Annotated in this window: 58 protein-coding genes and 2 pseudogenes (1 of these 60 running past the window's edge); 28 read left to right on the top strand and 32 right to left on the bottom strand. The window is 70.2% G+C overall.

What is annotated here, in order from left to right:
* Nucleotides 1-107: 107 nt before the first annotated feature.
* From AB0D34_RS07355 to AB0D34_RS07365, 3 genes are all read right to left on the bottom strand, one after another.
* A complete protein-coding gene (locus AB0D34_RS07355) occupies nt 108-1175 on the bottom strand; it encodes a LacI family DNA-binding transcriptional regulator (RefSeq protein ID WP_362657879.1) in 1068 nt (355 codons plus the stop codon).
* A 229-nt stretch (nt 1176-1404) separates the two neighbouring features.
* The gene (locus AB0D34_RS07360; protein WP_123987810.1) at nt 1405-1602 is read right to left on the bottom strand and encodes a DUF5999 family protein; all 198 of its coding nucleotides are present in this window, start codon (nt 1600-1602) and stop codon (nt 1405-1407) included.
* A gap of 376 nt (nt 1603-1978) precedes the next feature.
* Nucleotides 1979-2545, bottom strand: a complete 567-nt coding sequence (locus AB0D34_RS07365; protein WP_362657882.1) for a hypothetical protein — start codon at nt 2543-2545, stop codon at nt 1979-1981.
* Between the two features lie 524 nt (nt 2546-3069).
* Here AB0D34_RS07365 and AB0D34_RS07370 point away from each other — a divergent pair.
* Nucleotides 3070-4587: a glutamate-cysteine ligase family protein gene (locus AB0D34_RS07370; protein ID WP_362657885.1), complete on the top strand. Its 1518-nt coding sequence runs from the start codon at nt 3070-3072 to the stop codon at nt 4585-4587.
* Between the two features lie 914 nt (nt 4588-5501).
* On the opposite strand, the gene AB0D34_RS07375 is transcribed toward AB0D34_RS07370, so the two are convergent.
* On the bottom strand, nt 5502-7295 hold the full coding sequence (locus tag AB0D34_RS07375) for a substrate-binding and VWA domain-containing protein (protein ID WP_362657888.1): 1794 nt from the start codon (nt 7293-7295) through the stop codon (nt 5502-5504).
* A 209-nt stretch (nt 7296-7504) separates the two neighbouring features.
* Between AB0D34_RS07375 and AB0D34_RS07380 the strand changes: the two genes are divergently transcribed.
* Nucleotides 7505-8305, top strand: a complete 801-nt coding sequence (locus AB0D34_RS07380) for a type II CAAX endopeptidase family protein (protein WP_362657890.1) — start codon at nt 7505-7507, stop codon at nt 8303-8305.
* 9 nt (nt 8306-8314) lie between these two features.
* Here the strand turns inward: AB0D34_RS07380 and AB0D34_RS07385 are convergent, their stop codons facing one another.
* Nucleotides 8315-9127 carry a PhzF family phenazine biosynthesis protein gene (locus tag AB0D34_RS07385; protein ID WP_362657893.1) on the bottom strand — a complete coding sequence of 271 codons (813 nt, stop codon included), beginning with the start codon at nt 9125-9127 and terminating at the stop codon, nt 8315-8317.
* A gap of 194 nt (nt 9128-9321) precedes the next feature.
* On the opposite strand from AB0D34_RS07385, the gene AB0D34_RS07390 reads away from it, so the two are divergent.
* The 3 genes from AB0D34_RS07390 (at nt 9322) to AB0D34_RS07400 (ending at nt 12422) form a co-directional block, all read left to right on the top strand.
* Nucleotides 9322-10503 carry an FAD-dependent oxidoreductase gene (locus AB0D34_RS07390; protein ID WP_362657896.1) on the top strand — a complete coding sequence of 394 codons (1182 nt, stop codon included), beginning with the start codon at nt 9322-9324 and terminating at the stop codon, nt 10501-10503.
* 31 nt (nt 10504-10534) lie between these two features.
* A complete protein-coding gene (locus AB0D34_RS07395; protein ID WP_362657899.1) occupies nt 10535-11449 on the top strand; it encodes an RNA polymerase sigma-70 factor in 915 nt (304 codons plus the stop codon).
* A 79-nt stretch (nt 11450-11528) separates the two neighbouring features.
* Nucleotides 11529-12422, top strand: a complete 894-nt coding sequence (locus AB0D34_RS07400) for an alpha/beta hydrolase (RefSeq protein ID WP_362657902.1) — start codon at nt 11529-11531, stop codon at nt 12420-12422.
* A gap of 13 nt (nt 12423-12435) precedes the next feature.
* Here AB0D34_RS07400 and AB0D34_RS07405 read toward each other — a convergent pair whose 3' ends face one another.
* Nucleotides 12436-12759, bottom strand: a complete 324-nt coding sequence (locus tag AB0D34_RS07405) for an antibiotic biosynthesis monooxygenase (protein ID WP_362657905.1) — start codon at nt 12757-12759, stop codon at nt 12436-12438.
* Nucleotides 12737-13139 (bottom strand): annotated as a pseudogene (locus AB0D34_RS07410) (phosphotransferase); the annotation flags it as partial. The gene AB0D34_RS07405 and the pseudogene AB0D34_RS07410, both read right to left, overlap by 23 nt.
* A gap of 56 nt (nt 13140-13195) precedes the next feature.
* On the opposite strand from AB0D34_RS07410, the gene AB0D34_RS07415 reads away from it, so the two are divergent.
* A complete protein-coding gene (locus AB0D34_RS07415; RefSeq protein WP_362657908.1) occupies nt 13196-13819 on the top strand; it encodes a PadR family transcriptional regulator in 624 nt (207 codons plus the stop codon).
* An 80-nt stretch (nt 13820-13899) separates the two neighbouring features.
* On the opposite strand, the gene AB0D34_RS07420 is transcribed toward AB0D34_RS07415, so the two are convergent.
* Nucleotides 13900-14328, bottom strand: coding sequence for an SRPBCC family protein (locus tag AB0D34_RS07420; RefSeq protein ID WP_362657911.1), 429 nt, complete (start codon nt 14326-14328; stop codon nt 13900-13902).
* Between the two features lie 61 nt (nt 14329-14389).
* Nucleotides 14390-14596 (bottom strand): hypothetical protein, encoded by a 207-nt coding sequence (locus AB0D34_RS07425; protein WP_362659029.1) that lies wholly within the window; start codon nt 14594-14596, stop codon nt 14390-14392.
* Nucleotides 14597-14816: 220 nt separating this feature from the next.
* On the opposite strand from AB0D34_RS07425, the gene AB0D34_RS07430 reads away from it, so the two are divergent.
* From AB0D34_RS07430 to AB0D34_RS07440, 3 genes are all read left to right on the top strand, one after another.
* A complete protein-coding gene (locus AB0D34_RS07430; protein WP_362659032.1) occupies nt 14817-15371 on the top strand; it encodes a Clp protease N-terminal domain-containing protein in 555 nt (184 codons plus the stop codon).
* Between the two features lie 87 nt (nt 15372-15458).
* On the top strand, nt 15459-16457 hold the full coding sequence (locus AB0D34_RS07435) for a DMT family transporter (protein WP_362657914.1): 999 nt from the start codon (nt 15459-15461) through the stop codon (nt 16455-16457).
* Between the two features lie 204 nt (nt 16458-16661).
* Nucleotides 16662-17573, top strand: coding sequence for a DMT family transporter (locus AB0D34_RS07440; protein ID WP_362657917.1), 912 nt, complete (start codon nt 16662-16664; stop codon nt 17571-17573).
* A gap of 38 nt (nt 17574-17611) precedes the next feature.
* Here AB0D34_RS07440 and AB0D34_RS07445 read toward each other — a convergent pair whose 3' ends face one another.
* Both AB0D34_RS07445 and AB0D34_RS07450 read right to left on the bottom strand, forming a co-directional pair.
* A complete protein-coding gene (locus tag AB0D34_RS07445; protein WP_362657920.1) occupies nt 17612-18244 on the bottom strand; it encodes an FMN-binding negative transcriptional regulator in 633 nt (210 codons plus the stop codon).
* On the bottom strand, nt 18244-18927 hold the full coding sequence (locus AB0D34_RS07450) for a pyridoxamine 5'-phosphate oxidase family protein (protein WP_362657923.1): 684 nt from the start codon (nt 18925-18927) through the stop codon (nt 18244-18246). Before AB0D34_RS07450 ends, AB0D34_RS07445 begins: the two co-directional genes overlap by 1 nt.
* 35 nt (nt 18928-18962) lie before the next feature.
* Here AB0D34_RS07450 and AB0D34_RS07455 point away from each other — a divergent pair, with 35 nt between their 5' ends.
* Complete coding sequence (locus AB0D34_RS07455) at nt 18963-20294, top strand: aminotransferase class I/II-fold pyridoxal phosphate-dependent enzyme (RefSeq protein WP_362657925.1); 1332 nt, start codon at nt 18963-18965, stop codon at nt 20292-20294.
* A gap of 18 nt (nt 20295-20312) precedes the next feature.
* Here AB0D34_RS07455 and AB0D34_RS07460 read toward each other — a convergent pair whose 3' ends face one another.
* The gene (locus AB0D34_RS07460; RefSeq protein WP_362657928.1) at nt 20313-21344 is read right to left on the bottom strand and encodes a DMT family transporter; all 1032 of its coding nucleotides are present in this window, start codon (nt 21342-21344) and stop codon (nt 20313-20315) included.
* A 38-nt stretch (nt 21345-21382) separates the two neighbouring features.
* Between AB0D34_RS07460 and AB0D34_RS07465 the strand changes: the two genes are divergently transcribed.
* On the top strand, nt 21383-22285 hold the full coding sequence (locus AB0D34_RS07465) for a LysR family transcriptional regulator (protein WP_362657931.1): 903 nt from the start codon (nt 21383-21385) through the stop codon (nt 22283-22285).
* 1 nt (nt 22286) lies between these two features.
* Here the strand turns inward: AB0D34_RS07465 and AB0D34_RS07470 are convergent, their stop codons facing one another.
* Nucleotides 22287-22754, bottom strand: a complete 468-nt coding sequence (locus AB0D34_RS07470) for a pyridoxamine 5'-phosphate oxidase family protein (protein WP_362657934.1) — start codon at nt 22752-22754, stop codon at nt 22287-22289.
* A 136-nt stretch (nt 22755-22890) separates the two neighbouring features.
* On the opposite strand from AB0D34_RS07470, the gene AB0D34_RS07475 reads away from it, so the two are divergent.
* On the top strand, nt 22891-23547 hold the full coding sequence (locus tag AB0D34_RS07475) for a cysteine hydrolase (protein ID WP_362657937.1): 657 nt from the start codon (nt 22891-22893) through the stop codon (nt 23545-23547).
* Here AB0D34_RS07475 and AB0D34_RS07480 read toward each other — a convergent pair.
* A complete protein-coding gene (locus AB0D34_RS07480) occupies nt 23534-24019 on the bottom strand; it encodes a Rieske (2Fe-2S) protein (protein ID WP_362657940.1) in 486 nt (161 codons plus the stop codon). The two genes, AB0D34_RS07475 and AB0D34_RS07480, sit on opposite strands and share 14 nt — an antisense overlap.
* 167 nt (nt 24020-24186) lie before the next feature.
* Here AB0D34_RS07480 and AB0D34_RS07485 point away from each other — a divergent pair, with 167 nt between their 5' ends.
* From AB0D34_RS07485 to AB0D34_RS07515, 7 genes are all read left to right on the top strand, one after another.
* On the top strand, nt 24187-24951 hold the full coding sequence (locus AB0D34_RS07485; RefSeq protein ID WP_362657943.1) for a HipA family kinase: 765 nt from the start codon (nt 24187-24189) through the stop codon (nt 24949-24951).
* Nucleotides 24948-25397, top strand: coding sequence for a DUF3037 domain-containing protein (locus tag AB0D34_RS07490; protein ID WP_362657946.1), 450 nt, complete (start codon nt 24948-24950; stop codon nt 25395-25397). The genes AB0D34_RS07485 and AB0D34_RS07490 overlap by 4 nt, the downstream gene beginning before the upstream one ends.
* A gap of 168 nt (nt 25398-25565) precedes the next feature.
* Nucleotides 25566-26327, top strand: coding sequence for a 3-oxoacyl-ACP reductase FabG (fabG, locus tag AB0D34_RS07495; RefSeq protein WP_362657949.1), 762 nt, complete (start codon nt 25566-25568; stop codon nt 26325-26327).
* Between the two features lie 21 nt (nt 26328-26348).
* The gene (locus AB0D34_RS07500) at nt 26349-27101 is read left to right on the top strand and encodes an SDR family oxidoreductase (protein ID WP_362657952.1); all 753 of its coding nucleotides are present in this window, start codon (nt 26349-26351) and stop codon (nt 27099-27101) included.
* A gap of 190 nt (nt 27102-27291) precedes the next feature.
* Entirely contained in the window at nt 27292-28872 is a 1581-nt protein-coding gene (locus tag AB0D34_RS07505) for an ABC transporter substrate-binding protein (RefSeq protein ID WP_362657954.1), read from the top strand.
* Between the two features lie 68 nt (nt 28873-28940).
* The gene (locus AB0D34_RS07510; protein WP_362657957.1) at nt 28941-29624 is read left to right on the top strand and encodes a uracil-DNA glycosylase; all 684 of its coding nucleotides are present in this window, start codon (nt 28941-28943) and stop codon (nt 29622-29624) included.
* A gap of 202 nt (nt 29625-29826) precedes the next feature.
* Nucleotides 29827-30345 carry a hypothetical protein gene (locus AB0D34_RS07515; RefSeq protein WP_362657960.1) on the top strand — a complete coding sequence of 173 codons (519 nt, stop codon included), beginning with the start codon at nt 29827-29829 and terminating at the stop codon, nt 30343-30345.
* Between the two features lie 12 nt (nt 30346-30357).
* On the opposite strand, the gene AB0D34_RS07520 is transcribed toward AB0D34_RS07515, so the two are convergent.
* Nucleotides 30358-30900 (bottom strand): hypothetical protein, encoded by a 543-nt coding sequence (locus AB0D34_RS07520; protein WP_362657963.1) that lies wholly within the window; start codon nt 30898-30900, stop codon nt 30358-30360.
* A gap of 112 nt (nt 30901-31012) precedes the next feature.
* Nucleotides 31013-31525, bottom strand: coding sequence for a DinB family protein (locus tag AB0D34_RS07525; RefSeq protein WP_362657966.1), 513 nt, complete (start codon nt 31523-31525; stop codon nt 31013-31015).
* A gap of 120 nt (nt 31526-31645) precedes the next feature.
* Between AB0D34_RS07525 and AB0D34_RS07530 the strand changes: the two genes are divergently transcribed.
* Complete coding sequence (locus AB0D34_RS07530; RefSeq protein WP_362657969.1) at nt 31646-32551, top strand: Gfo/Idh/MocA family oxidoreductase; 906 nt, start codon at nt 31646-31648, stop codon at nt 32549-32551.
* On the opposite strand, the gene lnt is transcribed toward AB0D34_RS07530, so the two are convergent.
* The 10 genes and pseudogenes from lnt to AB0D34_RS07580 all read right to left on the bottom strand — a co-directional run bounded on the left by lnt (nt 32475) and on the right by AB0D34_RS07580 (nt 40351).
* Complete coding sequence (gene lnt / locus AB0D34_RS07535) at nt 32475-34040, bottom strand: apolipoprotein N-acyltransferase (RefSeq protein ID WP_362657971.1); 1566 nt, start codon at nt 34038-34040, stop codon at nt 32475-32477. The two genes, AB0D34_RS07530 and lnt, sit on opposite strands and share 77 nt — an antisense overlap.
* 65 nt (nt 34041-34105) lie before the next feature.
* On the bottom strand, nt 34106-34591 hold the full coding sequence (locus AB0D34_RS07540; RefSeq protein ID WP_362657974.1) for a nuclear transport factor 2 family protein: 486 nt from the start codon (nt 34589-34591) through the stop codon (nt 34106-34108).
* Between the two features lie 65 nt (nt 34592-34656).
* Nucleotides 34657-35829, bottom strand: a complete 1173-nt coding sequence (locus tag AB0D34_RS07545; RefSeq protein WP_362657977.1) for an FAD-dependent monooxygenase — start codon at nt 35827-35829, stop codon at nt 34657-34659.
* A 36-nt stretch (nt 35830-35865) separates the two neighbouring features.
* Nucleotides 35866-36045: a hypothetical protein gene (locus AB0D34_RS07550; RefSeq protein ID WP_362657980.1), complete on the bottom strand. Its 180-nt coding sequence runs from the start codon at nt 36043-36045 to the stop codon at nt 35866-35868.
* A 108-nt stretch (nt 36046-36153) separates the two neighbouring features.
* Complete coding sequence (locus AB0D34_RS07555) at nt 36154-36414, bottom strand: hypothetical protein (RefSeq protein ID WP_362657983.1); 261 nt, start codon at nt 36412-36414, stop codon at nt 36154-36156.
* Nucleotides 36415-36420: 6 nt separating this feature from the next.
* Nucleotides 36421-36558, bottom strand: a pseudogene (locus tag AB0D34_RS07560) (undecaprenyl-diphosphatase); the annotation flags it as partial.
* A complete protein-coding gene (locus tag AB0D34_RS07565) occupies nt 36555-37922 on the bottom strand; it encodes an integrase (protein WP_362657986.1) in 1368 nt (455 codons plus the stop codon). The pseudogene AB0D34_RS07560 and the gene AB0D34_RS07565, both read right to left, overlap by 4 nt.
* Before the next feature lie 315 nt (nt 37923-38237).
* Entirely contained in the window at nt 38238-38594 is a 357-nt protein-coding gene (locus tag AB0D34_RS07570; RefSeq protein ID WP_362657989.1) for a hypothetical protein, read from the bottom strand.
* 853 nt (nt 38595-39447) lie between these two features.
* Nucleotides 39448-39627: a hypothetical protein gene (locus AB0D34_RS07575; RefSeq protein WP_362657992.1), complete on the bottom strand. Its 180-nt coding sequence runs from the start codon at nt 39625-39627 to the stop codon at nt 39448-39450.
* Nucleotides 39628-40123: 496 nt separating this feature from the next.
* Nucleotides 40124-40351, bottom strand: coding sequence for a hypothetical protein (locus AB0D34_RS07580; RefSeq protein ID WP_362657995.1), 228 nt, complete (start codon nt 40349-40351; stop codon nt 40124-40126).
* Between the two features lie 410 nt (nt 40352-40761).
* Between AB0D34_RS07580 and AB0D34_RS07585 the strand changes: the two genes are divergently transcribed.
* Nucleotides 40762-41385: a hypothetical protein gene (locus tag AB0D34_RS07585; RefSeq protein WP_362657997.1), complete on the top strand. Its 624-nt coding sequence runs from the start codon at nt 40762-40764 to the stop codon at nt 41383-41385.
* Between the two features lie 7 nt (nt 41386-41392).
* Here the strand turns inward: AB0D34_RS07585 and AB0D34_RS07590 are convergent, their stop codons facing one another.
* From AB0D34_RS07590 to AB0D34_RS07600, 3 genes are all read right to left on the bottom strand, one after another.
* On the bottom strand, nt 41393-41686 hold the full coding sequence (locus tag AB0D34_RS07590; protein ID WP_362658000.1) for a hypothetical protein: 294 nt from the start codon (nt 41684-41686) through the stop codon (nt 41393-41395).
* Between the two features lie 342 nt (nt 41687-42028).
* Nucleotides 42029-42193 (bottom strand): hypothetical protein, encoded by a 165-nt coding sequence (locus AB0D34_RS07595; protein WP_362658003.1) that lies wholly within the window; start codon nt 42191-42193, stop codon nt 42029-42031.
* Nucleotides 42194-42225: 32 nt separating this feature from the next.
* Nucleotides 42226-43560, bottom strand: coding sequence for a hypothetical protein (locus AB0D34_RS07600; protein ID WP_362658006.1), 1335 nt, complete (start codon nt 43558-43560; stop codon nt 42226-42228).
* Between the two features lie 191 nt (nt 43561-43751).
* Between AB0D34_RS07600 and AB0D34_RS07605 the strand changes: the two genes are divergently transcribed.
* The 6 genes from AB0D34_RS07605 (at nt 43752) to AB0D34_RS07630 (ending at nt 48536) form a co-directional block, all read left to right on the top strand.
* A complete protein-coding gene (locus AB0D34_RS07605) occupies nt 43752-44666 on the top strand; it encodes a DUF6415 family natural product biosynthesis protein (RefSeq protein WP_362658009.1) in 915 nt (304 codons plus the stop codon).
* 68 nt (nt 44667-44734) lie between these two features.
* A complete protein-coding gene (locus tag AB0D34_RS07610) occupies nt 44735-45559 on the top strand; it encodes an aminoglycoside phosphotransferase (protein WP_362658011.1) in 825 nt (274 codons plus the stop codon).
* A gap of 61 nt (nt 45560-45620) precedes the next feature.
* A complete protein-coding gene (gene tgmA, locus AB0D34_RS07615; RefSeq protein ID WP_362658014.1) occupies nt 45621-45914 on the top strand; it encodes a putative ATP-grasp-modified RiPP in 294 nt (97 codons plus the stop codon).
* Complete coding sequence (gene tgmB / locus AB0D34_RS07620; protein ID WP_362658017.1) at nt 45911-46864, top strand: ATP-grasp ribosomal peptide maturase; 954 nt, start codon at nt 45911-45913, stop codon at nt 46862-46864. Before tgmA ends, tgmB begins: the two co-directional genes overlap by 4 nt.
* Entirely contained in the window at nt 46861-47988 is a 1128-nt protein-coding gene (gene tgmC / locus AB0D34_RS07625; protein ID WP_362658020.1) for an ATP-grasp peptide maturase system methyltransferase, read from the top strand. The genes tgmB and tgmC overlap by 4 nt, the downstream gene beginning before the upstream one ends.
* Nucleotides 47989-48152: 164 nt before the next feature.
* Entirely contained in the window at nt 48153-48536 is a 384-nt protein-coding gene (locus AB0D34_RS07630) for a hypothetical protein (RefSeq protein WP_362658023.1), read from the top strand.
* A 258-nt stretch (nt 48537-48794) separates the two neighbouring features.
* Here the strand turns inward: AB0D34_RS07630 and AB0D34_RS07635 are convergent, their stop codons facing one another.
* Nucleotides 48795-52535: a hypothetical protein gene (locus tag AB0D34_RS07635; protein ID WP_362658025.1), complete on the bottom strand. Its 3741-nt coding sequence runs from the start codon at nt 52533-52535 to the stop codon at nt 48795-48797.
* 194 nt (nt 52536-52729) lie between these two features.
* Between AB0D34_RS07635 and AB0D34_RS07640 the strand changes: the two genes are divergently transcribed.
* The gene (locus tag AB0D34_RS07640; RefSeq protein ID WP_358943042.1) at nt 52730-52852 is read left to right on the top strand and encodes a hypothetical protein; all 123 of its coding nucleotides are present in this window, start codon (nt 52730-52732) and stop codon (nt 52850-52852) included.
* 67 nt (nt 52853-52919) lie between these two features.
* On the opposite strand, the gene AB0D34_RS07645 is transcribed toward AB0D34_RS07640, so the two are convergent.
* Both AB0D34_RS07645 and AB0D34_RS07650 read right to left on the bottom strand, forming a co-directional pair.
* Complete coding sequence (locus AB0D34_RS07645) at nt 52920-54869, bottom strand: ABC transporter ATP-binding protein (RefSeq protein ID WP_362658028.1); 1950 nt, start codon at nt 54867-54869, stop codon at nt 52920-52922.
* Nucleotides 54866-54896 carry the 3' end of an aminoglycoside phosphotransferase family protein gene (locus AB0D34_RS07650; RefSeq protein ID WP_362658031.1) on the bottom strand. 860 nt of this gene lie beyond the right edge of the window, so 31 of the gene's 891 nt are visible here — the last part of the coding sequence; its start codon lies off the right edge, out of view; its stop codon occupies nt 54866-54868. Before AB0D34_RS07650 ends, AB0D34_RS07645 begins: the two co-directional genes overlap by 4 nt.

Raw genomic sequence — 54896 nt, forward strand, 5'->3', positions numbered from 1 at the left:
GACGGTGGCGTGGCCCGTCAGTGGCGCGGCGACGGTGGCGTGGCCCGTCAGTGGCGCGGCGACGGTGGCGTGGCCCGTCAGTGGCGCGGCGACGGTGGCGTGGCCCGTCAGTGGCGCGGCGACGGTGCCGGGGTCTCCCGGTGGGAGGTGGGTGGGGCGGTGCTCGAGCGCACCACCAGTTCTGTGCCCAGCTCCACGCGCGGGGCGTCCGGGCGTTCGTCGCGGGCCAGTTTGAGGACCGTGCGGACGGCGAGCTTGCCCATGTCGGCGAGGGGCTGGCGGATGGTGGTCAACGGGGGTGCCGACCAGCGGACTTCCGGAAGGTCGTCGAAACCCACCAGGCTCATGTCCTCCGGCACCCGCAGGCCGCGCCGTCTGAGTGCCTCGATCGCTCCCAGCGCCATCTGGTCGCTGGCCGCGAACACGGCGGTCGGCGGCTCGGGCAGGTCGAGGAGTTTATCGCAGCCGGCGAAGCCGGACTCCGGATGGAAGTCGCCGGGTACGACCAGCGATTCGTCGAGGGTGAGTCCGGCGCCCTCCAAGGCGGCTCGGTAGCCGTCGAACCGGGCCCGTGAGCACAGCAGCCGGGGCGGCCCGGCGATCAGCCCGATCCTGCGGTGGCCCAGCGACAGCAGGTGCTCGGTGGCCGCGAGCCCTCCCGACCAGTTGGCGGCGCCGATGGTGGGGGCGTCCAGCGCGGGCGAGCCGGCCGGGTCGACCACCACCAGCGGGACACCGAGGGCGCGCAGTTCGTCGTGGAGGACCGGGTCGAGCCCCGAGGTGACCAGGATGACCCCGTCGGAGGCGCGGGCGCGCAGGTTGCGCATCCACTCCCGGGCGTCGCCGGAGCGGCCGTGGATCGCGGAGACCACGGTGCCGACGCCCTCCGCGTGGGCGACCTCCTCGACCCCCCGGATGATCTCCACGGCCCAGGGGCTGTCGAGGTCGTTGAAGACCAGGTCGAGCAGGGCGGCGCGGGTGCCGGGGGCCGCGGGGCGCTTGCGGTAGCCGTACTGCTGGAGCAGTCCCTCGACCCGGGCGCGGGTGCGCGGGGAGACGTCGGAGCGGCCGTTGACCACCCGGGACACCGTCGGAACCGAGACTCCGGCCTGCCGTGCGATCTCCGTGATGGTGACCCGGCCCCGCGGCCCGGCGTCGGCCTCGCCTGCTGTCATGTGCCCACCTCCGCGTCGGAGCTTCGAAGAGTCGCGGTTTTCGAGACGTCATGGATGCGAAAAAGTCGCGGCTTCGAAACTTCCAGAAGTCTTCCGGAAGAGTGGCTCCATACACAAGGCATTACAGGGAGTGATCGCCGTCGGACATGCGTCGGGGCCGGTGCGCAGACAGGCGCTGCGAGCCGGCCCCTCAAGGTCTCCGGGCGGTTCGGCGGCCGCCCGGTCGTGCTCAGGCGGCCGTGGCCCCCGCGAGCGGGCGGTGCGGGGCGATGACCCGGCCGTCGGGCAGGAGCTCACCGGTGTCCTCGAAGAGCAGAACGCCGTTGCACAGCAGGCTCCAGCCCTGCTCCGGGTGGTGCGCCATGAGGCGGGCGCATTCCCGGTCGGTGGAGTCGGCGGTGGGACACGGTGGCTGGTGCTGGCACATGGGTGGGATCTTTCGCTGTGTTGTGGTCATGACGTCCCCCGTCGTGATTACTCAGTCCGAACCCAGTGTTGCCCCACGGGCGTCAATCCGCAGGTATTTCGCATCACCACTTCTTCACAGGTTGATGACGCTTCACCCGGCCGGATGGTTCATCCCAACTGCACTGTCCCTTCGGGTGGTTAACGGTGGTCGGATGGGGCTAGTCCACCTGGAGTCAGACCCTCGTTCGGCTCGTACGAGCAATTGTGCGCTCGTACGAGCAAATGGTTTTCTGGCGGTCCCTGCGGATTGTGTACGACGCTAATGGCGCCGGAAACGGAGTCGTACCCCGCTACCCGGAAATCGGGGCGGGGTACGAGGGCCGTCGGAGGAGAGGTCAGGCGGGCGAGCCGAGCAGGGGCGCCGGGGTCACCCGATGCGTCAGCACCGGGAGGAGTTCGGTGGCGCGGTGCGGGCGGTGGGCGGCGATGCCGAGCGGGGCGGGAGCCAGCGGGACGAGCAGATCGGTCGCGGCGAGCCGGCCTGTGGCGGCGTCCGCCGCGCAGTCGCCGTGCAGCCAGAGCGCGAGCATGTACAGGGCGGGGATCGACAGCAGACGCGGCTGGTACGGCTGCTGCATCACCTCCGCCTGCCGCAGTGCCCGCTCGGTGGACGCGAGGTAGGGGCCCTCGAAGAAGTGCGAGAACGCCCAGCCGTCCGGGGTCAGCATGGTCTCGGCGGCGGCCACCGAGCGATCGCCGCTGCGGATCAGGAAACGCCACCCGGTCAGCCGGGTGGCGTTGCCGTCCAGGACATGTACGGGCAGTGGAAGCTCGGCCGTGACGGGTCCCTGTGCGCGCAACAGGGAAGGGGTCCGGGCCTCGCGTACCGCGGTGGGCGAACCGAGTGCGGTGAGGACGGAGCGAAGTGCGGGGGCGGGTGCCGGGGGGGCATGCAGCGGCATGGTGGGTCGCCTCTCATTCGACAGGCACGGTGGCGCGAGGGCGGGGGCGGACGGCGCTGTCAGCTCACGGGGTCAGAGAGGCCGGGGCCGGGGTCCGGTGACGCGGGTGCGGATGAGGCTGTCGTACGTCACCTGACGGCAGGATCCAGGACCGCGGGTGCCAACCCTCTGCCTTGTTCGCGGAGTTTATACGACATATGTTCAGACGGTGTTTCGTCTAGCCGCTTTCGGCGGCTGGGGCAAGGGACCATTCGGTCGGTGATACGCGGGAATCATCCCGGTTCCGTATCGACTTCGCGGCGGTGACCTCGGGAAATGTCCGAGGAGCGGTCGGCCCGTTCTCGTCGGCGTTTTTCACGAGTTCTTCAGGGCACTCGAAACTGCTGAGAGCTCCATGCCGAGGGAATGTGCCACCGGTCACGTTCAACAGGGTAGCGGTCCCGGCGCCGTCCGGGGACGTTATCGATCGTTCCGGCTGGGCATCATCCCACCTGACTCATGACGCATCGAGGAGGGACCCTTCGATGGGGGAGAAGGTCGCGGCAGGTCGGTTCGATCTGTCAGATCGCCAGCACTACCGCGACAAGCTCCGCAGGTGCCTGACGGGGCTCGAGCGGCTCCTGGCGGAGCAGCGGTTCGATCGGCCCAAGAACCTCATGGGGCTGGAGATCGAGCTGAATCTGGTCGGCAGTGACGGTATGCCGAAAATGTTGAACGGAGAAGTGCTCGAACGTATCGCAAGCCGAGATTTCCAAACAGAACTCGCCATGTTCAATCTGGAAGTCAACATAGCCCCACACCGGTTGGGTGGCCGGGTATTCGACCGCCTTGCTGAGGAACTCCGTACATCGCTGGCATATGCCGACCGTAAAGCGGGCGAGGTCGACTCGGGGATCGTGATGATCGGCATTCTGCCGACCCTCGACCGGGACGACCTGGTCTCCTCGAACCTTTCCGACGTCGACCGCTACACGCTGCTCAACGACCAGATCGTGGCCGCGCGCGGGGAGGATTTCGTCCTCGACATCGACGGGGTGGAACGGCTCACCTGCACCTCGAAGTCCATCGCCCCGGAGGCCGCCTGCACCTCCGTGCAGCTGCACCTCCAGGTCACGCCGGGCCGCTTCGCCGACGTGTGGAACGCCGCGCAGGCGGTGGCCGGCGTACAGATAGCCGTCGGTGCCAACTCTCCCTTCCTGTTCGGGCGTGAGCTGTGGCGCGAGTCCCGGCCACCGCTCTTCCAGCAGTCCACGGACACCCGCCCACCGGAGCTGCAGGCGCAGGGGGTACGGCCGCGGACCTGGTTCGGGGAGCGGTGGATCTCCTCGGCGTACGACCTGTTCGAGGAGAATCTGCGCTACTACCCGGCCCTGCTGCCGATCTGCGACGAGGAGGACCCGTTGGAGGTCCTCGACGAGGGCGGGGTGCCCTCGCTCGCCGAACTCGTCCTGCACAACGGCACGGTGTACCGCTGGAACCGGCCCGTCTACGGCATCGCCGACGGCGTCCCGCATCTGCGCGTCGAGAACCGGGTGCTGCCCGCCGGGCCCACCATCACCGACGTCATCGCCAACGCGGCTTTCTACTACGGCCTCGTCCGTGCCCTCGCCGAGGAGCCGCGGCCGGTGTGGACCCGGATGCCCTTCGAGGCGGCCGCGGCCAACTTCGACGCGGCCTGCCGCCACGGCATCGATGCGCGCCTCACCTGGCCCCGGCGGGGGCGGTACGGCGGCACGGTCGAGGTCGACGCGGTGAGCCTCGTACGCGACGAACTGCTGCCGCTGGCCGAGGCGGGGCTCGCGGGGTGGGGCGTCGAGTCCGCCGACCGGGATCTGTATCTCGGGGTGATCGAGGAGCGGTGCCGCAGGCGGGCCAACGGGGCGTCCTGGCAGGCGGCGACGTTCCACCGGGCCCTTGAGGCGGGGCTGTCCCGGGACGCGGCACTGGCGGCCACGACCCGGCGGTACGGCGAGCTGATGCGCAAGGGAGAGCCGGTGCACACGTGGCCGGTGGGGTTGCCGGAGCCGGTGCCGCTGGGGTGAGCGGCGGGGGCGACGGGGTGAGGCCGCGGTGGCGGAGGCCGTTGCGGCGAGGGAAGAGTTCGGCGGCGGACCTGGGGCGGCGGAGGCTCGGAGCGGCGGGAAGAGGGTCCGGGATGGCGGGAGAGGAAGCGCGCTCTCGGTCGGCTCGAACACGCCGACCATGTGCTTGTGCCGCCGTCTCGCGGGGTAGCCGACGCGGTCGCGGATGCCTCGCGGTCACCGTGGCGGTGTCCGTCTGAGGCCCGCCGTCCGACCGTGGGGCAGCGGTGGCGCGGGGCGGCGGAATGAAGTGCGCGGAGGATCTGGAGCGGCGGGAGACGACCGGGGGCGGGTCCGGGGCGGCGGTTCGGGGCGGCGGCTAGAGAGTCCGCAAAGGATTTGGGACAGCGGGAGGGGGACCGTCGGCGGTTCGAGGCGGCGGGAGGGGGACCGTTGGCGGTTCGAGGCGGCGGGAGGGGGACCGTTGGCGGTTCGAGGCGGCGGGAGGGGGACCGTTGGCGGTTCGAGGCGGCGGGAGGGGGACCGTCGGCGGTTCGAGGCGGCGGGAGGGGGACCGTTGGCGGTTCGAGGCGGCGGTGGGAGGGTTCGTCGGCGGTTCGGTGAATGTGGGAGGAGACCGTCGACGGTTCGAGGCGGCGGTAGGAGGGTTCGTCGGCGGTTCGGGACAGCGGGAGAGGACCGTCGGCGGTTCGGGGGGCGGCAGTAGGAGGGTTCGGCGGCGGTTCGGTGACGGCGGGAGAAGGACCGGCGGCGGATCGGGAGACAGCGGGAGGAGGGCTGGCGGCGGTTCGGGGCGGCGGGAAAAGGACCGGTGGCAGGTCTGGAACCGTCGGAAGGGGACCGTGGCAGATCTGGTGCGGAGGGAAGAGCGCGCGGCCTGAGGGTGGGCGTGGCGAGTGGGCGGCTGTGGTCGGTCAGTTGTCGTCGGTGCCCTGGGCGCCAGCTGCCACGATGGCCTTCAGGATCACCGCGTGGATCTGGGACGGGTCGTTGACCTGTTGGCCGGAGCCGCCGGTGGCCTCGGCCAGTTGGGAGGCTTCGGCGCGGTCCGCGTCGGGGCCCACCGCGATCACGATCAGAGGGACCGGGCGTTGCCGGTTGGAGAGCTTCTCCAGTTCGGAGAGCAGCGTCCCGCGCGTGATGCTGCCCGGGTCCTGGTTGACGCCGTCGGTCAGGACCACCAGCGCGTTGAACTTGCCCTCGGCGTAGGTGGAGGTCGCCGACCGGTACGCGGCGAGCGTGGTGTCGTACAGTCCCGTCGCCCCGCCGGGCACCGGCTCAAGACCGCCGAACGCCGCCGACAGCCGCTCCCGTTGCGTGCCGCCCCCGTCCGCACCGGCGCCGAGGCGTTCCGTCGGCACCAGGACCTTGTAGTCCTTGTCGCCGTCGAGCTTGGTGGAGAACTCCCACAGCCCGATCTCGTCCTCCTGGGTGAAGGTGGACAAGGCCTGGAGGAGGGACTCCTTGGTCACGTCCATCCGGGAGCGGCCGGTGTCCGGCACGGTCTCCGACATGGACGAGGACGCGTCCACCACCGTCGTGATCCGCGCGCTCTGCACCGTGATCGTCCACGTCCCGAGGGCCTCCTGGAGGGCCGTCGCGGACGCCGCCTCACCGGCCGCCGCCGTGTACGGCTGCGGCACCTTGCCCCCGGCCTTCGCGACGAGTGAGGCCGACACCTGGTCGTCGGACGTCCTGAACCCCCGGTCCGTCAGCAGCTGCGCCTGCTCGGGCTTGCGCAGATACGTCATGAACCGGATCGCCGCCCGGCTCTCGTCCGTGGTCAGCCGGGTCTCGTCGACGAGCGCGTAGGGGTAGTCGAGCCGCGGTGAACCGTCCTTGGGATAGAAGAAGTCCAGTCCGGTCCCCGCGTCGGCCGAGGAGTTGTAGGCGAAGGCCGCCTGCTCGGACAGAACCAGCGCCTGGTTGCGCTTCGGATTGCCCTGCTCGGTGCCGGAGGAGTCCCGCGGCAGCGTCTCGACCAGCTGCCCGTCGCTGTCGGAGATGCGCTGCGAGAGCGACTTCATCATGGCCGCGGCCTGCGTCTCACCGCCCTTGACCTTACCGGCGGCCCCGCTGAGCTGGGTGAGGGCGAGCAGTCCGGTCGCGCTGCGCGCAGGATCGGCGGCGCCGAGCTTGAGGGAGTCGTCCTGCTGGGTGGCGCCCGTCAGTTCGAGCCAGTCGTACGTCTTCTGCGGCCAGCCCAGCGACTTCGCGGCGGTCGGCACCATCGCCATTCCGACCGGGCTGGAGGCCACGTTGCCGACGCGGGCGACCTCCTTCGCGCCGCCGTCCCCGGTGATCTGTTCCACCCACACGTCCGAGTCCGGCACCCACACCTGCACACCGGGGTCCTTGCCGGCCACGAGGCTGTCCCTGACCTTGTAGGACTCCCGGGCGGTGATCGTGATGTCGACGCAGCGCCCGTCGGAGGTGAGGTTCTCGTCGCGGGCACGATCGGCGGCGGTGCGCAGCGCGGGGGCCACGTCCGGGGAGGCGGCCACCTTGAGCCGTACCGCCTCGTCCTGGCAGGAGGAGCCGAAGGAGAGCAGACCGCCCTGGACGGCAGCGGCCGTACCGCCTGCGACGGTCAGCACGAGCACCGTCGCGATGGCCACGGTGCGGCGGCGGGCGCGGGGGCGGGGGGCGCGTGGGCGGGGGTCGCTGCCGCCCGCCCCATACTGATCGGGCAAGCTGTGACGTCCCATGACGGTGGTGCCCCTCCCTGTCGACTCCCTGTGCCGGACAGCCGTTTCTGGCAGGAAAAGGGAGGGAGGCACGCCCCGTACGGCGTCCGTCCCCCGACGGCCTGTCGCGCACGATCTTCGTAAGAACTCGCGATCTCCGTAAGTTCTTTCGAAGGACCCTAGCGGGGCGGCGATGGGGATGAGGCGGGATTACTCAACTGGAGGCAGGTGTGCAGGCGGAGGAAGGGGCAGTGGCCGATTCTTTTCCGCAGAGGGCGCTCTCACGGAGATTCTTCCGTGATGAGACGCTGCTCGTTCTGGGGCTTTCGCTCGGTGCGAGCGGTGTGTCCGCGCTGATCAGTTTTGTCGGATCGGTCACCAAACCAGGGGGTCTCAAGGACCAGGCGGCGACCCTCAACGCCTCGGCCGCGCCCGGCCGTCCCTGGCTCGATCTCGCCTGGCAGCTCTTCGGGATCGCGTCGGCGCTGGTGCCCGTCGCGCTCGTCGCGCACTTCCTGCTGCGGGAGGGCGGGAGCCTCAGAACCCTCGGCTTCGACCGCACCCGGCCGGGACCCGACCTCGCGCGCGGGGCCGGGATCGCGGCCGTGATCGGCAGCACCGGAATCGCCTTCTACCTGGCCGCCCGCGGTCTGGGCTTCAACCTCACCGTGGTGCCCGAGGCGTTGCCCGACGTGTGGTGGAAGTACCCGGTGCTGATCCTCTCGGCGATGCAGAACGCGATCCTCGAAGAGGTGATCGTCGTCGGCTATCTGCTGCGCCGGCTCCACCAGCTGGGCTGGACCCCGGGCACCGCGCTGGTGGCCAGTTCCGTGCTGCGCGGCAGTTACCACCTCTACCAGGGGATCGGCGGCTTCATCGGCAACATGGTGATGGGCGTGGTGTTCGTCTACCTGTACCGACGCTGGGGCCGGGTGGGTCCCCTGGTGGTGGCGCATTCCCTGCTCGACATCGGGGCGTTCGTGGGTTACGCGCTGCTCGCCGGGAAGGTGGGCTGGCTGCCCACCGCGTAGGGGGCTTTCCTATGCCAGCAGCTCGCCCTCGATCACGGTGACCGCGCGGCCGGTCAGCAGTGTCCGCTCGCCCCGCAGCTCGGTGCGGACCCGGCCGGAGCGGGGCGAGGCCTGCAGGCCGGTGAGGTCGCTGCGGCCGAGGCGCTCGGACCAGTAGGGCGCCAGAGCCGTGTGCGCGCTGCCGGTGACCGGGTCCTCGTCGATGCCGACGTTCGGGAAGAAGCAGCGGGAGACGAAGTCGTAGCCCAGTGCCGGGTCGTCGGCGCGGGCGGTGGCGATGATGCCGCGCTCGGAGTGGGCGGCCAGGGCCTTCAGGTCGGGGCGCAGGGCGTGGACGGTCTTCTCGTCGGCGAGTTCGAGCAGCAGGTCCCTGATGTTCGGGCCGGTGTCGAAGGCGGTGAGGGGTTCGGCGCCGAGCGCCTCGGCTACCCCTTCGGGAAGTTCGACCTCGGTCAGCGGCGCGGTCGGGAAGTCCAGGGTGATGGAGCCGTCCGCGTCCGGCGTGGCGATGAGGACGCCACTGCGGGTGGCGAACCGCACCGGGCCCTCATGCGCGCCCGTGCTGTGCAGGACATGGGCCGTGGCGAGCGTCGCGTGCCCGCACATGGCCACCTCGGTGGCGGGCGTGAACCAGCGCAGCGCCCAGTCCGCCTCGCCGCCCCCGGGAAGCCGGTGCGCGAAGGCCGTCTCGGCGTGGTTGACCTCCAGGGCGATGTCCTGGAGCCGGTCGTCGTCCGGGAAGGAGTCGTCGAGGAGCAGGACTCCGGCCGGGTTCCCGGCGAAGGGCCGGTCGGTGAAGGCGTCGACTATTCGGATACGCATGGCCCGACGGTAAGGGGCCAACTGGCTGAGGGAACAAGGCCAATCCGTGGTCACTGGACTGATTTTCTCCCCTCAGTAAGTGATCCAGGCCACATCCTGTCACGCAGGCTCGCCGCCCGGTGTCTTGAGGCCGAACCCCTTGAGGCTGAACTCCTCAAGGCGGACCTGACGGACCTTGCGACGGAGGAGACACCATGAACACCGAAGTCCTCGTCATCGGCGGCGGCTACGCGGGCGTCATGGCGGCCAACCGGCTGACCCAGCGCGACGACGTGACGGTGACCCTGATCAACCCGCGTGCGGACTTCGTCGAGCGGATCCGGCTGCACCAGCTGGTGGGCGGCAACCACGAGGCGGTCGCCCCCTACAAGAAGGTCCTGGCCCCGGGTGTCCAGCTCGTCGTCGACACCGTGACCCGCATCGACGCGGCCGGGCGCAGTGTGACGCTGGCGGCCGGCGGCACCGTCGGCTACGACTACCTGGTCTACGCCGTGGGCAGCGGCAGCGCCGACCCGAGCGTGCCCGGAGCAGCCCGGTTCGCCCACCCCATCGGCACCCTTGAGGAGGCCCGGCGACTGAGGCCGGTCCTCGACGCCGCGCCCGCGACGGCCCCGGTGACCGTCGTCGGAGCCGGTCCGGCCGGCATCGAGACCGCCGCCGAACTGGCGGAGCAGGGGCGCGCCGTGACCCTGGTCTGCGGCGGTGTGCTCGGCCCCTATCTGCACCCCAAGGGTCGGCGCGCGGTCGCGAAGCGCCTGGCTCGACTCGGCGTGACCGTCCTCGACGGCCCCGGCACCAGGGTGACGGCGGTGACCGCCCACGCCGTACGGCTGGACGACGGCCGTGAGCTCCCCAGCGGGGTGACCGTCTGGACCGCCGGCTTCGGCGTGCCGGACCTGGCCGCGCGCAGCGGTCTGAGCGCCGACCCCATGGGCCGCCTGATCACCGACGAGACCCTGACCAGCGTGGACGATGAGCACATCGTCGCGGCCGGCGACTCGGCGGCGCCATCGGACCTGCCGTACCGGATGGGCTGCCAGTCCGCCGTACAGCTGGGCCCGCAGGCCGCCCAGACGGTGCTCAGCCGGATCGCGGGTGAGCCGCCCGTCAGAGTCGACGTGGGCTTCGCCGGGCAGTGCATCAGCCTGGGGCGCCGGACCGGGGTTTTCCAGTTCTCCCGCAAGGACGACACCGCGATCAGCCTCTATGTCGGCGGCTTCCTGGGTGCGAAGCTCAAGGAGATCATCTGCCGCAGCACGGTCTGGCAACTGGGCCAGGAGGCACGCAAGCCCGGTGTGCGCACCTGGTGGTCCAAGGACGCCACGCGCCGTCAGCGGCTCGACGAGGTGCCGGCCACCGCCGACCAGGCGGCCTAGGCCGAGCACGACCACGGGGGAGGGACCCAGCATGAGCGAGCGCACCACCGACCCGGCGACCGAGACGTTCGTCGCCCACCGCAACCTGCTCTTCACCGTCGCCTACGAGATGCTCGGATCGGCGGCCGACGCGGAGGACGTGCTCCAGGAGACCTGGCTGCGGTGGGTCAAGGCCGACCTGGAGCAGGTGCAGGACCCGCGTGCCTACCTGGTCCGCATCACCACCCGCCAGGCCCTCAACCGGCTGCGCACCATGACCCGCCGCAAGGAGGCGTACGTAGGGCCCTGGCTGCCCGAGCCGTTGCTCACCGCGCCGGACGTCGCCGAGGACGTGGAGTTGTCGGAGAGCCTGTCGATGGCGCTGATGTGCGTCCTGGAGACGCTCGCGCCGACGGAACGCGCCGTGTTCGTGCTGCGCGAGGTCTTCGACGTCGACTACGACGAGATCGCGGCCGCCGTCGGCAAGAGCCCCGACGCGGTGCGCCAGATCGCGCACCGCGCTCGGCGGCACGTCGACGCCCGCCGACCGCGCAGGACGGCCTCCGCGAGCGAGACCCGGGCGGCGGTGGAGTCGTTCCGGCGCGCGCTCGAGACCGGGGACCTGCAAGGGCTGCTCGATGTGCTCGCCCCCGACGTCGTCCTGGTCAGCGACGGCGGCGGCGTCAAGCAGGCCGCGCTCCGACCGATCGTCAGCGCCGACAAGGTGGCCCGCTTCATCATCGGCGGAATCGCCAAGCGGACCGTCGCGCTCACCGGTGACACCACCCAGGTCAACGGCAGCCCGGCCCTCGTGCTGCGTATGGACGGCGAGATGGACGGCGTCCTGGCGGTCCGCGTCGAGGGCGCCCGCATCACGGGCATGTACTACGTCCGCAACCCGGAGAAGCTGACCCGCGTCGGGTCAGAGACTCCGCTGACCCTGCGGTCGGTGCCGTCGACGGAGTAGGGCTCTTGCGCGAACGGTTGGCCAGCATCCATTATCAGGAATCCTGTTACTTTAACCTTGTACTGATGGGTGCCAAGCCATGCCGTTCAGCCCCGCGATCCAGGCCAGAGGAGTCCAGCTGCTGCTGGGCAGGGTGATGTCCCGCGTGCACAAGGATCTGCGCTTCACCGACATCCCGGCGAACACCGAGACCCTGCGTGTGGAGACCGGTGCCGGGCCGGTGACGTGCACCGTCTACCGCCCGTCGGCCGGCACCGACGCCCCCGCCCCCGTGTACCTCAACTTCCACGGCGGCGGGTTCGTCATCGCCCGCCACGAGCAGGACGACCACATCTGCCGTTACATCGCCGCCAAGGCCGGCTGTGTCGTGATCAACGTGGACTACGCCGTCGCCCCGCAGCGGCCGTTCCCGGTGCCCGTCACACAGGCCTACGACGTCGCCGAGTGGGTCGCCGAGAACGGCACCGCGGGCGGCTGGGACGGTTCGCGCCTCGCCGTGGGCGGACACAGCGCGGGGGCCAACCTGACCGCCGCGGTGTGCCGCCTGGCCAGGGAGCGCGGTACCTTCACGCCCCGGCTCCAGATCCTCGACTCGGCCCCGCTCGACCAGCAGGCCGATCCGGCGACCAAGCAGTCCCTCGTCGCCAAGCCGCTGCTCACTCCCGGCCTCATGCGGATCTTCACCGCCGCGTACGTCCCGGACCCCGCGGACCGCGCCCAGCCCCTCGTCTCGCCCGCCCTCGCCGACGACCTCGCGGGGCTTCCGCCCGCCCTGGTCATCACCGCGGAGAACGACCGCCTGCGCAACGAGGGAGACGCCTACGCCAAGGCCCTGGAGGCGGCCGGCGTGCCGGTCACCCACCGTGTCTTCGAGGGCGTCGACCACTACTTCACCCACACGGGCCCGGTGCCGGCAGGAAAGGAGGCCATCGACCTGATGGCCACCACCCTGCGCACCGCGCTGAACGACTGACGCCGTAACGGAGCTACGCCCGTGTGAACCCGTGGCTCCGTTCCACCTTCGCGATGTGCAGTGTGTAGCTCTCGTACCACTCGGCCCGCCCGCGCTTCTGTGCCGCGCGGTGCTCGATGTCGGTCCGCCAGGCGGTGACGGCGTCGGCGTCGCGGAAGTACCCGACGGTGATGGCCAGTCCGCCGGGAATCTGCGCGTAGTCCGTCCCCAGGTACCCGGGGACGTCCTTCACGAGGTCTTCCCTGCGCGCGACGGTCTCGCTGTAGCCGCTCTGTTCCCGGGTCCGTACCGCGGTGAAGACGGCCACGTAGTAGTGGCCGCAAAACGTGCCAGGCACTGACCAGGTCCAGCGCGGGGTCGGCCGGCCCTGAGCCGTGGGCGCCCAGGGCGCCGCCGAGCCGGTCTCCCGGCGGGCCGATGAAGGCTGCGAGGTCCTCGGCGAAAGCGTCCGACCCCCTCGGGTCGGTCTCCGAGGCGACCGTTCCCGCAGCCATGTCTGGACCGACCACGGCATGGGATAACCCGCTCCGGGCTCGCCCAGGGCGACGGGTTCCGGGGCGGGGAACCGGAGCACCCGCGCCAACTCCGCGCTCGCCCGGGCTTCCTTTTCCAGAAACGCCAACGTCTCGGCGGCAACTGTTCCTTCACCAAGGACGCAACGGTTTCGGTGGTCACGTCCACTTGGTCGTCGTGCGAGGGGCCTTGCTCTACGAACAGTTCCGATATATCGTTGAAGCATCGCGACAGATCAACGATGGAATGGAGTGATTGCGATGCGTTCCCATGGATTCGAGCGTGGACACGGTGGAGCGGGTCACAGGGGCCGTGGTGGCCCCGAGAGCCTGCGTGGCGCCTTCGGGCCTTTCGGTCCGGGCGGTCCCGGTGGCCCCGGTTTCGGGGGCCCGGGATTCGGTCCCGGGCCCTGGGGGCCGAGGGGGAGGGGCGGGCCCAGGGGGAGGGCGCGGCGCGGCGACGTGCGCGCCTCGATCCTGGCGCTGCTCAAGGACCGGCCGATGCACGGCTACGAGATGATCCAGGAGATCGCCGAGCGCAGCGGCGGGGCGTGGAAGCCCAGCCCCGGCTCGGTGTACCCCACCCTCCAGCTGCTGGAGGACGAGGGGCTGATCACCAGTGAGTCCGAGGGCGGCAAGAAGCTGTTCTCGCTCACCGAGCCCGGCCGTACCGCGGCCGACGAGGGCCCCGACGCGCCCTGGGAGGAAGCCTCCCGCGGCATCGACTTCGAGGCGCTCGGCGAGATCCGGCAGGCCGGCTTCGGTCTGATGGAGGCCTTCGGGCAGGTCTGGAAGACCGGCAACAAGGAGCAGCGCGACAAGGCGGTGGCCGTCATCAACGAGGCCCGCAAGAAGCTGTACCTCATCCTCGCCGACGAGGACTGACAGACGAGGACTGCCTGTCGTACGGCGATCAGAGGGCGCCCCGTGGAGCGATCCGCGGGGCGCCCTCCTGCGTGCCGGAGTCACTCCACAAGCCCGGCCAGCTTCCGCAGCGACTCGTTCAGCGCGGCCGTACCGGAGTCCTTGAGCTTGCCCGCCATCAGGGAGACGGCGGCGCCCGTGAACTCGCCGTCGATGCGGACCGTGGTGGCGTCGCCGTCGGGGCCCAGGGTGTAGCGCGTCGCGACGCTCACCGCCATCGGGCCCTTGCCCTGGATGGCGAACAGCCGGGCCGGCTCCACCTGGTCGATGGTCCACTCGACCTCGGCGGGGAACCCCATCAGCTTCATGTTCTCCTGGAAGGTCCCGCCCACTTCGAGAACCGTCGGGCCGCCCTGGGGAAAGCTGGTGTGGGTCGCGTTCCACTCGCCGTAGGCGGACCAGTCCGTGAGCTGTGCCCAGACCTTCTCCGCGGGCGCCTGGATGCGTGCTTCCGCGCTGATTTCGGCCATGCGACCACCTCTTCGTAGCGGGCTGTGGTGTCGCGGAACGTAGCCGTAGCAAGGACAACATTCAATACTGACGAACCGTCAGGAAGTGTGGAGCTCCGCTCAGCCGACCCGGCCGTATCACCGCCGCGTCTAACAGGTCCCACGCGCGCGGGAACGCGCTCTCGTCGTGGCAGTGCCACGCCTCCCAGAACAGGTCGGCGAGCAGCGCGTCCTCCGGGGCGTACACCCGGTACACGTACTGCCTGCCGTCCACGGCCGGCAGGGCCACCAGCCAGCTCCTGCTCTCCACGCTTGTGTGGGACGGGCCGCGGTCGCACCGCGGTTGCGCGAGGGGCGCGCGACAAGAGGGCGCGCGCCCACCAGTTCAGAAAGGCGTGATCTCATCCGTAAGGAGGAGATTCCGGCTCTCCGGGTCCGCTCTGCGTGGGACGCGAAAATGCTTCCCCTCGGGGATGACCCGACTGTGTGAGGCTGATGGGGTGGGGGATGTGCACCCCCGTATCCCCCGGCAGTCCGCCCGCGAACAGGGCGGTCGGCCGCCGGCCGACCCGGACAACGATGCCAGGTTCAGCGCGGAACTGGCAGCGGTGGTGTCCGGTGCCCGCAGACGCGCGCTCCGTGACGGGGACCGGCAGATCGACACCGCCCATCTGCTGCACTCGCTGCTGGACGCCGACGCCGAGGCGTACGCCGTCTTCGAGGCGGAACCGCAGTTGCCCCGGCTGCTCGGCTATCTCGTGCAGCGCAGCATCGGCTACGGACTGCGCTGGCAGGGCACGGTCGAGGACTCCGGTGCCGTCCCCGTCGTGACGACGGCCGAGGGCTTCTCGCCGCTCGCCGGGGGCGCGATGGAGTACGCCTGCGCCCGCGCCGGCCGACGCGACGGCGGACCCGCCCGCGGGACCGACCTGCTCGCGGCGATCCTGGTCGACCCCGACTCCCGCGCCGTCGAGGTGCTGACCCGCGCGGGGATCGACGCCCGGGCGGTGTTCGCGCGGGTCGACGACAGCCTGCGGAGCGGCCCGCAGTACCCCGGGGTCTGACAAAGGCCCCGCCCAAGGTGCGGTCCAGCCGCTGAGACAGGAGTCAACGGGGGTGACGCTCATGTCGTGCCCTGTCATCATGGGCCGGTGCATACGTCTGAGAGCAGCAGGGCCGTCGGCGGCAAGGGTGCCGGACTCGGTCTCGCGCTGGTGTCCGCGCTCGCCTTCGGCGGATCCGGGGTCGCGGCCAAGCCGTTGATCGAGGCGGGGCTGGACCCGCTCCACGTGGTGTGGCTGCGGGTGGCGGGCGCCGCTCTCGTGATGCTGCCGCTCGCCGTGCGCCACCGAGGACTGTTGCGCCGGCGCCCCGCCCTGCTCGCCGGGTTCGGTCTGCTCGGCGTGGCCGGAGTGCAGGCCTTCTACTTCGCCTCGATCTCGCGCATCCCCGTCGGTGTCGCCCTGCTCGTCGAGTACCTCGCCCCCGCCCTGGTGCTCGGCTGGGTCCGGTTCGTGCAGCGCCGGCCGGTCACCCGGGCCGCCGCGCTCGGTGTGGTCCTCGCGGTCGGCGGACTCGCCTGTGTCGTCGAGGTGTGGTCGGGCCTGAGCTTCGACGCCGTCGGACTGCTTCTCGCGCTCGGCGCCGCCTGCTGTCAGGTCGGCTACTTCATCCTGTCCGACCAAGGCAGCGACTCCGGCGAGGAGCCCCCGGACCCGCTCGGCGTGATCGCGTACGGTCTGCTCGTCGGCACCGCCGTCCTGACCGTCGTGGCCCACCCCTGGACCATGGACTTCTCCGTCCTCACGCACCGGGCCGACATGAACGGCACCCCGGTCGCGGCGGGGCTCCTGCTCGGCTGGATCGTGCTCGCCGCCACCGTCGTCGCCTACGTCACCGGCGTGGTCTCGGTGCGCAGGCTCTCCCCGGCGGTGGCCGGAGTCGTGGCCTGCCTCGAAGCCGTCGTCGCGACCGTCCTCGCCTGGGTGCTGCTCGGCGAACACCTCTCGGCCCCCCAGATCGTGGGCGGTGCGGTGGTGCTCCTCGGGGCCTTCATCGCGCAGTCCTCGACCCCGGCCAAGGGCTCGGTGGAGCCGGTCGCGACCGGGGGCGCCGAAAGTCGGTTGTCGGCCCGGGAGACCGCCGCCTAGGCTCCCGGACCATGCATACGCGCACGCTCATCGTCTCTCCGCCGGCCGCCTGAGGCGGGCCCTCCGGAGACCAGGCCCGGCGCCCTGCCGGGCCGAACGGTGCTGCCCGCAGACGAAGTCCGCGGACCCCGCCACGCCGCCTTCGAAACGAGCGGGCGTCCTCTTCCGAACTTCCGCGCCTCGGCGCGACTGCGGAGAGAACACGTGTCGCATGCTTCTTCAGGCCTGCCCGTAGGGCGAGGCCTCGTCTACCTGATCGTCGCCGGCACCACCTGGGGCACCGCCGGAGCGGTCGCCTCCCTCACCTACCGGACCAGTGACCTGGGCCCGGTGTCCCTGTCCTTCTGGCGCTGCGCCGCCGGCCTCCTGGTGCTGCTGGCCGTCCGCCCCGCCCGGCCACGCGCGCGTACGGCCGTCTCGGAGCCCCTCGGCCGAAGGGCGCTGAGATTCGGCGCCTCGGGCGTCGGCCTCGCGGTGTTCCAGACCGCCTACTTCGCCGCCGTACGCTCCACCGGCCTCGCCGTGGCCACGGTCGTCACCCTCGGCGCCGGACCCGTCCTGATCGCGCTCGGGGCCCGCCTGACGCTGGGGGAGCGGCTCGGGCGGAGCGGAGTCGTCGCCGTCGCCGGGGCGCTCGCCGGACTCGGCGTGCTGATGCTCGGCGGTGCGGAGGCGTCCGTACGACCGCTGGGCGTGCTCCTCGGGCTGCTCTCGGCGGCCGGATGCTGTGTGATGACCCTGATCACCCGTGCCGCCCGGGCGGAGTCCTCCGGCACCTCCATCGGGGTCTTCGCCGTCACCAGCCTCTGCCTGCTGCCCTTCGCGTCAGCCGAGGGACTCGTCCCGCACACCGCTCAACCGGCCCTGCTCCTGGGGCTGTTGGTCTACCTCGCGACCGTGCCCACGGCCCTCGCCTACGCCCTGTACTTCGCGGCCGCCGCGGTGGTCCGTTCCACGACGGTCTCCGTGATCATGCTCCTGGAACCGGTGAGCGCTGCGGTGCTGGCCCTGATGCTGTTCGGTGAGCCACTCACCCCGACGACGGTCGTCGGCACCCTTCTCATGCTGGGCGCCGTCGTGGGGCTGGCGGTGACGGAGGCACGCGTGCTCGCCTGACGGGCCGAGGGGCCCTTCGCTGCGAAGGGCCCCTGCGTTCAGGCGCGTTGCCGGCGCAGCAGATGCTCGCGAGCCGCCGCGTCCCCGGGGCCGTCCCGGTCCGCCAGCCTGCCCGCGATCCGGTCCTGCACCTGGGTGGTCCGCTTGCCGGCGTACTTGAACTTCGCCCGCACCCCGGTCACTTCGAGCCGCACCCCGCGGATTCCGGACAGCATCCTTCCGTACGGCTCCTCGCCCACCGTCACCCGCGCGCTGCCCCCCTCCGGCTGGAAGTGTCCTACCTGGCGGTCCAGCAGCGCGGCCTTCTCGGCCGGGTCGTCCACCAGGTGGGCCCGGCAGCGGAGTTGCACGGCCGCGTAGAAACTCGTGGGCACGCCGTGCTCCGAGGGGACACCGGGATCGGCCTGCCACGGGCCGGGGACGTAGGCGTAGTCGTCGACGACGCTCAGCAGGACGTCCGGGTTCGTCTCCAGGGCGCCCCACAGCGGATTGGGCCGCGCGAGATGGGTGACGGCCTCGCCCCGCTCGGGGTCGTAGGCGAAGTGCAGGGGCTGGACGAACGGCGGTTCGCCCGGCGGGCCGTTGACGGCGAGCTGCCCGAAGTCGTGGACGGCTAGCCATTGTTGCCACTCGGCGTCCTCACGGGCCGCGTCCCAGGGGTGGATCAGCATCACAGGCCCGCCAGGTAGTCGGGGACCTCGGTGCCGGGGGCCAGGTCGCCGTCGGCGACGGGGGTGCCGTAGCCCTTGTGCAGCGGGACCACGCCGGCCCAGTGGGGGAGGGCGAGGTCCTCGGGCTCGTCGTTGACACCGCCGGTGCGGAGCTTGGCGGAGACCTCGTCGAGGTCGAGGCGGATGACGGCGGTGGCGGCCAGTTCCTTCTTGTTGGCGGGGCGGGAGTCGAGGGCACGGCCGGGCACGACGTGGTCGACCAGCGCGTCCAGGGCGAGGCGCTTCTCCTCGGGGTCCGTGACGTCGTACGCGAGACCGTGCACCACCACGGACCGGTAGTTGATCGAGTGGTGGAAGGCCGAGCGGGCCAGGATCAGCGCGTCGACATGCGTGACCGTCAGGCACACCGGCAGCCCGGGGTCGGCCTGACCGGTCATCCGCAGCGGACGCGACCCCGTCGAACCGTGCACGTACAGCCGCTCGCCCACCCGGCCGTACAGCGTGGGCAGCACCACCGGGGCGCCGTCCCGGACGAAGCCGAGATGGCAGACGTACCCCTCGTCGAGTATCGAGTGCACCAGTTCCCTGTCGTACGAGGCCCGGCCGGGGGAGCGCGTCGGGACGGTGCGGTCGGTCGGTGCGTAGGCGGTCGGCTCCGGCGTGGTCGCGGTGGTCCCCTGCATTGCGATCTCCATTGCACTAGTGCATAATCTGCTTTGTGCTAGAAGGATATCGGATCGAAGGGCGACGCGCAGCGGAGATTGCGGCCAGCGTCGAGCGTGCGGTGGGTGCGGGACAGCTGGAGCCCGGTCAACTGCTGCCGCCCATGCGGGAGTTGGCTGCCGAGCTGAGCGTGAATCCCAACACGGTCGCGGCCGCGTACCGCACCCTGCGGGAGCGCGGGGTGATCGAGACCGCCGGGCGCAGGGGCAGCCGGGTGCGTTCCAAGCCGGCCACCACGGGACGCGAGTACATCCGCGTGGAAGTCCCGGAGGGCGTGCGGAACGTGGCGAACGGCAACCCGGATCCGGCGCTGCTGCCGCCTCTGGGTCCTGCCTTCGCGGCGGCCGCCGAACGCGGCGACCGGGAGCCCGTTCTCTACGGAGAAGCGACGGTGGACCCGGAACTCGCGCGCCTCGCACGAAAGGCACTGCACGCGGACGGAGTCCCGGACGGCCCGCTCGCCCTCGCCTCCGGCTCCCTCGACGTGATCGAGCGTGTCCTGACCGCCCACCTCAAGCCGGGCGACACAGTTGCCGTGGAGGACCCCGGCTGGGGCAGCCTCCTCGACCTCGTCCCGGCGCTCGGCCTGCGCACGGCCCCGGTGGGCGTGGACGACGAGGGCCCGCGCCCCGAAGACGTAGGCCGTGCCCTGGAGTCGGGCGCCCGGGCCCTGATCGTCACCGACCGGGCCCAGAACCCGACCGGCGCCTCGGTGACCGCCACACGCGCGCGTGCCCTGCGCGCGGTCCTGGCGGACCACCCGCACACCCTCCTGATCGAGGACGACCACGGCCACGGCATCGTCGACCTCCCCCTGCACCCCCTGGCCGGAGCCACCCGCCACTGGGCCTTCGTCCGCTCTGTGGCCAAGGCCTACGGCCCCGACCTGCGCCTGGCCGTCCTCACCGGCGACGAGACCACGGTCGACCGCGTCCACGGCCGCCACCGCCTGGGCCCCGGCTGGGTCAGCCGGATCACCCAGCGGGCGGTGGTCCACCTGTGGGCCGACGGCGTACTGGACACGAGGGAGGTGGCGGCGGCGTACGGCGAGCGCCGGGACCGGCTGATCGGCGCGCTGGCGGAGCGGGGAGTGGAGGCCCATGGCCGCAGCGGCCTCAACGTCTGGATCCCGGTCCCGGACGAGACGGGCGCGGTCTCCCGCCTCCTCCACGCGGGCTGGGCGGTGGCTCCGGGAGCCCGCTTCAGGATGAACGCGCCGCAGGGGATCCGGGTGACCGTGGCGACCTTGACGGCGGAAGAGGCCACCCTCTTGGCAGACGCGATCGCGAGGGCGCTGGGTCCGGCACCGACCCGTAATTACGTCTAAGGGCGAGTGGAGCTGCCCTTAGGGGCGCGAGGAACTGCGCGACCAGCCCCCACGCACGCGCAGCCGCAAACGATCGCTACCCGCCACCCCATCAGGCGCCCTCCGCACCTGAGTCAGCGCAGCCCCCGCAAGAACAACCACCGCCCCCACCGGCGTCGACCAACTCAGCGACTCACCCAGCACCACAACCCCCGCCCCCGTGGCGATCACCGGAATGAAATACGTGACCATCTGCGCGGTCGTCGGCCCGACCTCCGCGACCAACCCGTACTGGATCAGCAGCGCCAACCCCGTACCCAGCGCCCCCAACGCCGCGATCGCAAGCAACGGCACCACGTCGACCTGTGTCGGCACCCCGGCGAACACCACTGTGACGACCGCCAGTTGAACCATCGCCAAGAACAACTGCGCCCCCGTCAGCGATATATGGGAGTACCCCACCCCCGCCAGCGTCCGACGCACGTAGATCCACCCGATCGGATAGCTGAGCGAGGCAGACAGGGCCATCACGGTGCCGGCGAAGTCCAGCCCGCTGAACCCCTCCCACGCACCGAGAACCGTCAGCACCCCCAGGAACCCGAGCCCGAGCCCCGCGACCCGCACGCGCGTGGGCCGGTCCTCGGACAACGCGACGACGGACAAAAGCATCCCCCACAGCGGCGAAGTCGCGTTGCAGATCCCCGCAAGCGTGGACGGAATCGTCAGCTCCGAGTACGCGAAGAGCGAGAACGGCAGCGCGTTCAACAGGAACGCGGCGATCGCCAGATGCCCCCAGGTCCGCGCCCGGCGAGGGAGCCGCTCCCGCTTCACCACCATCGCCGCCGCGAGCACCAGCGTGCCGAACATCAACCGCCCGAAGGTGACCTGGAAGGGCGCGTACCCGTCCGTGCCCACCTTGATGAGCAGAAAGCTGAACCCCCAGATCAGCGAGAGCACGCCGAAGCGCAGGCGCCAGTCGAGGGCGGGGCGGCGAGAAGCCCGAGCCGGGGCTTCGGTGACGGTCGCGGTGGTCATGCCGACCACGATCCGGCACACGATCTCGTAGCACAAGCGAGTTTTCGCGCGGAGTATCTCGTAGTATTGCTTACATGTTGAACCTGGAGCGCCTGCGCACCCTCGACGCCCTCGCCCGGCACGGCTCGGTCAGCGGTGCCGCCGAGGGGCTGCACATCACGACGTCGGCCGTCTCGCAGCAGATGTCCAAGCTGGAGCGCGAGGTCGGCCAGCAGCTCCTGGCCAAGAACGGCAGGGGTGTGCGGCTCACCGACGCGGGCCGTCTGCTGGCCGAGCACGCGGCCCGCATCCTGTCCCAGGTCGAGCTCGCCCAGTCCGACCTGGAGGCCCAACGCGGGCAGGTGGTAGGTGAGTTGCGGCTGGCCGCGTTCCCGACGGCCGCGCGGGGACTGTTCCCAGTCGCGTTGTCGGGACTGCGCGACCGGCATCCGGGCCTGCGGATCAGCTCACGCGAGACAGAACCGGAATCCGCCGTCCTCGGCGTGCTCCGCGGTGACCACGACCTCGCGGTCGTCCTCGACTGGTACAACAAGCCGCTCCCCATGCCCGAGGGCCTGGCCAAGGCGTCGATCGTCGACGACACGGCCGACGTGGCGATGCCCGCCACCCACCGCCACGCCCACCGGAGCGAGGTCGACCTGGAGGACTTCGCCGACGACGACTGGGTCACCTGGGGCGAGGGCGAGTTCTGCCACGAGTGGCTGATGCACACCCTGCGCTCCAAGGGCGTCGAACCGCGCGTCGCGCACCGCGCGGAGGAACATCCGACCCAACTCGCCCTGGTCGCCGCCGGGCTGGGTGTGTGCGTGGCGCCCCGGCTCGGGCGCGGGCCGGTCCCGGACGGCGTACGGACCGTGCCCGTACGGCAGTCGGTGCGCCGCCACATCTACGCCGTGTGGCGCGCGGACGCCGACCGCCGCCCGTCGATCAGGGCGGCGGTCGAGGCACTGAAGTCGGCCGCGGAGGAGGTTGTCTGATTCAGACCGAGCCCAGCTTGCGGAAGTCCCACGAGACGATCTTCTCGGGCGTCAGCCGTATCCAGGCGTGCCGGCCGTCGTGGGGCATCTCCTCCAGGCGGAAGTTCTTGCGGGCGAACAGCGTCTCGGGGACGTCGAGTTCGGCGCAGAGCTCGCCGGTGCGCGGGGCCTCGCCCACGAACTCCACGGTCCCGGACAGCTCGACGCCCTGGAGTTCGTCGTACTCCTCGCCCGTGTCCACCACGATCGCGACCCGAGGATCGCGGCGCAGGTCCGTCCAGCGCTTGCTGCGCACGACGGAGTACAGCCACATCGAGGAGCCGTCCCAGGCGAACCAGAGCGTGCTCACATGCGGGGCGCCATCGGCGGACACCGTGGCGACCCGGCAGGTGCGCTGGCTGGTGAGGAACTCGTCCAGCTCGCCCGGCGTCATCATGATCTTCCGGCCCCGACGCTGAGTGACGGTCATACGTCCCCCTCTTTCTCTCACGTCGTGTCAGAGGAGATCCTCTGACATCACGTCAGAAAAGGATGGGTCGTCTTCCGTCCCCACGCAATGGTGGCTACTGTCACCGGCTCCGGACCATCGGCGACCAGGGGGAACCGTGCCGTCGTACGAACGACTCCGCGAACTGCTCGATCCCGGGACCACCGTCCTGCTCACCGTCGAGTGCCAGCAGGGCGTCGTCGGACCGGACAGCGCACTGCCCGAACTCGCCCGCGAGGCAAGGACGTCCGGCGCTCTCGCCAACGTCGCCCGGCTGGTCGCCGCCGCCCACGAGAGCGGGGTCCAGGTGATCCACGCGCTCGCCGAACGCCGCCCCGACGGCCGTGGCGCCAGCCGCAACGCCCGCCTCTTCCGGGCCGCCGAACGCCTGCCCGTCCAGCAACTGGCCGGTACGGCGGCGGTGCGGGTGGCCGCCCCGATCGAGGTGACCGAGGAGGACTTCGTCGTACGAAGGCTCCACGGACTGTCCCCGATCCACGGCACCGAAGTCGACGCGCTGCTGCGCAACCTCGGCTGCCGCACGCTGGTCGTGACAGGGGTCTCGGCCAACGTGGCGATCCCGAACGCCGTCTTCGACGCCGTGAACCGCGGCTACACCGTCGTCGTGCCGGGCGACGCCATCGCGGGGGTGCCCTCCGACTACACCCCCGCGATGATCCGCCACACCCTCGCGTTGGTCGCCACGGTCGCGACCACGGACGAGGTGCTGGGCGGCCTGACGCGGCCCCGGCGGACAGGGGTCACGCCAGTGTGATCGAGTCCCCGCTCACGGTGATCTGCTTGGCCGGCAGCGGCTGGGTCGCGGGACCCTTCTTGACGCTGCCGTCCTCGACCGAGAACTCGCTGTTGTGGCACGGACAGTGGATCACGCCCTTGGCGACGCTCCCGACCGCGCAACCCGCGTGCGTGCACTTGGACGAGAACGCCTTGTAGGTGCCCGCTGTCGGCTGGGTGACCACCACGCCCTGGTCCTTGAAGATCGTGCCGCCACCCTCGGGGATGTCGGACGTCTTCGCCAGGGCGGTGCCGCCGGAGCCGGTGTCGGAGCTCGAGCTCGACCCTCCGCCGCTCGCGTTCGCGTCCGCCTGGCTGCTGGAGGAGGAGTCGGACGAGTCGTCGCCCGATCCGCACGCGGTCAGCGCGACGGCGAGTCCGGCCGCGCCCACCGCCGCCACGACGGTACGACGTGCAGGAACCGGAACGGGATGGGGCAGTTCGCTGGTCATGCTGACATTCCTTCCAACGCGGACTTGGTGCAGCTGCTCAGGGGTACGGTCGTCCGACGCCTCTTGTTCAGACGATGTCGAGATCTAAACGCGTTCGACCTCAGAGTCGGGTAAAGCGGAGCTGTCGCTTCGCTGTCGGCCCGCGAGTCGGCCAGTAACCTGGGGCGATGCTCAAGGAAGCCATCGTGACCCGCTACATCGCGCCCCTGCGTGAGGGCGGTTCACTGCCGGGGCTCGTCGAGGCCGACGACCACGGGACGTACGTCCTCAAGTTCAGCGGCGCCGGACAGGGCCGTAAGACGCTGGTCGCCGAGGTGGTGGTCGGAGAGCTCGCACGGCGGCTCGGCTTCCGGGTGCCGCGGCTCGTGACCCTGGACCTCGACCCGGACCTGGGGCTCGGCGAGCCCGACGAGCGGGTGCAGGAGCTGCTGAGGTCCAGCGGCGGCACCAACCTCGGCATGGACTTCCTCTCCGGAGCGCTCGGCTTCGATCACCTCGCCTTCGCGGTGGGCCCCGAGGAGGCCGGCCGGATCGTCTGGTTCGACGCGCTGGTCAACAACGTCGACCGCTCCTGGCGCAACCCCAACCTGCTGTGGTGGCAGGGCGAGGTGTGGCTCATCGACCACGGCGCGACCATGATCTGGCAGCACAACTGGCCCGGCGCCGAGAAGTCCGCCGCCCGTCCCTACGACGCCTCGGACCACGTCCTGGGGCCCTTCGCGCCGGATGTCGCCGCGGCCGCCGCCGAGCTGGCCCCGCAGGTCACCGAGGACCTGCTCGCCGAGGTCACCGCTGAGATCCCGGACGTCTGGCTGGCGGACGAACCCGGCTTCGACACCCCGGACGACCTGAGAAGGGCCTACGCCCGGCCCCTGCTGACGCGGGCCGCCGAGGTCCACGAGCGCATCACGGGAATCGAGGGAGACAAGTGAGCGAGCGCCACATCCACATGGCCGGCAGTGTGGTCGAGCGCCATGTCATCAAGGGCGGTCCGGGCAGCGGCCGGGAGGTCTACGAGTACGCCCTGCTGCGGGTCGTGCCCCGGATCGAGCGCGGCGAGTGCATCAACGCCGGGGTGCTCGTGTACTGCCGGGCCAGGGCCTACGTCGGAGTGCGCACCCACCTCGACGAGGCCCGGCTGCGCGCGCTCGACCCGGACGCGGACGTGGCCGGCGTCCGGGCCGCGCTCCGGGCCGTCGAAGGGGCCTGCGCCGGGGGCGAGGCGGCCGGGAAGGAGGCGCGCGAGGAGGCGGGCCGGCGCTTCCGCTGGCTGATCGCGCCCCGCTCGACCGTCGTCCAGCCGGGGCCCGTGCACACCGGGCTCACCACCGATCCGGCCGCCGAGCCGGAGCGCCTGCTCGACCTGCTGGTGAGGTAATGGATCACACCGTGCTCGTGTGACGTTGACACCGCGTGCCAGGGCTTCTAGCGTCACCTCCACCGAAGGTACTAAGCGGTCGCTCACCGGCTGGGCCGCACCTTCGCAGGGCGATTCCCAGCAGGGTGATTCCCCAGGGCGAAATTCTCGAGGGCGAGGAGAACCAGAATGTCCAGCACAGAGCAGCGCGTAGCCGTCGTCACCGGTGCCGCGCGCGGCATCGGCGCCGCCACCGCCGTACGACTGGCGGCCGAGGGTCGCGCGGTCGCCGTGATCGACCTCGACGAGGCCGCCTGCAAGGACACCGTGGAGAAGATCACCGCGGCCGGCGGCCGGGCGATCGCGGTCGGCGCGGACGTCTCCGACGAGGCCCAGGTGCAGGCCGCCATCGCGCGCGTGGTCGAGGAGCTCGGCGCTCCCACCATCCTGGTCAACAACGCGGGCGTGCTCCGCGACAACCTGCTGTTCAAGATGAGCGTCTCCGACTGGGACACCGTCCTGAACGTGCACCTCAAGGGCTCGTTCCTGGTGACCAAGGCCATCCAGAAGCACATGGTGGACGCGGGCTTCGGCCGGATCGTCAACCTGTCGTCGTCCTCGGCGCTCGGCAACCGCGGCCAGGCCAACTACTCCGCCGCCAAGGCCGGTCTCCAGGGCTTCACCAAGACCCTCGCCATCGAGCTCGGCAAGTTCGGCATCACCGCCAACGCCGTCGCCCCCGGCTTCATCGCCACCGACATGACCGCCGCCACCGCCGAGCGCGTGGGCATGGGCTTCGAGGAGTTCAAGGCCGCGGCCGCCACCCAGATCCCGGTCGCGCGCGTGGGCGAGGCCGAGGACATCGCCAACGCGATCGCCTTCTTCACGGGCGAGGCGGCCGGATTCGTCTCCGGCCAGGTGCTGTACGTCGCCGGCGGACCGCTCGACTAGGGATCACGGAGAACCACGGACATGACTGAACTCTCCGGCAAGGTCGCGCTCATCACGGGCGCCAGCCGCGGTATCGGGTACGGAGTCGCCGAGGCGCTCGTCGCGCGCGGCGACCGGGTCGTCATCACCGGCCGCAACGAGGACGCCCTCAAGGAGGCCGTCGAGCAGCTCGGCGCCGACCGGGCCATCGGTGTGGCAGGCAAGGCGCACGACGAGGCCCACCAGGCCGTCGCCGTCGAGCGCGCCATGGAAGCCTTCGGACGAGTCGACTACCTGGTCAACAACGCCGGTACCAATCCGGTGTTCGGGCCGATCGCCGACCTCGACCTGAACGTGGCGCGCAAGGTCTTCGAGACCAACGTGATCTCCGCGCTCGGCTTCGCGCAGAAGACCTGGCACGCCTGGCAGAAGGACAACGGCGGCGCGATCGTCAACATCGCCTCCGTCGCGGGCATCGCGCCCTCGCCCTTCATCGCCGCGTACGGCGTCAGCAAGGCCGCGCTGATCAACCTCACCCAGCAGCTGGCGCACGAGTTCGCGCCGGGGGTGCGGGTCAACGCGATCGCCCCGGCCGTCGTGAAGACCAAGTTCGCCTCCGCGCTGTACGAGGGGCGCGAGGCCGAGGCCGCCGCGTCCTACCCGCTGGCCCGGCTCGGCGTGCCCTCCGACATCGGCGGCGCCGCGGCCTTCCTGACCTCGGCGCAGTCCGACTGGGTCACCGGTCAGACGCTCGTCGTCGACGGCGGCATCTTCCTCAACGCCGGCGTGGGCTGAGCCTCTCCCGTCCGACACGGGCGCTTGTTTACAGCGACAGCGCCCGTGTCGAGCACAAAAGCCGCACACGGGCATTACAGGGCCATCACCAGTCCGGTGATCAAGACGGCCGTGAACGAGGCGGTTGAGTGTGCGCGGCGCTGCGGTATGTTTTGCCGACCCTTGGTACGGCATTTCGAGGAGCAAGCGCGTGTTCAAGCGGAACCGGTACCTGCCGCCCCTCGCGGCCCTCGTGTCCATATCCACGGTGGCCGGATGCGGGGTGTTCTCCTCGGACTCCTCCGACGACGGCAAGACCATCGTGGTGGGAACCACCAGCGCCCCGGCCACGCTGGACCCCGCGGCCTCCTGGGACAACTCCTGGGAGCTGTTCCGCAACGTCTACCAGACGCTCCTGAACTACAGCCCCGGTGGCTCCGATCCGGAACCCGACGCCGCCGAGAGCTGCGAGTTCACGGACACGTCGAGCACCGAGTACAGCTGCACCCTGCGCGAGGGCCTGAAGTTCTCCGACGGGGACCCGCTGAACGCCGAGGCCGTCAAGTACTCGTTCGACCGGATCAGGAAGATCAACGTCAACGGCGGCCCCGCGGGCCTGCTGGGAACGCTCTCCCGGGTGCAGGTGAAGAACGACCGCGAGGTGGTCTTCCATCTCACCCAGCCCGACGCCACCTTCCCCCTGGTGCTCACCACGCCGGCCATGTCGATCGTGGACCCCGACGACTACCCGGCGAACGCTCTCCGCAAGGACGGGAAGATCACCGGCTCGGGCCCCTACAGCCTCGACTCCTACGAGGAGGGCGTGAAGGCCGGCCTCGTCCGCAACGACAACTACAAGGGCATAGCGGACCTCAAGAACGACGCCGTCACCATCCGCTACTTCCCGCAGTCGGACGAGATGGTCAAGGCCCTCAAGAACAAGGAGATCTCGGTCGTCTACCGCGGGCTCGGCGCCTCCGACACCGTGGACATCGAGGTCAACCAGCAGAAGGAGGGGCTCCAGCTGGTGGAGAACCCCACCACCGAGATCAGTTACCTGGTGTTCAACCCCAGCGACCCGTGGGCCGCCAAGCCCGCGGTCCGCAAGGCCGTCGCCCAGATCGTCGACCGCCCGGCCCTCGTGCACTACGTCTACAAGGACACCGTCGAGCCGCTGTACTCGATGGTCCCGGCCGGACTCACCGGCCACACCACGAGCTTCTTCGACGACTTCGGTGACCCCAGTGTCGCCAAGGCCAAGAAGATGCTCACGGCGGCGGGGATCACCGAGCGCGTCCCGCTGACCCTCTGGTACACCAGCGACCGCTACGGCTCGACGACCAAGCCCGCCTTCGAGGAGCTGAAGAAGCAGCTGGAGGCGTCCGGCCTCTTCACGATCACCCTCAAGAGCCGCCCGTGGAAGACCTACGTCGAGGGCTACCAGAAGGGCGAGTACCCGGTGTTCGGGCGCGGCTGGTTCCCCGACTTCCACGACGCCGACAACTTCATCGCGCCCTTCGTGGGCGAGCAGAACGCGCTCGGCACCCCGTACGACGCCCCGGAGATCACCGGCAGGCTGCTGCCGGAGTCCCGCGCGGAGAGCGACCGCGGGGCCGTGGGCCCGCAGATCGAGGACGCCCAGCAGGTCTTCGCGAACGACGCACGGCTGCTGCCGCTGTGGCAGGGCAAGCAGTACGTGGCCGCGAACGAGGAGATCGCCGGCCTGGAGAAGGTCATCGACCCGGCGACCATGATGACGATGTGGGAGCTGTACTGGAAGACCAGCTGGTAGCAGCGATTGTCAGTGGACGCCTGTAGGTTCTGAGGCCTGCAAGTGACCGCACATCGTGAGGAATTGACGTGACCGACATCGCCATGCTTCCCGAGTCCTGGCGCGGGGTTCTGGGCGACGAGCTCCAGCAGCCCTACTTCAAGGAGCTGACGGAGTTCGTCGAGGACGAGCGGGCGAAGGGTCCCGTCTACCCGCCGCGCGAGGAGGTCTTCGCCGCCCTCGACGCGACGCCGTACGACCGGGTGAAGGTCCTGATCCTCGGCCAGGACCCGTACCACGGCGAGGGCCAGGGGCACGGCCTGTGCTTCTCGGTCCGCCCCGGCGTCAGGACCCCGCCCTCCCTCCGGAACATCTACAAGGAGATGAAGGAGGAACTGGGCACCGGGATCCCCGACAACGGCTACCTCATGCCGTGGGCCCAGCAGGGCGTCCTGCTGCTCAACGCGGTGCTCACGGTCCGCTCCGGCGAGGCCAACTCGCACAAGGGCAAGGGCTGGGAGAAGTTCACCGACGCGGTGATCCGCGCGGTGGCCGAGCGGCCCGACCCGGCGGTCTTCGTACTGTGGGGCAACTACGCCCAGAAGAAGCTCCCCCTGATCGACGAGAGCCGCCATGTGGTGGTCAAGGGGGCGCATCCCTCTCCGCTGTCGGCCAAGAAGTTCTTCGGCTCCCGCCCCTTCACCCAGATCAACGAGGCGGTCGCCCGGCAGGGCCACGAGCCGATCGACTGGACGATCCCGAACCTCGGCTGACCCCCCGCAACCGGGCCGGTGCCGCAGGGATCCGGCCCGCTGCACGCAGCTGTGAACCGACGGGGTCCCTGCCGGGACCCGGAACCGACGACAACGCCGCGGATGGGCGTACCCGGCCACGCGCCGCCGACGTGATCCGCCGTACAGGCCCTAGCGTCGGAAGGGACGAGCGACCACATCCGACGAAGGCCCGGAGGACGCGGTGACGGAGCGACAGGAGCAGACGGCGCCTGATGCCGTGATGACACGGATCGGGCAGGTCGTCATGCTGTGCCACGCGGGGGACCGCGAGGAGGCCCGGCACCGCTTCCTGGACCTGTGGACGGAGATCGGCGAGGACGGCGACCCGCTGCACCGCTGCACGCTCGCGCACTACATGGCCGACGCCCAGGACGACCCCTGCGACGAACTGGCCTGGGACCTCAGGGCGTTGACAGCCGCGGAGGAACTCACCGACGACCGCCTGGCCCGGCACGAAGAAGCGCTCGCCGTGCGCGCCCTGTACCCGTCGCTGCATCTGAATCTGGCCGCGGACTATGTGCGGCTCGGCCGTACGGACGCCGCCCGCACCCATGTCCGCCGGGCCCGCAGAGCGTCGGCCGCCCTCGGGGAGGACACCTACAGCGACGGGGTGCGGGCCGCGATCAGCAGACTGGAACTGCGACTCGGTGAAACGGGCTCCGCCGACGGAGGATGGGGGCCGCCGAGGCAGCGGCCCTGAACCCCGGGAGACTCAACGACCGTACGTCTGGTCGCAGATGACCGACTCCGGGCTGCCCTCCCGCCAACGTCCGTACTTCTTGCCCAGCGCGCACACGTCCTGCGCGTTCCTGGGCACCGACTTGGGAACCGACTTCGCCACGTCCGGGATCTCCACACGCGGTTGCCTGGGGTGCCGTGCCTCCGGGTGCCGGGGTTCCGGATGCGCCGGGCGCCCGGGGTGCTCCGGATGTTCCGGACGCGTGTGGGCCGGCTGTCCCTTCTGCGGCTGCTCCGGGGTCGCCGCGGCCCCGGAACCCGTACCGCGCGGCGCGCCGCCGCTCGGCTTCGAGGACCTGGACGGGGCGATCATGGACAGCGCCTCCTGGGCCGGGGCCTGCACGATCTGCGGCTCCGCCTGACCGTCCGGACGGGCGTCCCCCGGTCCCGGCAGCTGGGAAGGAGCTGTGGACGGCGGTGGCCCGGACACCGGTGGACGCTGGATCGTCACACAGCCGGTGAGGGCCGAGACAGCCACGGTGACCAGGAGCGTTGCGGTAGTCGTGGTTCGATGCACCCGCGCCACTCTGCTGGGTCGGGCGACCCGGACGACAGCGGACAAGCGGAGGTTGCCCCGCACGGGTGATCTCCGCCCCCGAACGGCGTGCTCGGGCCTCCCTGTGCTGACGTCAGTCGCCGGTCGTGCCGTCGATGCGCTCGCGGAGCAGGTCGGCGTGACCGTTGTGGCGGGCGTACTCCTCGATCATGTGGGTGTGGATCCAGCGGAGGTTGAACCGCTCGCCGCTCCTGCGGTGCTTGCCCACGCTGATGTCGTCCAGGCCGAAGCGGGCCGCGATGCTCCGGGCCGCCTCGATCTCGGCCTGCCAGGTGGCGTGGGCCTCCTCCCAGGTGTCGGCCTCGGCGATGTGGAAGTCGCCGTCCGGGTCGGCTTCGCTGTAGTAGATCGGCCCCGCGTTCTCGTCGGCCATGACCCTGCGGTACCAGCTCCGCTCCACCTCGGCCATGTGCCGCACCAGGCCCATCAGGGACAGCGTGGACGGCTCCACGGCGGCCGTCCGCAGCTGGGCGTCGGTGAGACCTTCGCATTTCCAGGCGAGGGTCTCGCGGTGGTAGTCCAGCCAGCCGTCCAGCATGCTGCGTTCGTCGGCGGTGGTCGAGGGTTCGGTGCGCTTGATCGTCATGTACGCATCCTTTCCCGGTTCGTCCATGGCCACCATCGGTTTTCGGGCGCCCTCCGCGTCCCCGGCAGCCGCCGTATGCTTCCGGCAAGGCCCCGGCAGACAACCGTTGGAGGAGTCCACGTGAAGGTCGGCTGCATCGGACTCGGTGACATCGCGCAGAAGGCGTATCTGCCGGTGCTCGGCAGCCGGCCCGGGGTCGAACTGCACCTGCAGACGCGGACCCCGGCGACCCTGACCAGGGTCGCCGACGGACTGCGCCTGCCCGACGCACAGCGCCACACCGACCTGGACGCCCTGCTCGCCCAGGACCTCGACGCGGCCTTCGTGCACGCGCCGACGAACGTGCACCCCGACATCGTCGCGCGGCTCCTGAAGGCGGGCGTACCGACCTATGTCGACAAGCCCCTCGCCTACGAACTCGCCGACTCCGCACGGCTGGTGGCGCTCGCCGAAGAACGGAGCGTAAGCCTCGCCGTCGGGTTCAACCGGCGTTTCGCGCCCGGGTACGCGCAGTGCGCCGAGCATCCGCGCGAGCTGATCCTCATGCAGAAGAACCGGATCGGGCTCCCGGAGGAGCCGCGCACGATGATCCTCGACGACTTCATCCATGTCGTCGACACCCTGCGGTTCCTGGTGCCGGGACCGGTCGACGACGTGACGGTACGCGCGCGCGTGGAGTACGGGCTGCTGCACCACGTCGTGCTGCAACTCGCCGGCGACGGCTTCACCGCGCTCGGGGTGATGAACCGGCTCAGCGGCTCGGCCGAGGAGATCCTGGAGGTGTCCGGGCAGGACACCAAGCGGCAGGTGCTCAATCTCGCCGAGGTGATCGACCACAAGGGCCAGCCGACCGTGCGCCGACGCGGCGACTGGGTGCCGGTGGCCCGGCAGCGCGGCATCGAGCAGGCGGTCCTCGCCTTCCTCGACGCCGTGCGCGCGGGAAAGATGCTCAGCGCCCGGGACGCGTTGGCGACCCATGAGCTGTGCGAGCGGGTGGTACAAGCGGTTCAGGAGCGCTCCGCCTGAGTCGGAGCACGCGCAGGCCGTCCGTGGCGCACCAGGCCAGGAGGATCAGCAGCGCCGCGTGCACGGTCCAGTCGCCGAAGCGGACGTACGCCGTCGTCCCGGTCGCCAGCGGTACGTCGTACACGCGCGCGGTGCTGGCGTCGGTGCCGACCCACTGGCCGACGCGCCGACCGCTCGCGTCGTAGACGGCGGAGACGCCGGTGAGGGTCGCGTGGACCATCGGGCGGCCGGTCTCGGCGGCGCGCAGGGCGGCGAGCGAGGCGTGCTGCTCGGGGGCCCAGCTCTGCTGGAACGTCGAGGTCGCCGACTGGGCGATCAGCAACTGGGCGCCGTCCTCGGCGAGATGGCGGCTCATGTCGGGGAACGCCGACTCGAAGCACACCATCGGCCCGACCTTCAGTCCGTGCCCGACGTCCATCACGACCTGCTCGGAACCGTGCCTGCGGTTCTCGGCGGCCGCCTTGCCGACCGAGGTGACCCAGCCGAGCAGCGAGCGGGCCGGGATGTACTCGCCGAAGGGGACCAGGCGCATCTTGTCGTAGCGGTCGCCGGTAAGTCCGTCGGGGCCGACGAGCACCGAACTCTTGTAGATGCCGGGCTTGTCGGAGCGGCGGGCGTCCACGTTGACGAGGATGTCGGCGCCGGTCTCCTCGGAGAGCACCGCGATCCGCTTCGCCAGGTCGGGCCGGTCCCCGAGGTCGAAGCCGACACTGCTCTCACCCCAGACGATCAGGTCGACGTCCTGCCCGGCGAGGTCGCGGGTCAGCTGCTCCTCGCGCGCGAAGCGCTTGTCGGGGCCGTCGATGACACCGGGCTGGACGACCGCGATCCGTGTCGTGTCCCCGTTGTCCGGGCGCGGCGACCACATCCAGGCCGCCGAGGTCACGGCGGCCGCGGAGACCAGGCCCGCCACCGCGGGCACCCGGGACGCGCGGACCGTCACCAGCACGGCGACCGCGACATTGACGGCCACGATCAGGAAGCTGATCATCCACACCCCGCCGACCGAGGCCAGCCGAAGCGCCGGTTCGACCTCCCACTGGGTGGAACCGAGCACGCCCCACGGGCCGCCGAGGCCCTGCCACGAGCGGACGAGTTCGATGCCGAGCCATCCGGACGGCAGCACGGCCAGCGCCGCCGCGATCCGGCCGCGCGAGGGGACCCCGACCAGGAAGTGCCGTACCAGCGCGCCCCAGGGGGCCCACAGCGCGCCGAGGAGGGCGCCGATGACGAAGATGAACACGCTCAGGCTCGGCAGCAGCCAGTGGTGCATCCCCACCATGAACCCGAAACCGCCTGCCCAGCCGTCGTACGCCGCCCGTTTCGCCGTGGGAGCGGAACGGATCAGCGCGATCCAGGGGACGAGGGCGACGTAGGCACACCACCACAGGTCCGGGGCGGGGAACGCGAGTACGGGAAGGGCGCCTGCCAGTGTGGCGACGATGGAGCGCCGCCACGGGGAGGCGAGCCAGTGGCCGAACGTGTTCATACGGCGCCTCCTACCCCGTGGGTGTCTCCATTGTGCGTGTGGTTGACCACCCCGAGGGCGTCGGCTCAGTTGATCACAGGTGTCGGCCGCGGGTCCGGCAGACGGCGCCACTTCTCCTCTACGACGACCTCGCGCAGCCGCCAGCCGTCGTCGGTGCGCAGCAGCGTGAAGGCGTAGCGGCCGCCGCAGACGAAGTCGGGTGCGGTGGCGGTGACGTCCGTGCCGGCGAAGCGCATCGGGTTGATGTAGTCGGCCTGGACGCGGGCCGTGTCCCCGGTGTCCTGGTCGAGGGTGCCGAAGCGGACGCGGCGGTTGACGATCAGATGCTGGCGCATCGAGAACAGCCCCAGGCTCTCCGCGAGCCAGTCGGCGACCTTGTGCGCGCCTCCCTCGACCCCGCCCGCCGAGCGGTAGTCGGCCCGCCCGTCGGAGGTGAACAGCCTTCGGTAGGCCTCCCAGTCGCCGTCGTCCACGGCCACGGCGTAGTCGGTGACGAGGGCATCCACGGCCAGCCGGTCCATCACGGTCGCGAGCTCCACACGCTGCGTCATCGGCTCAGTGTTGGGCATGGGGCGGGCCGCGCCAAGGGGGCGTGCGGTGACATTCGGCGAACAGGTCATCGGTCAGTGAGGACGTCCACCGGCCAGGAGACCGAGAACGGGCCGAACCTGTTCTCGGCGGCGAACGCGACCATGCGGGCGTTGCGGGCGTCGGCCTCGGGGCCGTCCGGCAGGTGGTAGTCCTGCCCCGCGCGCGCGGAACCCGCCTGTACGGCGGTCGCGGCCGGGACCCGCCGGCGCACGTACCGGTCGAGCGCCTCGGGCACCTCGTCCGGTCCCGCGCCGGTGAGGCAGTCGCCGAGCACGGCCGCGTCCATGATGGCCTGGGCCGCGCCCTGGGCCTGGAACGGCACCATCGCGTGGGCGCTGTCGCCGAGCAGGGTGACCCGGCCGGTGTGCCAGCGGGTGAGCGGGGCGCGGGTGTGGATGCCGTAGTGGAGAACCTGGCCCGCGCGTTCGAGGACGGTCAGCAACCGGGGGTCCCAGCCGGCGAAAGCGCGCAGCGGCTCTCCCGGTGCCGCCTGCGCGGTCCAGGACTCCTGGGACGTCCGGTCCGTCACGAACACGGCCACGACGTTGAGGAGTTCGCCGCGGCGCAGCCAGTAGTGGACGAAGTGGCGGTCCGGGCCGAGCCAGACGCCGGTGTCCGGAAGGTCCAGATCGGATAGCTGGCCGGCCGGGAGCAGCGCGCGGTAGGCGGCGGTGCGCGAGAAGACGGCCTCGTCCGCGCCGAACAGCCACTGACGGGCCGCGGAGCGCACCCCGTCCGCCGCCACGACCAGGTCCGCCTCCCAGCGCTCCCCGCTCGCCGTCGTCACGGCGGCCGCCTTCTCGTCCTGGTCGATGCCCACGACGGTGGTGTTCAGCCGCACCGACTCCGGGGGTACGGCGGTGGCCAGGGCGTGGTGCAGATCGGCCCGGTGGATCTGGAGATACGGCGCCCCGAACGCGTCCTCGGCCTCGCGGCCCAGGGTGTAGCGGACGATCTCGGAGCCGTCGGACCAGGTGCGGAAGCTGATGTGGGACGGACGGTAAGCCTGTGCGGCGACCGTGTCGAGGAGGTCGAGGCGGCGCAGTACGCGGGTGGCGTTGGGCGCGAGTTGGATTCCGGCGCCGATCTCGGTGAACCGCCGCGACTGCTCGACGAGCGTCACCTCATGGCCGGCCTGACGCAGGCTCAGCGTCGCGGCCAGTCCTCCGATGCCCGCGCCCACGACGATCGCTCGCATGACATGACCTCACTTCGACGAGGACTCGACGGTGGGTCAGGCCGCCTCGATGACGTCAGCGCGGATCGCGGCCGCCCACTCGACCACCAACAGCTCGTACTCCGCGCGCTCCTGTGACGACAGCGTGCCGCCGGCGCGCATCCAGAGGGCCCGGATCTGCTCGTTCACCTCGGCAGCAGAACGCACGGAACCAGAGGTCACGGAATCGGGGAACATATGCACAAGCCTAGGCGCAAGAACTGACAGTCCGCTACCGGACGGCTACGCACAACGTATGTGATTGGTCACGGGGTTCGGGGTGGACGCCCTGTGGGGCGGTGGCGGTCAGTCGACCCAGACGATCACGACGACGGCATCGGGCGCGAGGAGTCGTGGCGGATCGCCGAAGCCGTCGTACACCTCGTGGTGGTCGAGGAAGCCGCCGGCGCTACCCGGGTCTCCGTCGACCGCACGCTGGAGCAGTGTCACCGCGCCGCAGTCCGCTCCGGACGCACGGCAGTGCCGGATGAGCCCCCACACCGCCCAGCCCGCGTCCAGAAGGCCCTCGGGCGGTGCGACTCGCGCGAACTGCTGGGTGAGGGCCACCCTGTGTCAGCCCGCCGACTCCGCCGCGTGCGGGCTCAGGGCGCCCGTTGTGACCAGGGCGATGATGACGATGCCGAGGGCGATGCGGTACCAGACGAAGGGCATGAAGCTCTTGGTGGAGATGAACTTCATGAACCACTTCATGCGTCGAGGTCCTGAGCGGCTTTGACCTGCTGTTTCCACCACTCTTCAAGATCGAATGGGAGAGTAGTGGGAGATGGCACCTTCCAGTGCTCTCCCTCGCTTGCCACGAAGCGCAGCCACCTGGTTTGCAGCGAATCGGCAATCTCCTGCTCCATGGCCAGGGTAACGTGCGAGTAGAGACCTTCCACGCCGGCGACCTCGTGGCCCATGCGGGTCTCCACGGCGATGCGACTGTGTCGATCTTCGTCCAACCACTCCTTGCCGCCGTGACGAAGCAGGTATAGCCGCTTCCCGGCGTACGCGGTCGCAGGGACCTCCGGAAGGGGACGGCGGGAGGTGACCAGCTGGGGCTGGCCCAGGCGAACCCTCTCGAACTCCTCGGAGGCCGGTCGACCGCGCGAGATCGGCTGCCAGTACGTGTAGCTGAAGTTTGCGTTGGCCAGCAGCCCGCCGCCAATGGCCGGGAAGAGGTACTCGCCATCATGGGTGGCGAGGAGCGCCGTGTGCAGCTCCGCGAGGAAGCCGGGGAGGGAGAGATTTCGATGGGATTCGTACTTCGGCGGGAAGAGTTTCACTGGGCCCTTCCCGCGCTCGCGTTGGAACTGCCACTGGACGCGCAGCGCGGGCAGTGCCGTTGGCCCGTAGCGCTCCAGGGCTTCCTTCCGCCGTTCCAGGTCGGGGTCTGAGGCCGGCCAGTTCGGGTGGCAGAACTCGCGGCGCAGAGCGTAGAGCTCGCCAGGCCGCATGGTCGTGAACGGCATCGTCAGGAAGAAGACGTAGCCGGCGAAACCCCAGAAGGTAAGCGCATTGAGGGCAAGTTGGTGCACCTCCTTCATCTGCATGTCCTGCTTCTTCTCCCGGGGCTTCTTCTTGTACTTGCCGCGTCGGGACTTCTTCTTCACCGGCGATTCGGCCCGTAGGCTGTCATCGACTGCATCGTCCATGATCATGCTGAACACGAGCCGGATCTCTCTGGCGTACGCGTCACCGACACCGGGCTGGGCGTCCAGATGGAGACTCCATGCGCGGTAGTCGGAGGCCTTGATGTCGCCCACGGAGGTCTCACCCCAGTAGGGCACGATGTGGTTGCGCAGGATGCCGTCGATCGTTCGCCATCGCAGGTGCCCGACGTCCTGCGTCTTGAGCCACTTGGGGCAGTAGGTGGACATGAGGATGCTTCCGTCGCGGCGGCTTATGTAGCGCGCGTTACGAACGTCGGATTCCCGGTCCAGTCCGTACGCGTAGGCGACCTCCTCGTCGGTGAAGCCACCCTGGCTGTCGTACTCGGGCTTCCCGTTCGGCTTGATGCGGCCGGTCTTCCAGCGGACGCGGCAAAAGTTGCCGCGCCACTCGGTGTAGGGCATCAGGTGTCTCTCTTTCTGGGCGGTAGGGGCAGAGTTCGGCAGTTGAATGAGGCAGATGTGTCGCGGGGTGTGGGACGGCCGGGATGCCCCCCCATGACTCGGACCGTCCGCAACGGACAGACCATCACTTGGTGAGTCAAGAAGCCGCGTTGGGGTGACGTGCAGGTTGCCGGGCATGGGAAAACCCGCCCTGGTCCGGGAGTTTTCTCACGTCAGGGCGGGTCCGGCGGAGCGAGCCGACCTATGCGCTCCTTCGTCTGGGAGAAAGCAAGTCGGGGTGAGGCTGCCGGTCGCGGCGTACCCTTAGGGGTCGCCTCACGCGACGGGCTTGAGGCGGACGGAGGCCGGTGTAGCCGGGCCGCTGCCAGTGGACTTACGTGTAGTGGCTTTGCGACGGCGGGCCTTGGCCAGTGCCGACGGCCGGGCCATCTCACGGTGAATCTCCCGGATTTCGCGGCAGTCCTGGAGGCTGAACCGCAGGAATTTGCCGAAGCGGTGGTGAGGGAAGCCGCGATGGTTGGCCCCATCTCGAAGCCACCTCTCGCCGCAGCCGATGGCGCCGGCCGCTTCCCGCGGGGTGAGCATCACCTCGCCCTGCTCAAGGGCCTGAATGGCTGCCTCGATTATGGCCTTGCGCTCGGCACCGGTGCGGTTTGCCTCCGGACTAGTCATGGCACCTCTCTTCCGTCTCGGGCTGGTTGGGTGCTTCGTCAACTGGTAGGCACTCGGACTTGACGCGAGCGCAGGAACTTGTACGAACTCGTAGACGGCTGGTCTTTGCGTGTCGGCGCGGAGTGCACCTCGAGCAGCGGCACTGCCGACGCTGTGCTGCAGCGATGATGTCGAGTCGGTTCCTGGTGTGTGTCAAGTTTTCATGGGTGGCGCTCCGGTTCGCCTATCGAAGCTCACCCTGAAAGCCTATCGACTGGTGTATTGACTCGTCAATCAGGTCTTTCGACCCTTGAGGCGAGTCGCTACTCAATCACGCCAGTCGAGCGCTATCGCCCTCTTGTCGAATCCCTTAGCTCCTGAATGTCTGTAGCTGGCCATGCTTGGGGCTCACCCCCGAGGAACTGGCCCGGCTGTGCCCCGCCCGCCACGGCGCCTACGGCCGGATCTGCGCCCGCATGGAGGGCTCCGAGGGCTCCGAGCGGTGGGCACGGCGCACCGTGGAATCGACGTTCGGGGGTGAGCGGCGGAAGTTACGCTGCCGCCGACGCCTGGACACTGGCTCCTTGACGCCGACGCCGCGGTCGAGAGCGCCCGCCGTCTGCTCGCGACCCGCCAGGAGGTCGCGGACAAGAAGCGTGCCGAGCAGCAATAGCCGCGGCCACCCGGCGCCTCGGGCCGCTCAGAGCCAACCGTTACGGCGGGCGGGGCCCACTGCGGGGCTGAGGGGCACAAGGTAGAGGCGGATGGAGCGGACAGCCACGACGTGGCGTTTGAAGAGGGCGCGATGATGCGGGGCCCCGTACCCCTTGACTGCTCTGAGGTTCGGCCGGAAAGGACCATGCCCGCAGCCGGTTCAGGCGGCTGGACTGACGTCATCCTGCTCAAGGGGCGCGCCTTCCGGAACAGCGCCCTTCGCGTGCTTGAGGGCCTGACAGGCGGCTACCATGTCTGAACCCTTGATGCCCTCCCGTTCGCAGCGCGCCCACCACGTGTGGCACTGCACCAGCGCGGCGGCGGCGCGCAGCTCCTCCATGAGCCTGTCGAACTCGGTGGCCTCCTCTGGCGTCCACCCGGGCGACGCGGGTCGGCCGCACCGTTCCCTTCCCCGCTCCGTCTCGTCTTGCCAGCCGGGATGGGACTCACGGGACCAGGGGAGCGTCGCCTGGCGGGCGCGGAGAGCGGCGTACAGATCAGCCACCTGTCGCTGGGCTGCGACCAGGTCAGCGGGGAACTTTTGTGGGTCGAACGGGTCCGGTTCTGGGGCGGGGGGTGCTCATGCTTCGGAGCTTAGTTCGACCGGCTGACAAACCTCCGCCAGCGCGCGACGGCCTCCGTAGGCAGTTCCCGGCGACGGGCGCGGCCCTGCATCTGGCCGCTTTCGCCGGCTCGGGCCGGGCGGAAGCGGGGCGGAACCCTCTTTGGTTCCTCAGCACGAGGGCCCGCTGTGCTCTGCCGAGACAGGAAAGGCGGGATGCCCTGTGCACGAGGCTCCCTCGCGCTTCAGCGTGCGGGTAAGCGCCCTCCCGTGGTCATCCGGCTCGGGCTGCGAGCAGCTGGGCTCGTGTGTAGGTCGCCGTGCCCGGGGCGTCGCGCAGGAGCTCGAACAGGGCACGCGGTGCCGCGGGGGCGTCGGGACGTACAGCAGGTGCGGAGATGTCGTCGAGGAGGACATCGACGAGGCGGGCGAGAGCGAGGCAGCCATTGCCCGAGTAGCCGTAGCCGATGCCCCAGCCGTCCCGTTCGGGTGCCAGCCACAAGGTCTGGTCTTCGGTGCGGATCCAGCAGATCCCGGCGCTGAGGACGAGGGCCGCGAGCGGCGAACGGGTCGGCAGGACCGTCGCGCACGAGGTTCTGCAGGTACGCGCCCAGTTCGGTCACCGGATTCTCCGTCGTCATGATCGGAGAACGACCGGGCTGCTGGGCCGTCACCCGAGCCTGGGGCGCGGCTGGCGCCATTGCGGGGGACCGCTGAGATTCAGCCAAATCGCGTGATCACCCAGGCATGGCCGGGAATGTGCTGGCTACGCTGCCACCAGGCTCCTTCGGGCTTTCCCCCGTAGCCCGCGAGGGACGACAGCAAGACCCCCGCTCTGTCAGGTCAGACGGGGGTCTTGCTGATGTGGATCTTCATCAGGAGGCAGACGTGCCGGTGGACATGGCTACATGCGTGCGCGAGCACACGGAGCGGTACGCGGCCTCGCACGGCGGCCAGCACCCGCTGACGGAGTGCATGCCCTGGGCCGAGGCGATCGTGTCCTGGCTGGGGGCTCTGCCGGGTGACGACAACCCGCACGGGGCGCCTCCGATGTGGCATGGCCCGAACCGATTCGGCCCCAGGGTGATCAGCCCCGACGAACTCACCCTCGCCATCGCCGAGGGGATGCGCCTGGACATGGCCATCCGGGACCTTCCCATCGGCGACCTGCCCCTGTTCGCGGTGCAGGCAGTGCTCCGCGACTGGCTCCGGTGGGACATCGCTCCCGGGACGGAACAGTGGCCCTCTCCAGACGGCACCCCGCACATCACGCAATGGCAGGCGCTCTTCACCGCCGACGCCGAGCGGGCGAAGGAAGCAGCCACCTGCGCGTACTGGGCGATCGAGGAGTTGGACAAGCCCTGGCGCGACATCCAGATGTCGACGGCCTGGTTCCACCGACTGCACACCTACAAGATCGTCTATGGGCGGCTCGCGGACGTGGCGCCGCTGCTCGGGCTCCCCATGCCGGTCCAGGTGCGTGAGCCAGACGACTACATCAGCATGCCGGGCCTTCTCGTCGAGCAGGCGGCCTAGCGCCGCATCAGGCAACGAGCGGGGTCAACTGCACGCCGAGGTGATGCTCCGGCTCGGCGTGCGGGACACCGTCGGCGTGACGGTGGTCTACCCCGAGGACGCGCCTGCCCGTATGTGACAGCCGCGCCCGGCGCGGCGCCGTGTCGAACCGGCTCTCCGTATCGCGGTCCGGGTCCTCGACGTACACCTCGATCTCCTCCAGCGCCACAGTGAGCGCCTGGAGGAGATCGTCGATGGCCACGGTCGGCCCGTCCTGCCGCTTCAGGACGGCCGTGATCGTGAAGGTGACGCGCTTGGGCATGACGGGGCTCCTCAACGTGCGATCGGATGCAACAAGAGGGGTTGGCCAACCCGCCACAGGCAGCGTAGGAACCCTTCTGACCTGTGCCAACCGAGGCCAGAAACCTTGAGAAACCCCATCGGGCCCCACGGGCGCCCCGCTCGCGCCCACCGGCCGCCTTCGTGCCGCTCGAAAGCTCGATCCGGCGGCTCGGGGCACGATTCCGGCCCGAGCAGCCACCGAAGCGCGCCCGGTCAGTGTTATAACGACTGCCCGAACAGCGCTCGATCGGATCCACACGACGCGGGCCCACTGTCCTGATCCACAACAGGTAGCCCTGGTTCTCAGTGCGGGTGACCGGTTTCATGCTGCGACGTTCTCCCCGTTGATCTCGGCCCAGCGGATGAGGAGACGTTCGTACTCCGGGGTGCGCGCAGGGCCTTCGGGCTCCTGCATGAGCGCGCGGATCTCCTCGTTGATGCTGTCCGGGTCAGGCGCCGCCGGGCCCGTGGGCCCGATGGGTGCCATACCGGCACGGTACGGGACAGCACTGACAATCGTCAGACGGTTGCGTACGTCCTCTGCCAGGCGAGGGCCTGTTCGTCGAGGACTGCGGCCACGCGGACACCGCGCCCGTGGAAGACCTGCAGATGACGCCGGATTGCGCGCACTTCCTTCGCGGCGCGGTCGGAGCGGACCCCGCCCAGCGAGGCCAGCGACTTCGACCAGGTCCCGCAGGCCTCTTCGAGGTGCCCCTGCGCGGCCTGCTCGCGCCCCTGGGCGGCCATCGACAGGGCGCTGATGCGCGGCTGCTCGCTCAGGACGCGACGTCGGGCGGATTCCCCATAGTGGCGTTCTGCGTTCGCGTGGTCGCCGAGGGCCCGGAACGTCTTCGCGGTGTGACTGGAGACCGTCCCCATGGGAGATCCCCAGCGGGCCGCCCACTCGGGCAGTGCTTCGGTGTGGCCGGCTGCCGCCAGGTCCTGGGCGGCGCGGATCTGTGCGGCCGCCTCCGGACCTCTGCGGGCCACGGCGAGGGCACGGGCCCGGGTCACCGTGAACAGGGCTTCGGTCGCCGGGTCGACGCGTCCGTGCACGAGCGACAGTGCAGCATCGGCGAGGCTGAGCGTGGACTCGGGACGGCGGATGTCCATCCCGTTGTGGGCGAGGATGCGCAGGATCCACGCCTCGTGAAGGGTGTCGCCCGCCTCGCGGGTCAGGGCCAGGGCCTGAAGGTAGTAGTGCTGTGCGAGACCGTGCTCGGATGCGTCGTAGGCCTTCCAACCGCACAGGTAGGCGACGGCAGCAGCTGCCGACATGGCTTGCCGGTGCTCGCTCTCGGTCGCGAACGACGCCTCGCACAGAGCGGCGACGTCGGTGCGCAAGTACTGCACGACCGCGCTGCGCCCGTGCTGCCCGCCGTGGCGTTCGTCGATCGCCGTGAACAGGTTGGTCATGTCGCGTACGGCGTCGATCTCCGCCTGCCCGGCCCGGCCGGTGCGGGCCGAGCGGGCTCTGTGCGCGTAGTCGACTGCCTGGTCCGTGCCGAGCGGGAGTGCCGCCGCGGCGACGGAATAGGCCGCTGCCGTGAGGAATTTCCGCCTGTGGATGTCCGCCTCCCCGATTCGCCGTAGCATGTCCACAGGATCCAGCCCCGTGACCAACCCAAGCAGGTTGCGGGGCTGTTCCTTGTCCGGGGTGTCGAACCCCAGGTCGCAGGGGCGTAGTTGGCGCCCCAGACGACGGCTCATTGCCTCGGCAATGTATCCGGCCGTGACCGCTGCGGGGGGACGGCCCCGTACCCACTGCATGACGGCGGACTTGTTGGTGCGCAGGGGATCGCCTGCTTCAGCGGAGACGGCCCGCACGTCACCGGCGAGGTCGTCGTACGTCATGTGAGCGTCTTTGAGGGCCTGTTGGAGCGATTCGTTGCGCGGGCGTGCGTCGTTCACGGTGTTGGTCCACCCTCCCAAGCAGGGCGTTATACCGGGTATACCGGTTGGTGCGTGCAAGCACTACCCGTCCCAGCGTAGTCCTCGTTTTACTCGCCGTATCCGCGAACGAGACAGCCGCTTGGGAGCTCGGGATGGCAGCAGAAAGCGCAGTCGCGTCCGAGGAGGATTCCTCGGCCGGTCCACCCGCTGTGTCCTGGGACGCGCAGGAGATGGAGTCAAGGGTGCGGTCGTGGCTGCTGCTGGCCGCCTACCGCCCTGCCTGTGCTGTCATGGAATGGCAGAAACACGGCGTGGCCCTGCTGGCGTGCAACACCCTGTTCGCAGTCGTACGCATGCCTGCGGGCCTGGTCCATCTCGTGGCGGGCACCGACGATCCCGAGCAGGTCGCCGACTATCTGGAGTCGGCCGTCCACGGGGGTGCGGTGTTCGTCGACTCGACGAACGAGTTCTACTACTTCCTGCTGCCGCCGAGCACCTCCGGGTCGTGGGAGTCGCCGGGGGTGGACCTCCTCGGCTCGGACTACTCCATCGGAGTGCCGCCCCCGGAGGTGACCGCGGTACACGCCGACAGGCATCGCTCGTACTGGGCTGTGCCGATGCGGAGCCCGCACAGCCTGTGCAGCCCGGAGGCGGTGCGGCAACTCGCCTCGCACGCCCGACTCCTGGTCGTGCAGCAGAACGGCGACATCGACCCGATCGCCTGCCGGGCCCGCTGCGCTGAAGCTCTGTCGGTGACCCGCGACGTGCCGCGTGAACTGCCCGTACGCAAACGTGTGAACCAGCTGACGCCGGTCCTTCGCGATGACGTCGAAATGCTGGTCCCCCACGTCCAGGAACGGATCGACCGCATCCCGGACGAGGAGAACCGCAAGACGGCGCAGTGGCTCCTCACGCGGGCCCGCAGCAACCTGCTCGACGGGCCGGGCAGCACCGACCTGAGCGCAGCCCAGCACCTCGAAGACCTCGCCCATGTGGCGCGGGCCCTGATGACGCTGGTCGACCTCGCGGCCGCACCGGCACTGCCGGTGCGGACTGCGGGCAGATAGGACGGCATTGGTTGACGTGCCCGGCCCTGTGGGCGGGCGCCTCATACGAGACAGACAGGGAACCACTTGTGGACACGCCGCCCAGCTCCTTCGACGAACTACCCGAGGAGACCCGGCAGACCATCGAAGGGCAGACCGGCCGCATCACGGGCTACTACTCCGACCGGCGAGCGGCCGGCTGCGTTCTGGGCGCGTTCCTGGACACCGTGCGCGGTGCCGTCTTCGTGAAGGCCACCCCCACCGACTCGGTGAAAGCCTCCTCCCTGGTGCAGGAAGCGGCCGTCACCATGCACTTGCCTCCGGTGTGCCCGCGCCTGCTGTGGCGGGTCGAGTCCGGCGGGTGGCTTGTGCTGGGCTTCGAGGTCATCGATGGCTACTGCGCCGACTTCACCAACAGCGGCGACCTGGTGTACGTCCTCGACGCGCTGCAGGAGCTGTCGTCGATGGACGTGCCTGAGGAAGACGAATCGTTCTGGCACCTGGCGCAGATCGAGTGGGCTGAGCAGCGCTGGGCGCGGTTCGCCGACGAGGGCACCGCGCACCTCTTCGCGGGAAAGACACTGCTGCACACGGACATCGGTCCCCGTAGCGTCCTCATCGACAAGCGGGCCTACGTCGTGAACTGGTCGCGGCCGTGCCGTGGAGCGGCCTTCATCGAACCGTTCGGGATGGCCGTGCGCATGGTCGAAGCAGGCCATGCAGCGAATGAAGCACTGAGCTGGGTCCGGCGCGTGCCGTCGTGGCGCGAGGCCACCCCCGAGGCCCGCCGGGCGTTCGCCACCGTGACCGTACGCATGTGGAGAGAACGGGCCGACCAGGAGCCGAAGGCGTTCGCGATGGCTGCTTGCGCGGCCGACGTGAAGGCACACCTGCTGAAGAACGACTGGACATAACCAGCTTCAGCCATCACAGAGAGCGGCTGACCCAGCCGCCTCACTAACACCGAGGAGAGACATGTTCGTTCACTCTGACCGGATGCCGACGAGCGCAGCCGTCCCGCAAGGAACCAGCACGCCGCTGCCGTGGGGAGTCGGTCGTATGGCGCCCTACCCCACGATGGCTCCCGGATACGCCGATGTCCGACTCGACCCCGGTACGCAGACCGCAGTGTTCTACGACGCCAACGACCAGATCATGGAGATGCCAGGCCACGGCACCAGCACCGGCACCTCTCCCGCCACGGGCACGAGCCCGGACGGCAACGGCGGCACCCAGGACAGCGACACCGGAAGCGACAGCGACCAGTGAGGGACGCACGTCCTGTGCTGGTCGTCACCAGCTTGCATGACCCCACCGCGGACGTGGTGATCCGTGAGCTGCACGACCGGGACATCCCGGTCGTGCGGCTCGACTCGGGGGACTTCCCCGCCTCGTTGTCGGTCGAGGCGGAGATCACGGCGAACGGGATCCAGGGCCGTCTCGTCACCCCCTCGCGAACCGCGGATCTGGCACAGGTGCGCTCCCTGTACTACCGCAAGCCGACCGGGTTCACCTTCGCCCACCTCGACGCCCAGGACGCCCAGTTCGCTGTCACGCAGGCCCGCTACGGCATCGGCGGGGTACTGGCCGCTCTGCCGGGCTGCCTGTACGTCAACCACCCCCACCGCATCGGGGACGCGGAGTTCAAACCGTCCGGGCTGGCCGCGGCCGTCGACGCAGGCTTCCTGGTGCCGCCCACCCTCATCACCTCCAGCCCCGACGCGGCCAGAGCCTTCATCAAGCAGCACGGCCCGGTCCTCTACAAGCCGCTGCACAACCCCACGTACCGGGTTGACGGGACGTCGAGCGTCGTCAGGATCGCCGACGTGTCCGCCGACGACATCGACGACGGTGTGGCGGGCACGGCACACCTGTTCCAGAAGCGGATCCCCAAGTCCGGGGACGTACGGGTGACCGTCATCGGTGACCAGGTGTTCTGCGTCCGTATCGACTCCGGCCTGCTGGACTGGCGCACCGACTACGACCGGCTCACCTACACCCCGGTCAAGCCGCCAGCGGGCATCGAGTCAGCTCTGCGCCACTACATGAACCACTTCGGTCTCCCTTTCGGGGCTTTCGACTTCTGCGTCGCCGAGGACGGCCGATGGTGGTTCCTGGAGTGCAATCCCGCCGGCCAGTGGTACTGGCTGGAACCCGAGACGGGTCTGCCGATGTGCGCAGCCCTGGCGGACCTACTGGAGAGGAAGTCCCCGACGTGAGCGACGACAAGGGCCTGCGGCTCGCGCTCGCCGAGCGCCTGGCCGTTGACGGCCATCTGCGCACCGAGCCATGGCGGGCCGCAGTCGAAAGTGTGCCCCGGCACGCATTCCTGCACAGCGGCTACTTCGAACGGACGGACAGCCCCGGCCCCACCGGATGGCGGCCCGTCCTGCCCGATGAACCCGGATGGCTGGACGGCTGCTACCAGGACACATCCCTCGTCACCCAGATCGCCGGGACGATCTCCCCGCGAGACATCCGCGGCGAGATCCTGCGCGAGCCCACCTCGTCGAGCACCCTGCCAGGCCTGGTGGTCCGGATGCTCGAAGACCTTCAGGTCGAGGACGGCAACCGCGTGCTGGAGATCGGTACGGGAACCGGCTACTCCACGGGCTTGCTCTGCCACCGGCTCGGCGAAGACCTCGTGACGTCCATGGAGGTTGACCCGGGCGTCTCCAACCGTGCCCGCGCCGCGCTCGGACACTCCGGGTACGCGCCGCTCCTGATCGCGGGAGACGGGCTGGCCGGCCACCCCGACGGTGCCCCGTACGACCGGCTGATCGCCACGTGCGCAGTGACGGAGCTCCCGTACACGTGGGTGGAGCAGACCCGGCCCGGCGGGGTCATCCTGGCGACCCTGGCGGGCTGGCTGGGTTCCTCCGAACTGGCCCGGCTCACCGTGGGTGAGGACGGCACGGCGCGCGGCACGCTGTTCGCCGGGCAGGTCTCCTTCATGATCGCCCGGTCGCAGATGCCGCCTCCGCTTGGCCTCCTGCCCGACACCGACGACGGCGACGAGCGCAAGACCCTGGTCGGTGCCGACGACCTGGAGGACTGGAACACGCGATTCGTGGCCCAGATCGCCGCCCCGCACGCGCAGCTCCTCACCCTCACCCGCGACGGCCGCACGGAGCACCTCCTAGTCGATGTGGACGACGGCTCCTGGGCCGTACTCGTTCACCGCGGCGAGACGTGGACCGTCCGCCAGGGCGGCCCTGTCGCCTTGTGGGACCAGATCGAGAGGGCTGTCCATCTGTGGGAGGCCGCCGGCTCCCCGGGCCTGGACCAGTTCGAGGTCACCGTCACTCCAGAGGGGCAGACAGTGGGATGGCCCAAAGGCTGATCGGCCCCGTCCCCACTTGAGGCCCTCACAAGCCCTCCGTCCTGGGCAGGAACGGAGTGGGTAGGGGCCTGGCCGTCGGCTCGGTAACGATGCCAGGTCCCTACAGCCTTTTGGAATCAACCGCACCGCACCATCCGGCGCCGCAGTGCGCCACGGAGGATCACGTGACCGACCCGCCGCGCCCGACCCACGTCCACATCTGGGACGGCGACGCTGTTCCCGCCTGGCTCGGCTCTGACCAGCACTGGTTCGACCATGACGAGCTCGTCATCCGCACACCCGACGGTCACGCCCGACCGAAGTCCGGCTGGTGGCTCATCGGCTGGGCTGGCGGGTGGGTCACCGTGGCCACACCAACGATCGGTGAACGCGAATACGGGCCCGACGGGGTCTACAGCCGGCTCGCCCAGGCCGAGCAGAGCCTCGACCGCGTGACCCGCCTGTACGAGCAGTGGGTGCAGGAGGGATCGCCCCCGCTCGGTGTGCCGATGGGCCGATGGTGGGATTCCCGCCTTGCCCAGATGCGCGAGGCGATCCTCCGGCGCTAAGGGTGGCGCACGGGCTTGGGTCTGATGCCGGACGTCGGAGGAATTCGTTAGTTCCAACGATTCCCGCCGGGAGTGTTGTCCGTCGAGAGGGGCTCTGTCCTGCGGCTCTTCTTGGCGCCCGCTCGGGTTCGAGCCGACTCCGGGCGCAATCGATTCGGTCGCGCGTGAGCGGGGGACCACTATCGCCCCAAAATCGTGGGGCTCAGCGCCTGGTCAGCCAGCTCCGCTCTCGCGCCATCTGGGTAGCTCGGGCGTGGTTCAGCCGGTCTGCAGAGGAAGATGGCGGTGAGTGAAGACGATGTCCCGCACTCGTTCCACAGCCGCCGGTTCGATGTGGGCCAAGACGCCCAAGGTGCAGTCCCAGCCGCTGCCCGCGAGCGCACTCGCCGTGAACTGCCGGGCCTCCCGCGCCGTTTCCGTCGTGTCGGGCGGAATGTGCGTCAGGGCAAACGTTCGGAACGTCTCGTTGAAAGCGGTGCTGGTGGAGGCCGAGACGGTGCGAAGGCCTGCCGGCGTCCCGGCGAGGTAGCCGGCCACGGCCGCGAATGCCTCGGCCCGGTCGTACGGGACGTTGTGGCGGCGTGCGCGCAGCCTTGCGGCGTCAAGGTTGCCGAGCGCCGCGTGGGCGATGGCGATGGCCCCGGTCGGCAGCCCCCAGGGGGCGCTGCCGGTCGACTTCTGCTCCCACGATGTAAGCGTGCTGCGGGCGTCGTCGCGTTCTTCTCGGGCGTGCAGGAGGAGCACCGTGAGGAGGTCCTCCGTATCCAGCCAGGTATCCGACTCTTTGAGTTGTTGCGCCACGTGTTCGGCGGCCTGGTGAAGGCGGTCGGCGCATCCTGCGTCGGCATCGGCGAGGGCGGTGAGGAGCTCACTGAGGTCGGCGATACGTCCGCTCCAGCCGCGGTGTGGGTCCGCGGTGAGGAGACGTTCTCGTTGGCGGTCGATGAGGTCTACGGCGGTGGCCGGGTCGTAGGACCGCAGGGCGGCCGCGATGGCCACGAGGGTGCGGTGTCTGCTGTCGTGTTCCTCCGGGCCGGTCTCCTCGGCGAGGGCCAGGGCACGGTCACGGTCGCCGACGTAGGCGAGGGCCTGGGCGGCGGCGCCCTTCGCGTCGGCCACCTCCCGGCCGGGAGCGCCGTCGAAGAAGGAGAAGTTGTCGGCGCCTTCCAGGGTCCCGGTGCGGTCGGCGGCCTCGTACGCCAGGCGTCGGGCATGCTCTACATGGCCGGCCCGCGACGCCGAGACAGCCGCCGCAGCGAGCGCCTGCACCTGCTCGACCGGGTCCCGCAGACTCCGAGCCAACTGCGCGCCGTCCTCGTGCCGACCGATGGCCGACAGCGCCGCGCACAACGAGATGAGCCAGGTCTCCCGCGGCAAAAGGCGCTGCGGGCCTCGGCCTTGGGGAGATCCGAGTGCTTCCAGTGCCTGGGACAGCCGTCTGCTCGCCTCATCCGGCTCGCCGCGGTCCGCGAGGCGGGAGGCCTGCTCCGCCAGCGTCTGCGCCGACGGCTCCTGGGCCAGCTCGTCGACGTCATTGGCGAGTACGGCCCGGGCCCCGGCGAGCGTGTCGACACCCATCAGCCCGGTGTGCCTTTTCTCCGGCACCCGCGCGACGAGGCCGCGCGCGCGGTCCACCGAGCCGGTGTCCACCAGAGCTCGTACGACGGTGGTCAGCATGTGGCTGAGGAGTATGGTCAGGTCGCCGCCGTCGTCGGCCGACAGACCTTCGGGATCGCGCAGCGCGGCCTCCAGGCGTCCCGCCGCCTGGTCCGCCAGCGTGTTCGCCTGTTCCGGACGGACGGTCGCCAGGGCCGATGCTGCGGAGGCGTGGACGAAGCAGGCGGTGAGTCGGGGCGGGAACGCCTGGGCGTACTGGCTGATCCGCTCGTACATCCGGTCGGCTCGCGGGCCCTCGGTGGCCGCGGCGCATGCGGCCCAGGCCGCGATCGGCGCGCTCGGATCGGCCGGTGAGGCGGCGCACAGTTCCTCTGCATACCGCTCGGCCTGGTCGAGCAGCTCCTCGGCCAGCGCAGGGTCGTGGGAACGGGCGGCGAAGGCGGCCCGGGCCACCACGGTGGCGCCCGCGTCGTCGCCAGCGTTCGCCGATGCCCCGAGCCGGCCGAGCAGTTCGCGGCCCCGGTACAGCTCGCCGACGGCCATCAACGCCACGGCCGCTTCCCCGGTGGCCTCCTCCGCCTCCTGCTCGTCCCCGCTCGGCGGAGCGCTTTCCCGACGAGCCCGCTCAGCCCATCGTGCGGCTTCGGACGCCGCCTCGGCGGCGAGCCGGTCCCCGACTTCGACCAGCACACGGGCAACCCTCGCCAGACGGACAGCCTTCTCCGCCGGGAACGGGGCGACGAGGGCGAGATCCATGGCCCGCCGAGCATGTCCCAGCCGGGCGAACGCCAGAGGGACTTCGGCCGGCAGTGCTCTGGCCCGCTCGGCGAGGACGGCCGAGGACGCCGCGAGGGCCGTCAACTCCACCAAGTCCTCGGGGCATTGGCGCCGCACCAGCTGGGCGGTCAGCTCGATGTGAGTGAAGGCGGTGTCCAGAGAGGCGCGCTCCATCAGGGCCCGTTGGCGATGCGGATCGAGGGCGATGTCGGTCAGCCGCTTCAGATCGCCAGCGCTGTGCAGCATGCGCGGGTAGTCGTAGAGCAGGTAGGACGGGGTGTCCGAGGGCCACTCCCGGTCACGGTAGTCATCCGCCCACTCGTGCAGCTGCGTCTCGAACCCGGTCACATCGCCCAAGGCGGTCAGGGCTTCCTGACGAAGTTCCTCATGGCCCAGCGCGTGGACGTGGGGGGTGGCGTGAGGCTCAGGCACTAGGACCTGGCCGTGGCTTCCCGGTACGAAACTGCGGCCGGTGATTCCCCGCAGGAGCCGGTCCACCCGGTACGGGATTACCCCGACGAGACGGGCCAGGTCGGCGGACGTCAGACCGCCGCGGGCTATCACCAGCAATCCGAGCAGCGGGACGCCGACCGCTTCGTCGTCCAGCAGCCGCCGCAGCTCATGTCGTGCCAGGACGCTGAGGCCCGTGGCGTGAGACCACGGTGCGAGCGTGCGGATGACATCCCGGGCGCGCAGAGGGTGGTCGTCAGGAACGTCGTCCGGAACGCGCGGGCCGGGCCGGCTCGTGACCACTACCCGCATCCCCGCCGGCGGGACCCTCGGCAGCACGGCGGCAATGCTCGGCCCGCCAGAAGCGGCGCCTTGGTCCTCGTCCAGGCCGTCCACGATCAGCACCAGACGCCGTCCCCGGTTCTGGCACGCCTCCGCCGCGGCCCGGCACAGTGAGGGGAAGTCCTCGGGACGACTGTCCGCTGCTGAGACCTCCCGCTGGGCGATCAGGGCCAGTTGCCGCAGCACCGTCTGGAGGAATACCGACTGGTCGTTGCGGCCAAGGCGATCGGTGATGAAGCAGGAGACGACCTCCACGGTGTCCGGCCGGTGCCGGAGCACGAAGTCGGCGACCAAGGCGGACTTGCCCGCCCAGGGCGGCGCCTGCCACCACCTGTACGCGGATGCGCCAGGGAGATCCGGGCCGGAACAGAACTCGGCCAGTTCCTGAAGCTCGGCCTCCCTGTCCATCAGCTGCGCCGACAGGATGTGCTGCTCGATCCACTCGGCGTAGCTCTGGTCCCCCCGCTCTCGCGCCCTCGCGGAAGGGAGGGACGAGCGGGAAGGCTGGGCTTGATCCAGGAGCGTGCGCCACCAGCCCTCGTCGAACCGTTCACCCGCCCACGCGCTCAGCTGCCGGACGATGGCGATCAACCTTTCGCTGCTGCTCAGTTTCGGGGTCTTCGCCTCGTCCCAGTCGTCGGGCATCCACACGGCCAGGCGCCGGTCGAGCTTCGATGTCGAGCCCTCGACCGCCTGGGCGAGAGCACGACGCGAATAAGCGTGCCCGGCCTTCCTGCCGTACCCGGCGCGGGCCTTGGCCTCCAGGGCCCGCAGCGCGTCGTACAGCTCACGGGCCTTGGACGATTCCCCCACCCGCGCCACCTTTCCCCTGTGCCCGCCTGCCCTCCGCTGCCCGCGTCGGGGTCGGCGGGCACGCCGATGACCAGGAGCGTAGAGGTAGTTCTCCCGCCTTGCCCGCCCTTTCGGACGGCCGCCGCCCCCACGCGGAACCGTTCTCCACGTCCGGCCCGCCGGCCGGCAGCCACCGAGGAGAGGAACACGTCACCATGACCACGCCCATCGCCCGAAAGCTGGGCCATGCCGCGCTCTTCAGCCTGGTCCGCGGCGCGTGCTGGGCCCTGGGCTCGGCCCTCGTGGCGGGCATCGTGTGGTGGATCCAGCAGCGGTAGCCCGTAGAGAGGTGTGCCCCCGGGGCCGGAGGGCCCCGGGGGCACACCCGCGATCACGTGATGAAGGTCATCGATCTTGAGCGAGTGTGTGCAGCTCGCCTACGAGGCTGCCCTCCGTCGCGATCAGCTGATCGAAGGTGCCCTGCTCGCGGATCCGGCCGCCGTCCAACGCGATGACCCAGTCGGCGAGCCGTACGTTGTCCAACCGGTGGGTCACCACCACAGTGATCCGGTCCTGCTTGCACTCCCGGAGCTGGTGGAAGACCTGGTGCTCACCGCGCGGGTCCATCTCGCTGGTCGGCTCGTCGAGGATGAGGACAGCGGGCTGCCGGTGCAGCGCCCGGGCACAGGCGACGCGCTGCCACTGCCCGCCGGACAGTTCATGTCCGCCCCACACCGATCGTGCCAGCAGGGTGTCGAGCCGGTCAGGGAGCGCGCGCAGCACGCCGCCCATGCCGACGCGGTCGGCGGCTTCCCATACCGGTTCGTCACCGTGCTCGCGGGGCTGGCCCAGGGTGATGTTCTCGCGGGCCGCCAGGGGCCAGCGGCCGTGCCGTTGCGGGACGAGGCCGACGTGCCGCCAGACCGACTCGGCGTCGGCGGTGGCCAGATCGGTCCCGTTCCACAGGACCCGGCCTCCGTCGTCCGCCACGGTCAGTCCCGTCAGCAGCCGCACCAGCGTGGACTTGCCGGCGCCGTTTTCGCCCACGAGCGCGATCACCATCCCCCGGCGCAAGGTGAGGGACACGGAGTCCAGCGCCGGCTTGTCCGCGCCGGGATAGGTGTACGAGGCGTTCTCCAGGGTCACTTCGTGCGGGGCGGCGGCCTGGGTGTCACCGCGTTTGGCCGTCATGGACTGGTAGGCGGCGATGAACGCGTAATAGTCGTGCAAGTAGAGGCCGTGGTGGAACATGACCGCGGAGTACCTGACCAGGCTGTTCAGGGCACGTCCGGAAGTCTGGGAGGCGACGATCGCCGTCCCGGCGGCGGCCGTACTCATCGCGCCAGCCAGGACCAGGCCCGCGAGCGAGGCCCACATGCCCACCGTGAACAGTCCGGAGAGGGAAGCGGCGAGCAGGGTCACCAGCAAGTAGGGCCGGGAACCGGCGAGTTCACGCCCGACCACTCGGTCGCACATCGTGCGATACCAGTAATACAGGTACGGGCGCATCGTGTTGGCGCGCAGCTCGTCGGCGAGCTCGCTGGTCGTCAGCCACCACCTCATCATCGACCGGACGTTTCTGGCCGACAGGGTGCGGTCGTGGACCCGGTAGTCGATCCGGGCGGCGATCACGCCACCGAGACCGCGGGGGACGACGGACAGCACCAGGACGACGAGCAACAGCGGGTGCAGGCTGGTCAGGACGCTCGCGGCGGAGACGAGCTGGATGAGTCCCTGGGTGAGGGTCTTGGCGTCGTCGGCCAGGTCGACGGCGCGCATGGACCCGATCTCGGCGGCCTGGCTCGCGTCCTTGAAGCCCTCCTGGTCGTAGGCGGACAACTCGACACGCATGTGCAGGTCGATCATGGTCAGGTCCGCGGCGGCGGCGATCTGCGGATTGAGCCGGCGGGTGGCCCAGTCCGCCAGGATCCACGCCGTGGCACCGCCGGCCATCGCCACCACCGCGGTTGAGAGCGCGGGCCACGCCGCGTTCAGCCCGGCGCGCGGGTCGTCGGCGCCGAGCAGCGGGCCCAGGGCGTGGGAGACGGACGTCAGCATGACGTACGTGCCGATGCCAGACAGCAGTTGGCACACCATGATGGTGATGACCATGCGGCGGTCCACCGACCAGGCCAGCCGGGCGGTCTGCGCCAGGGCCTGCGGGATGCGGCGGGCCATCTCCCACAGCGTGGTGTCCTCCATCGCCAGCCGGTGGGGGCGTCCCTTGAAGTCGAGCTCCGGCGGCGCGGACGGCTGCGGAACTCCCGTCCGGGCCGCCGGAACGGACGCTGACGCGTCGAACGCGCCCGCCTCGCCTGTTTCCGCCGTGGTTGTCTGCTCGTGTGGTGTCGTCATGCGAACACCCCCTCGACGAGCCGGTCC

The sequence above is a fragment of the Streptomyces sp. NPDC048420 genome (assembly GCF_040651535.1).
Classification (GTDB): domain Bacteria; phylum Actinomycetota; class Actinomycetes; order Streptomycetales; family Streptomycetaceae; genus Streptomyces.

What these genes read in the sequence shown, in the direction of transcription:
- AB0D34_RS07355 (WP_362657879.1), bottom strand. Translation starts at nt 1,175, where the DNA reads ATGACAGCAGGCGAGGCCGACGCCGGGCCGCGGGGCCGGGTCACCATC.
- AB0D34_RS07360 (WP_123987810.1), bottom strand. Translation starts at nt 1,602, where the DNA reads ATGTGCCAGCACCAGCCACCGTGTCCCACCGCCGACTCCACCGACCGG.
- AB0D34_RS07365 (WP_362657882.1), bottom strand. Translation starts at nt 2,545, where the DNA reads ATGCCGCTGCATGCCCCCCCGGCACCCGCCCCCGCACTTCGCTCCGTC.
- AB0D34_RS07370 (WP_362657885.1), top strand. Translation starts at nt 3,070, where the DNA reads ATGGGGGAGAAGGTCGCGGCAGGTCGGTTCGATCTGTCAGATCGCCAG.
- AB0D34_RS07375 (WP_362657888.1), bottom strand. Translation starts at nt 7,295, where the DNA reads ATGGGACGTCACAGCTTGCCCGATCAGTATGGGGCGGGCGGCAGCGAC.
- AB0D34_RS07385 (WP_362657893.1), bottom strand. Translation starts at nt 9,127, where the DNA reads ATGCGTATCCGAATAGTCGACGCCTTCACCGACCGGCCCTTCGCCGGG.
- AB0D34_RS07390 (WP_362657896.1), top strand. Translation starts at nt 9,322, where the DNA reads ATGAACACCGAAGTCCTCGTCATCGGCGGCGGCTACGCGGGCGTCATG.
- AB0D34_RS07395 (WP_362657899.1), top strand. Translation starts at nt 10,535, where the DNA reads ATGAGCGAGCGCACCACCGACCCGGCGACCGAGACGTTCGTCGCCCAC.
- AB0D34_RS07400 (WP_362657902.1), top strand. Translation starts at nt 11,529, where the DNA reads ATGCCGTTCAGCCCCGCGATCCAGGCCAGAGGAGTCCAGCTGCTGCTG.
- AB0D34_RS07415 (WP_362657908.1), top strand. Translation starts at nt 13,196, where the DNA reads ATGCGTTCCCATGGATTCGAGCGTGGACACGGTGGAGCGGGTCACAGG.
- AB0D34_RS07420 (WP_362657911.1), bottom strand. Translation starts at nt 14,328, where the DNA reads ATGGCCGAAATCAGCGCGGAAGCACGCATCCAGGCGCCCGCGGAGAAG.
- AB0D34_RS07445 (WP_362657920.1), bottom strand. Translation starts at nt 18,244, where the DNA reads ATGCTGATCCACCCCTGGGACGCGGCCCGTGAGGACGCCGAGTGGCAA.
- AB0D34_RS07450 (WP_362657923.1), bottom strand. Translation starts at nt 18,927, where the DNA reads ATGCAGGGGACCACCGCGACCACGCCGGAGCCGACCGCCTACGCACCG.
- AB0D34_RS07465 (WP_362657931.1), top strand. Translation starts at nt 21,383, where the DNA reads ATGTTGAACCTGGAGCGCCTGCGCACCCTCGACGCCCTCGCCCGGCAC.
- AB0D34_RS07470 (WP_362657934.1), bottom strand. Translation starts at nt 22,754, where the DNA reads ATGACCGTCACTCAGCGTCGGGGCCGGAAGATCATGATGACGCCGGGC.
- AB0D34_RS07480 (WP_362657940.1), bottom strand. Translation starts at nt 24,019, where the DNA reads ATGACCAGCGAACTGCCCCATCCCGTTCCGGTTCCTGCACGTCGTACC.
- AB0D34_RS07485 (WP_362657943.1), top strand. Translation starts at nt 24,187, where the DNA reads ATGCTCAAGGAAGCCATCGTGACCCGCTACATCGCGCCCCTGCGTGAG.
- fabG (WP_362657949.1), top strand. Translation starts at nt 25,566, where the DNA reads ATGTCCAGCACAGAGCAGCGCGTAGCCGTCGTCACCGGTGCCGCGCGC.
- AB0D34_RS07500 (WP_362657952.1), top strand. Translation starts at nt 26,349, where the DNA reads ATGACTGAACTCTCCGGCAAGGTCGCGCTCATCACGGGCGCCAGCCGC.
- AB0D34_RS07525 (WP_362657966.1), bottom strand. Translation starts at nt 31,525, where the DNA reads ATGACGATCAAGCGCACCGAACCCTCGACCACCGCCGACGAACGCAGC.
- lnt (WP_362657971.1), bottom strand. Translation starts at nt 34,040, where the DNA reads ATGAACACGTTCGGCCACTGGCTCGCCTCCCCGTGGCGGCGCTCCATC.
- AB0D34_RS07540 (WP_362657974.1), bottom strand. Translation starts at nt 34,591, where the DNA reads ATGACGCAGCGTGTGGAGCTCGCGACCGTGATGGACCGGCTGGCCGTG.
- AB0D34_RS07545 (WP_362657977.1), bottom strand. Translation starts at nt 35,829, where the DNA reads ATGCGAGCGATCGTCGTGGGCGCGGGCATCGGAGGACTGGCCGCGACG.
- AB0D34_RS07550 (WP_362657980.1), bottom strand. Translation starts at nt 36,045, where the DNA reads ATGTTCCCCGATTCCGTGACCTCTGGTTCCGTGCGTTCTGCTGCCGAG.
- AB0D34_RS07565 (WP_362657986.1), bottom strand. Translation starts at nt 37,922, where the DNA reads ATGCCCTACACCGAGTGGCGCGGCAACTTTTGCCGCGTCCGCTGGAAG.
- AB0D34_RS07570 (WP_362657989.1), bottom strand. Translation starts at nt 38,594, where the DNA reads ATGACTAGTCCGGAGGCAAACCGCACCGGTGCCGAGCGCAAGGCCATA.
- AB0D34_RS07575 (WP_362657992.1), bottom strand. Translation starts at nt 39,627, where the DNA reads ATGGAGGAGCTGCGCGCCGCCGCCGCGCTGGTGCAGTGCCACACGTGG.
- AB0D34_RS07590 (WP_362658000.1), bottom strand. Translation starts at nt 41,686, where the DNA reads ATGCCCAAGCGCGTCACCTTCACGATCACGGCCGTCCTGAAGCGGCAG.
- AB0D34_RS07595 (WP_362658003.1), bottom strand. Translation starts at nt 42,193, where the DNA reads ATGGCACCCATCGGGCCCACGGGCCCGGCGGCGCCTGACCCGGACAGC.
- AB0D34_RS07600 (WP_362658006.1), bottom strand. Translation starts at nt 43,560, where the DNA reads ATGACGTACGACGACCTCGCCGGTGACGTGCGGGCCGTCTCCGCTGAA.
- AB0D34_RS07605 (WP_362658009.1), top strand. Translation starts at nt 43,752, where the DNA reads ATGGCAGCAGAAAGCGCAGTCGCGTCCGAGGAGGATTCCTCGGCCGGT.
- tgmA (WP_362658014.1), top strand. Translation starts at nt 45,621, where the DNA reads ATGTTCGTTCACTCTGACCGGATGCCGACGAGCGCAGCCGTCCCGCAA.
- AB0D34_RS07640 (WP_358943042.1), top strand. Translation starts at nt 52,730, where the DNA reads ATGACCACGCCCATCGCCCGAAAGCTGGGCCATGCCGCGCTCTTCAGC.
- AB0D34_RS07645 (WP_362658028.1), bottom strand. Translation starts at nt 54,869, where the DNA reads ATGACGACACCACACGAGCAGACAACCACGGCGGAAACAGGCGAGGCG.